Source organism: Vitiosangium sp. GDMCC 1.1324, assembly GCF_003044305.1.
Classification (GTDB): domain Bacteria; phylum Myxococcota; class Myxococcia; order Myxococcales; family Myxococcaceae; genus Archangium.
Window position 1 is genome coordinate 172457 of the sequence record NZ_PZOX01000022.1, and the last position, 56955, is coordinate 229411.

The window sequence follows — 56955 nt, forward strand, 5'->3', positions numbered from 1 at the left end:
AAAGGCGCGGCGGCTCACCTCTCCCAAGAAGGCGCGCACCCGGGCCTCGTGGGGCTGTCCTCGCCGCACGCTCATGCTCACGGTGAGGAGGTACGCGCCTCCGGGCATGCCGTGGGCCGCATGCAGGGGCCACGCGCATTCCGGCAGCCGGATCAGATCCTGCTGCTCGAGCCGCGCTTCGAGCTCCGGGTACGCATCGAACACGTCGAAATACATGTCCAGGAAGGCCCGCCGCCGCTCCACGGGCACCGCGAACGTCTGGTGACACACCGTCAACCGGGGATCGACTCCCAGGGCGCGCAGCATGCGTGGGAGCACCGCTGGCGAGGCAAGGTAGTCATATGCCCGATCATAGCTGCGCTGAAAGAACGTGAAGCCATAGAGGCCCGCGTGAAAACGCCGGCCCCGCTTCAGCACGAGCCCCTGGAATGGTCTCACGAGCCCGGGCATCCGATTGGCAATGCCTTGCGCCACGATGTTCCGCCGGGTGGAGTCGTCGGTCAGCGGCAACGGCGCGGCCTTGTCATGGGGCTCGGGCATCACGATGCGGTCGCCCAGCAACACACTCATCCCGCGGCGCCCGAGGAAGAACAGCCCCCGGCCCAGCGGGTATTCACCCGCGCGGTACACCGCCTCGAGCCGCTCCAGGGCCGTGAACCCCCGGGTCGGACAGTGTTCGAGCACCGTGATCTCCGCCCGCTGCCGCTCGCGCACACGGAACAAGCGCAGCTCGAGCTCCAGAATCACTCCCAGGGCCCCGAATGAGCCTGGCACCTGCCGGAACAGCTCTCCTGCAATCCCTGGCGCCGCAGCATGACACTCGTGGACCGCGCCATCCGGCGTCATCATCCGGAATGCACGGACCTCCTCGGCGAAGAAGCCCACGGCGTTATGGGCGCATGCCACCAGGGCGCCCGCCAACGAGATGCGATCGCCCGTCGGCGGGTGGTACGGCAGGTGGTGGGGATACTCGCGGTGCAGCGCCTCGAAGGTGAGGCTGCCCGGTGCACGCACCCAGATGCTGCCATCCGCCTCGGTGGAGAGCAGGCGTGTCGCGCCGGACAGCCGGGCCGTGGAGACACCCTCCGCGCCCTCGGGCGGGAGGAAGTGTTCGCCGAAGGAGCGCCGGGCCCCGATCAGCGTCAGGCGCTGGCGCCGCGCCGCCGCGTCCTGGAACAGGGCCGAAAGTTCCTCGGGAGAGGCCGGCTCGCGTACGCTGGCGGTGGCTTCGTAGAGGCCTCCCATGGCCCGGAGGTCGATGGTCATCGTCTGCATGATTCGCTCTCGTTCCACGCTCGAAAGGGGACTCCTCATACACTTGAGCCGGGTGAGCCGGACGCTCAGTGCCTTCGTTGTCGCGAGCCTGTCGTATGCAACGGCAGCCCAGGCCGAGAGCGCCATCGCCGGTACGGTCGTCAGTGCGGAAACGAACATGCCTCTCGCGGATGTGGTCGTGACCGCGACCTCACCCAGCATCCAGGGCGAGCAGGTGGTGGTGACGGACGCCGAGGGCCACTACCGCATCCCCGAGCTCCCACCGGGCCTCTACACCCTGCGCTTCGACAAGGAGTCGTTCAGGCCACTCTCGCGGTCGGAGCTCCAGGTGGCACCGGAGCGCTCCGTCCAGGCGGACGTGGCCCTGATCTCGGAGGAAATCCAACCCGAAATCTTCGGATGCGGGCCGCCGCTCATCGACACGGGGTCCACGACCACGGGTGTGAGGCTCTACCCGGAGTTCATCCAGACCCTCGCGGTGAACCCGCCTACCGGGAATGGCGGCGCGGCTCGCTCCTTCGACAGCCTCGCCGAGCTCGCTCCGGGCGCTCAGAGCGGCGCGTACGGCGTCTCCATCAATGGAGCCACGGCCTTCGAGAACGCGTACAGAGTGGACGGCTTCTCCACCCAGGACCCGGTCCTCGGGGTCAACGCCAGCCCGCTGAGCGTCGAATTCATCCAGGATGTCGAGGTCATCACCGGCGGCTACATGCCCGAGTACGGCCGCGCTTCGGGTGGCATCATCCGCGCGGAGACCCGGTATGGCAGCAGCAATGCGTTCCACGGCTCCGTGTTCGGCAACTGGGTGCCGGGTGCCCTGGTGGGAACACCCACGCCCGTCTCCCGTCCCGCGTCGGCCCTCTCCGGCCAGAACGCGCTCGAGAACCTGGGTAACTTCGGCGCGACCCTCGGCGGCCCCATCGTGAGGGACAAGTTGTGGTTCTTCGCCGGCGTGGCCCCGGTGCTCTCCCGAGTGGAGCACACGCGGACCCTCCAGGCCCTCGCGCACGACGCCCGCCCCACCCCCATTCCCGGCACCTCGCGGACCTTTTTCGCCGACGAGCGCGGCCTCCAGGCGCTCGGCAAGCTGACGTACCTGTTCAACCAAGACCACAACGTGAGCCTGTCCGTCATCACCACGCCCACCCGCTCGGGTGGAGACGGCAGGCTCACCGTGGACCCTCTGACCGGAGGAGTCCAGGAGCTCGTGGACTCACACCCGGATGCCTCGGGTCTGGTCCAGCTCGACAGCAACTTCACGACGGCCGGCCTCGAGTACAGAGGCGCGCTCATGGAGAAGCAGCTCCTGCTCGAAGCCAACCTCGGTTGGTCTCGCCAGACGCTCTCCAGACTGCCCGTCGACGGCAGCGGCGACGCGCTCGGCACGCCCGAGGGCGATGCGGAAGTCCTCTCCGGCAATGGGCTCGCCGGCCGCTCTCGCGTGACGTACAGGATGAAGCGGCCCGTGGGCCTCCTGGAGAACGTGCCGGATGCGGCGCTGTTCTGCGGCACCTCTTCCGCCGAACAGACCCTGTTCTGCCCCGTCCAGGACTACGACATCGGCGGCATCGGCCAGATGTTCATCAACACCGTGGACCGCTACCAGGCCAACGCCAGGGCCACCCTGCTCCTGAATATCCTCGGCAATCACGTGATGAAGGCCGGCGTGGACGCGGACCTCGTCTCCTACGAGCAGATCCGGGCCTCATCGGGTGGCGTGCGCTTCGTCGAGTCCACCGATGGCTCCCTCTGGAGGGACACCGACCGCCACGGCTACCTCTCCGGCCCGGACGCCCCTGTCACCCTGGGCAGCGACACGCTCCGCTCCCGCAGCATGACCCTCGGGGGCTTCGTGCAGGACAGCTGGAACTTCGCCCAACGGTTCACGGTGAACGCCGGTGTCCGCTATGACATGCAGTCGCTGTATGGGAATGATGGCGAACCGGCCCTCGTGCTCGGCAACCAGCTCTCCCCGCGCGTGGGCCTGATCGTGGATCCCCTGGCCAACGGCCGGATGAAGCTCTTCGCCCATTACGCGAAGTATCACGCCCAGATTCCACTCGCCGTGCTGGACCGCATCGCTCCGGCCGAGCATCGCTATAGTGCCTTTCGTGCCGCACAGCGGCCGGACGGTACGACCGGGTGCGATCCCTCGACACTCGAAGGCCAGCGCACCGGTTGCTCCGATCCCGCCAACGTGGTGCCGCTGGAACCCGGAGGTGAGGACGCCCTGTACTCCTACCGGGTGCCAGAGAAGCAGTTCATTGATCCCCTGCTCGCGCCGCAGTCCTCCAGCGAGCTCGTCACGGGCGCCGAGCTCGAGGTGCTGAATAACGTCCGGCTGAGCGCCACCTATACCCACCGCAACCTGGACTCGGCCCTCGAGGACATGAGTCGCGATGGCGGCAACAGCTTCTTCCTGGGCAATCCGGGCTCGGGGGCCGCCGCGGAGTTCCCAAAGGCGGAGCGCACCTACGACGCGGCCACGGTTGCGCTGAGCCACGAATTCGTCACCTACGGCTGGCTGGCCGAGGCGAGCTACACCTGGTCACGCCTGTACGGGAACTATCTTGGCCTCGTCCAGGCCAGGGCCGGTCAGCAAGCGCCGAGCATCCTGACCGACTTCGAGATCCCCTCCATGATGGAGAACCGGACAGGACTGTTACCCGAGGACCGCACGCACTCCATCAAGGTCTTCGGCGCCAAGGAGTTCCAGCTCACCCACGGACTGAGAGCCAGCATCGGACTGTCCTACCGAGGCTTCTCGGGCACGCCGATCAACTACCTGGGGGGCCACCCGCTCCTGGGCACGGGCGAGACCTTCCTGCTGCCACGCGGCTCGGCCGAGCGCACGCCCTGGCTCCACTCCATCGACTCCCACATCGGAGTGACCTGGCAACTCAAGCGTCAAGAGGTCTCCCTCACGCTCGACGTGTTCAACCTCTTCAACTTCCAGGAGGTGACGCGAGTGGACGAGAACTACACCTACGCCGCCGTGCTGCCGCTGACGAAGGCGGTGGAGGCCGGTCAGCTCACTCCGGACATGATCACCACCAGCGAGGGCTCGCGGCTCACCGAGTCCCAACTCAACCGTTCCTTCAAGCAGCCACTCCAGTATCAGACGCCGCGGCAGGTGCGCCTCGGCCTCCGCTATGCCTTCTGAGCGCGGCTTTCAGGCGGCGCTCGCGGCGGGGAGCATCGTGGCCCTCTCCGCCATGTTCTGCGGCTCGTCCGACCAGAAGCGCAGCCACTCCGAGCGCAGTGCCCGCGCATCCTGCCGTCCCAGCTCGATGAGGATGTCCGCGAAGCCCCCGTCGAAGAGCAGGTACGACGCCAGGTCCGCCTCGTGCGCGGCATCCCGGTCCACCAGCCGGAGGATCGCCTTGTGCGCCAGGCCCGAGCTGCGTTTGCGGAACTCGGGCGCGCGGACGTACTCGGCGGCCAGCGAGCCGATGTCCCTCGAGGGCCGCACCAGCAGCTCGCGCACGTAGCGCAGGGGCTGGCTGCGGTGGTGCCCCAGCACTCCGCCGAGCGTCCGCGCGAAGTCCTTTCCGTACGCCACCGTCCCCGCCTCGAGGATGGCGTTGAGCCTGCGCAGCCGGCCGAGGTCCTGGTCGGTGCGGTCCATCATCAGCGTGTTGAGCATCTTGCCCGCCAGGAACGGCGCGGTCGCGAAGGCCTGCTCCCGCTCCTGCTCGGTGCTCTCCTCCGCTTCTTCGGGCTGGCGGACGCGGAGCGCTTCGTGCCGCAGGGAGATGACGATGACCCGCTGGGCTCCCAAGCGCAGCGCGGGGCTGAGCGGGACGTTCAGCCGCAGCCCTCCATCCACGTGCAGCTCGCCTCCGAGGCGCACCGCCGGGAAGACGACCGGGATGGCGGCCGAGGCCAGCGCGTGGTGCGGAGCGATGCGCGTGGCCCGGGCTTGGTACGAGGGATCATTCCCCCAGGGAGGGATTCCACCGCCGCGCCGCTGGACGAACACCGTGGCCCGTCCGCTGCCCACGTGCGTGGTGCTCACCGCGAGCGCCTCGAGATGGCCCTTGCGCACGTTGCGGCCGATGCCCAGCCACGGAATGCCGCGGCTCACGATGGCCCGCAGCCCGCGCGGATCCACCAGCCCGCCGTATTGGATGTCTCGGGGATGGGACGCCGGCTTGCCGAGCGCCTCGCGCACGACGCGGAAGATGTCTCCCACGCCGCACCGGAGCACCTCCTCCACCTTCATCCCGGTCCAGTGCGCCCGCATCCCCTGGGCCTGGAGTGCTGGCTGATCGCTCGTCGCGGCCAGATAGCAGGCGTGGATGGCACCCACGGAGGTACCCGCCAGGATGTCCAGCTTCAGCTCCCGGCCGATCTCCGGCTCCAGTTCTTCCCGCAGGTAGGAGAGCACGCCGGCCTCGTAGGCTCCACGTGCGGCACCACCACCCAGCACCAGACCTGTCTTCAGCCCGGTCATCATGGCCATTACTCCTCTACTCCCTCTCTGGAGAGTCTACGGCGGATGGCGATGTGACAGCGAGGCCGACACTTCCCACAGAGGCCCACAACGACACGTCCCGGGGCGGTCCCCTCCAGGCCACTCGCGGGAGGAATGCGTGCCCCTCTATCGTGCGTGCCCTCGTAACTTTGGAACTCCGAGGGATGACACGGTGAGCCACGCACCTGACAGGAGCGCGCAGTCCCAGTCCGCAGCGCCCGAGCAGCGAGCCGAATTCAAGGTGACCTCGATCGCCCGGGCCGGCGCCAGCGCCGCGGCTACCGTCGCCTCACGGGCCCTGGGATTCGGGACGGCCGGCCTCGTCCTCGGAGGGATGGCCTTCTTCGTCGAGCGGAGCTCCGGGCTGCTCGCACACCCGTGGGAGCCCTGGCGCTACGCCGTCTACGCCCTGCTCCCGGCCTACATGGCCGCGGGAGCTTTCGGTCTCGGCGCCGCGGGAATGTGGCGGGGCATCGGCCGCGCGACGATGAACCTCGTGGAGGAGCACTCGCTCACCCGGCACATCGTGAACCGCGTGTTCGAGCACGCGGAGCACCTCGCCGCGAGCACGGCCACGCCGGAGCTCCTCCGCAAGCCCCTGCCCATCCAGGCGATGCGGGAATTGCTGGCCCGGGCGATCGCCCGCTACGCCGCGAGCGATGATGCCGAGACGGGCCTCCGGGGCTTCTCGCGCGCCATCCTCCGGCGCCTCAAGCTCGCGGTGGTCCGCCAGATCGAGTCCAGGCTCATCGAGCTCATCGGCGAGCAGGCGCGAGATCAGGGCGCCGTGGAGCTGACGCTCTCCCGCCTGCGGGAGCTCGCGGAGAAGGAGCTCGACAGCCGGGTGATGGACGCATTGGAGGGCGCACGCAACCAGCAGGCGCTGCTGTGGGGAGCGCTCTTCGCCGGCGCTGTGGCGCTGCCGCCGCTCGTGCTTATACTGCTGCGTTAGCCCTCGCGAGAGTCCGGGAGTAAGTTGCCGGTACGCGTGTTGGTCTCCGCGTAACGTCACCGGACTGGCCGCTCGCCGTCGGCTGCACAGGAGTAGGACCATGTGGAAACGAGTGGGACTGTTTCTGGCCGTGTCGCTGCTGGGACTCGGGTCGGGTAGCGCCGAAGCACGCTTCGGCAAGAGCTCGCGCCCGTCCTCCCCTTCGCCCTCACCGGGGCATGGCTCGCCGGGCAGCAGCGCGGGACGGCCGTACCGCTCCCCGTATTACGGCTCCCCCTGGGGATACTACGGGTACTACGGCAATCCGTGGGTCCGGTACTACTACGACCCCTCCTGGGCCTGGCCGTATATGGGGCCCGGCCGCCCGTACTACTACGGCAGGTACTACGACCTGATGTGGCGCAACCGGCTGATGCCGCGCCCGAACGCACAGGTGGAGAGCACTCCCGCCCAGCCCATCCAGGTGGACCTCACGGCGGACGCGGGTTTCGTCGCGCAGGGCTACGCGGTGGGGCTGGGGCTGCAGGCGGAGGGCGAGCAGCTGGGCTTCGGCGTGAAGCTGAACATGCTGAACCTGGCCACGGACGATGGCTCCGCGGGCAGGGATCGCATCTCCCTGCTGGGGCTCAAGCCGAGCGTGTTGCTGGTGTCGCGCGACAACGTGCGCCTGCGTCTATCCGGCGGCCTGGACATCGCCTTCGCCCCGGACGTCACCTTCGTGGGACCGGGAGTGGGCGCGAGCTCGGAGCTGCGTCTGGTGGGCCCGCTCCAATTGGAGGCGAGCGGCAACTGGACGATCCTCCCCTTCACCCAGCTCACCGGGGACGCCGGGCTGGCGGTGAAGCTCGGCCCGGTGCGGCTGAGGGGTGGCTACCGCGCCATCTACCTGGATGACCGGGGTTACGTGGACGGCAACCGCAACCGCGAGCTCTTCGCGGGCCCCTACGCCGGCCTGGCGCTCGTCCTCTAAAGGCGCTCGGGTCGTGCCCGGAAGGGCTCCCGGGTTGTGCCCGGGGCCACCCCTGGGGTAGGGACGACGGTTGGTACCCCAATCGCCGAGGAATCCCCTGTCCATGGCCGGCACGTCCACGCCCAGCACCACGTCCAGCGACCGCTTCCCGCCCCAGATTCCCTTCATCATCGGGAACGAGGCCTGTGAGCGCTTCAGCTTCTACGGGATGCGGAACATCCTCACGGTGTTCCTCATCGACTACCTGTTGCGCAACGCGGTGCCGGACGAGGGGGCCCGCTCGGCGCAGGCCAAGAGTCTGATGCACCTCTTCATGGCGGGTGTGTACTTCACCCCGCTGCTGGGCGGCTGGCTCGCGGATCGTTGGTTCGGGAAGTACAAGGTCATCCTGTCGCTGAGCCTGGTGTACTGCCTGGGCCACGCGTGTCTGGCTCTCTTCGAGAACAACGCCACGGGCTTCTACACGGGACTGGTCCTCATCTCCCTGGGCAGCGGCGGCATCAAGCCGTGCGTGGCCGCCATGGTGGGTGACCAGTTCAACGCGTCCAACAAGCACCTGGTGAAGAAGGTCTTCGCCATCTTCTATTGGACCATCAACCTGGGGTCCTTCTTCGCCTCGCTCACCATCCCCCTGACGCTCAAGCACCTGGGGCCCTCGGTGGCGTTCGGCATCCCCGGCATCCTGATGTTCATCGCCACCGCCATCTTCTGGGCCGGCCGCCGGCACTACGTGGTGGTCCCTCCCACGGGCCCCAACCCCCACTCCTTCCTCAAGGTGGTCTTCTCCGCGCTGCGCCACCGCGGGGCGAGCGCGCACTGGCTCGATGGAGCCACGAAGGAGCACCCCGCCGAGGCCGTGGAGGGTGCCAGGGCCGTCCTACGCATCGGCGCCCTGCTGCTGCCCACCATCCCGTTCTTCTGGATGCTCTTCGACCAGAAGGCCTCCACGTGGGTCATCCAGGCGCGCTCCATGGACCCGCAGGTCGGCCCCATCACCTTCGAGCCGAGCCAGATGCAGTTCATCAACCCGGCGCTGGTGATGATCCTCATCCCCGTGCTCGTGGGCGTGGTGTACCCCGCGTTCCAGCGAGCGGGCTGGGAGCTCACCCCGCTGCGCCGCATGCCGCTGGGGCTCGCGGTGGGCGCGTTCTCGTATGCCATCGCCGGCTACTACCAGGTGCTGCTCGAGCAGGGCTCCACGCTCAACATCGCCTGGCAGTTGCTGCCCTACATCGTCCTGACGCTGTCGGAGATCCTCGTCTCCACCACCGGCCTCGAGTTCGCCTACACCCAGGCCCCGCGCGAGATGAAGGGCATCATCCAGAGCGTCTGGCTGCTCACCACCACGCTGGCCAACGTGGCGGTGGCCATCGCCGCGGCGCTCAACGTCTTCAGCGGCTCCGGCCAGTTCTTCTTCTATGGGGCCCTGGCGCTCGTGGCGGCCGTGGGCATGGCCCTCATGGCGAGCCGCTACCAGGTGCGCGACTACTACCAGCCGGACGTGGTGGCCGGCCCCGTGCCCGACCGCGCCCAGCCTCCGCCCGCGACGGTGGGCGAGCAGAAGGCGCTGTAGCCGAGGGCACGCCCCCCTCGGGTGGACCCACGAAAAAGGGCCCCGGGCGTCTTCCGCGCGGGGCCCTTCTTCCGCTCCCAGGAGGAGAGGGAGTCTCTGGCTCAGGCCACCTGGGCCTGGGAGCCCGTCGTCGGCTCGTCAGCCACGGGCTTCGTCTCGTCCGCGCCGTGCATCATCCGCTTGAGCATGGGCGCCAGGGCCAGCAGCACCGCGCCCGCCGCGGCGGTGGCGACGGCAATGGCCAGGAAGAGATCGAACTCGCCCATCTTCTCGGCGTAGCCGCCGATGAGGCCCGCCAGGTAGTTGGCCACCGCGTTGGCGATGAACCACACGCCCATCAGCGCCGAGGCGAACCGCGTCGGCGCCAGCTTCGTCACCATGGAGAGGCCCACGGGAGACAGGCAGAGCTCACCCGCGGTGTGGAAGAAGTAGGCCGCCACCACCCACATCAGCGCCGCCTTGCCCGCCGCCTCGCTCTGCTTGGAGGCGCCCAGCATGAACACGAAGCCGAGCGAGACCAGCAGCAGGCCCATGGCCATCTTCGCCGGAATGGACGGGTCCTTGCTTCGCCGGCCCAGCCCCGTCCACAGCTCCGCGAAGATGGGGCCCAGCAGCATGATGAAGATGGGGTTGACGGCCTGGAACCAGGTGGTGGGCACCTCCCAGCCGAACACGCTCCGGTCCACCTTGGTGTCCGTGTAGAGGTTCATCAAGCCGCCGGCCTGCTCGAAGGCCGCCCAGAAGAAGACGACGAAGAGCGCCAGCACGAGGATGACGATGATGCGGTCCACCTCCGCGCGGGTGAGGGCCGCCGCCGGAGCCGCCTGCTCCGGGCCCTTGGTGCGCGCCACCTGCGTCGGCGACTTGCCCACGTTGCCCAGCAGCTTGTTGCCGAACGCCAGGAAGACGAGCACGCCGAGTCCCATGCCCACGCCCGCGGAGCCGAAGCCCCAGCCCCAGCCGAACTTCTCTCCCAGCGTGCCGCACACCGCCGAGGCCAGGAACGCGCCCAAGTTGATGCCGATGTAGAAGATGGTGAAGGCACCATCGCGGCGCGCGTCACCGGGCGCGTACAGCCCGCCCACCATGGTGGAGATGTTCGGCTTGAAGAAGCCGTTGCCCACCACCAGCAGACCCAGGCCCCCGTAGAAGAGCGCCTCCGAGTTTCCAGGCATCGCCAGGACGAACTGGCCGAACATCATCAGGATGCCGCCGAGCGTGACGGAGAGCCGCTGTCCCAGGTAGCGATCCGCGAGGAACCCGCCAATCACCGGCGTGGCGTACACGAGGCCCGTGTAGATGCCGTAGATCTGCAGCGCCTTGGCCTGGCTCCAACCGAAGCCGCCGTTGTTGGTGGCACCCACCATGTAGAGGACCAGCAGGGCGCGCATGCCGTAATAGCTCATGCGCTCCCACATCTCGGTGGTGAACAGCAGATAGAGGCCCTTGGGGTGACCCCGGGTCGGCGTCGGGACAGCCGTGCTCTGTGCCATGCGAAGGTTTCCTCGCGAGTGGGGAGAAAAGGCGAAAAAAAAAGGCCCCTGGTTGTACCAGAAGCCTCGTCCTACCCATAAGAATGGTTGTGGTAGCCGACCCTACGTGCGCCAGTGCGGCTGCTTGGGGCGCCCCTCGGAGAGCAGCGGCGGCAGGATGCGATCCTGAGCCGCATCCAGCGGGAGCCTCACCTCCACGCGCGTGCCCTTGCCGTAGTCGCTGAAGATGCGGATGCGGCCGCCCTGGCGCAGGATGATGCGCTGGCAGAGGGCCAGGCCCAGGCCCGTCCCCTCGCCCGCATCGCGGGTGGAGAAGAAGGGCTGGAAGAGCCGCTCCATGTTCTCCGGCTTGATGCCCACGCCGTTGTCGATGATGGACACCACCGCGTCGCCACCGTCGCGGGCCGTGGACACCTTGACGACTCCGTCCGGCCCGACGGCACGCACCGCGTTGTCCAGCAGGTTCACCCACACCTGGTTGAGCGAGCCCGGATCGCCCCACACCGGCTCCGGGCACTGGTAGTCGCGCTCCACCTTCATGCCTGCCGGCAACCGCCACGAGAGCGCTTGCACGCTGGCGTCCAACGAGGCGCCCAGGTCCACCGCCACCGCCTTGCTGCCGGTGCGCACGAAGGAGAGCAGGCCCTCGGCCAGGCCGCGGATGCGCTGCCCGCACTCCTCGATGAGGTCCAACATGGCCACCGCCATGCCCAGGTCGGGGTTGCCACTGGTGAGGCTCTCGCGCAGCGGCTGCAGCGAGTTCATCAGACCGTTGAGGGGGTTGCGCACCTCGTGGGCGAACCCCGAGGTGAGCAGGCCCGTGGCCGCCAGCCGCTCGTTCTCCGCCGCGCGCACCGCCGCGTCGCGCAGACGCAGCTGCGCCTCGATGCGCGCCAGCATCTCCCGGGGCGAGAAGGGCTTGCCCAGGTAGTCGTTGGCGCCCATGGACAGGCCCTCCACCTTCGCGTCCACCTCCTGGCGGGCGGTGAGCATGATGATGGGCGTGTCCACCGTCTCCGGAGAGCTACGCAGCGCCGCCAGCATCTGGATGCCCGACATCACCGGCATCATCACGTCCGACACGATGAGGTCCGGCCGCTCCTTCTGGGCCGTCTTCAGGCCCTCCTCGCCGTTGGTGGCCTCCAGCAGCCGGTAGTAGGGCTTGAGCACCTGGCGCAGGTAGGCGCGGATCTCCGGCTCGTCCTCCACCAGCAGGACACGCGGCGCATCCGGGCCCGCCTCGGTATCCGGCGGGGTTGGCAGGGCCTCCACCGCGGTGATGGGCATGGGGGCCTCGGGCTCCTGCACCGGCACCACCTCCACCGGCACCACCTCCACCGGGCGGCGCATGGGCCGCGAGGCCACCGGCTCCGCGGCGCTCTCCACGACCTCCTCGCGCACGTGTGCGGTGCCCTTGCGCAGCCGCACGTGGAAGTTGGAACCCTTGCCCAGCTCGCTCGACACCTCGATGCCGCCCGAGTGCAGCTCCAGCGTCTCCTTCACCAGCGCCAGGCCGATGCCCGTGCCACCAAAGCGCCGGGTACCGCTCGAGTCCGCCTGGGCGAAACGGTCGAAGATGACCGACAGATCCTGCGCGGCGATGCCCACGCCCGTGTCGATGACCTCCACGTGCACCCAGGTGTCATCCTCGCGCAGGCGCACCGTGACGCTGCCCTGGGTGGTGAACTTGAGGGCATTGGAGACGAGGTTCTGGAAGACGCTCTCGATGCGCACCGAGTCCACGTGCACGGGCGTCGTCACCGTGCCCTCCAGCTCGAGCGCCACGCCCTTCTTGTCCGCCATCACCTCGAAGGGCACCAGCAGCGAGGAGATGAACCCCTGGATGTCCAGCGGCTCGTAGCGCAGCTTCGTCTTGCCGGCCTCCAGCTTGGTCAGGTCCAGCAGGTTGTTGATGAGCCGCAGCAGGCGCGAGGCGCTCCGGTTCATCGTCTCCAGGTGGGCGCGCACCGGAGGCGGGAACACCTCCGGGCCGCGCTGCAGCAGCGAGTCCAGCGTGAGGAGGATGAGCGTGAGCGGGGTGCGCAGCTCGTGGCTCACGTTGTCGAAGAACTCGCTCTTGAGCCGATCCAGCTCCTTCTGCTTGGCGAGCGCCGCCTCCAGCCGCACGTTGGTCTCGGTCAGCTCGCGCGTGCGCGCGGCCACCCGGTCCTCCAGTGCGACGTTGATGCGGAACATCTCGTCGTAGCGCTGCTGGAGCTCCTCGAGCGAGCCCATCATGCCCTCGGCCTGCTCGTTGAGGGCCTCGTCCTTGCGGCGCATCTCGCGGCGCAGGTCCACCCAGCTGCCCAGCGACACGCCCGCCAGCGACATGGACGTCACGGTGAAGGCAGGATGGCCCAGCCCCAGCATGCTCGCCCCCACTCCGCCCAGCGCGCCCAGCAGCAGGCCGGCGTAGCGGCCCCACACGGGCAGCGGATCCATCCAGCGCAGGTGGTAGCGGCAGCAGTCGGCCCCCTGCACCTGGCACTGGCTCTCGCTCACGTCGGCCGGAGGCAGCCCCCAGATGGTGGGGAAGGAAGCGAACTGGCCCATGCGCAGCTCGCAGATGTGCCGGCCGCGCTCGGGCTTGGAGCTGCGGTAGGCCAGGACCAGCCGCTCGTGCTCGAGCTGCTCGATCTCGAAGTGGCCCACGCGGTTGTAGCTGGAGCTGAGCTCCACCGTCTTGCGGAAGCAGATCTCCAGCGAGCCGAAGGCCCGGATCATGTAATACGCGAAGCCGAGCGCCTCGGGGCCGGCCATGGACAGGCCCGCCTTGCGCATGAACTGGCTGTCGCCCGACTCGGTGACCAGCACGTCGGCCAGCCGCTCGAGGAACGGCAGGGAGATGAAGTTGGTGGGCGTGCGCAGGTAGTCCAGCGACAGACTGAAGGGGTGCTTGCGGAAGACCTCGGCGAGCCGGGCCGCGCCGTAGCGCCGCTCGAAGTAGAGCAGCAGCGTGGACGTGGTTCGCACGCTCACCTCCGGAGCATTGTCCGGATGGGGCCTCTCCTCGGTCTCCACAGCCCTTTGGTTCAAGGACGCGTTCCCTCTGTCACCAGCAAGATCGAGTACTTCAAAGCATCAGGATCCGCCAGTAACTCCAGGTACTTCTGACACATGGCCCGGTAGTCTTCCAGGCCACCAAGCAGGGGGGCCACAGCGGGTTCCAGCGCGGAAAACCGGGTTTCCCAATCCTGGTACATGGCCGCGTCGGCGGTGCCAGCGATGACGAACTGCGGCAACAGGTGCACGCGCACCTGGGCCAGGCCCAGTTGACGCATGGCATGGAAGACCTTGCGGCCCACGTGGACGTCCAGCCCCACGGTGCGCAGCAGCGCGTTGGTGAAGTGCTGACACCACTGCTGCAGGGGTTCGGGGAAGGGCCAGTTGCCCAGCCCGAAACCATCGAACTCGGAGATGACCACCTTGCCGCCCGGGCGCGTCACGCGGGCGAGCTCCGCGAGCGCGTCCCAGCGATCCGGTACGTACTGGAGGACGAACTGGCACCAGGTGAAGTCGAACGCGGCGTCCGGCAAACCGGTGCGGCGCACGTCGCCCGACTGGAAGCGCACATGGGCGTGGTGCTGGTTGAGCTGCCGCGCCTGGGCCAGCCGTTCCTCACTGACGTCCATCCCGGTGACATGGCCCGAGGATCCCACCATCTCCGCGATGAGCTCCGTGATGCCCCCCGGGCCGCACCCGGCGTCGAGCACCCGATCCCCCCGCTGCAGACCGGCGGCCAGCAACGCCTCGCGCGCGTTGCCAGAGCGCTCCTGGACGAGCAGACGGCGCGCCTCGTCGCGGGACTCCATGACGTATCTCAATCCAGGCCCTCCTCGGTGGACCAGTCCGGCGCGGGGGCGCCGCCCAACCGCTCGAACACGGAGCGCCACAGCTCACACACCCGGCGGACCATCGAGCGGTGGAAGATCCACTCGGAGAAGCGGCCCAGGTTCTGGAACCCCGCCTCCTCGAGCGCCGCGGCATCCTCCTCTTCGACCAGGGCGATGGCGGAGGGCCGGCCCCGCTCGCGGGCATGCTCCACGCAGCGCTGGATGAGCGCCTGGGTCGCCGCGTGGGCCTTGGGATGGGAGCGGTTGGGAATCAGGAGCCAGAAGGCGTTCGTCTTCTCCAGGAGGTTGAGCCCCGGGGTGCTCTCCTCGCAGAGGGCCACGGCCAGGGGCGAGTACTCCCCGTCGACGACGAAGACGCGGCGGCGGCGGTGCAGCCCGTACGACTGGTAGCGCTCGCTCAGCGCGCTCAGGTCCACCTCGTCCGTGAGCAGATCCTCGCTCAGCACCCGGACGAGCTCTCCGCGGTCGCGCAGGTGCAGCTCGATCCAGACGTAGTCCGTGCGCACCCCGTCCCGTACGCGCGGCAGTTCCACGCCGCGAGTGGGCGGCTCGGAGGTGAGCGGCAGACGCATGTAACAGAAGTGGCGCAGGAAGCTCAGCCCCGGCGTCTCCAGGGCCCGCGCGAGCCAGCCGATGCGGCGGCTGGGCCAGCGGTTGTCCTTGCGCCAGGAGTAGCGGATGAACTCGACGTCGTGCTGCACCTCTCCCAGCTCCACGGAGAGGTTGGTCAGCTCGTAGGAGACCTGCTCGTTGCGCCGCACCCCGGGCCGCACGGCGAGGTGTTGGATGAGCCAGGTGCGCGAGTGGATGCGCAGCGCGGCGATCTGCCCCAGCAGGCCCTTCTCACCGGTGTAGACGAGGCTGCGCCCCAGGTCGCCCGTGGAATACACCCTGCGGTGGGTGTCCTGGAGCGTGTCCATCACCGACTCGTCGCCGAAGGGGTAGTCGGGATGGAAGCGGTAGCGGGCCTCCTCCATCAGTTGCCAGACGTCCTGGAAGGGAACGACGCTGCCATCGGAGATCGCGCGACAGCGCGAGGTCATGAAGGCGTGCAGGATGATGTCCCTGGCACGCTGGGAGAGCCCCGAGAAGCGGGCGCCGGCGCGGAAGGGCCGCAGGCCCCCATCGGGCCCGCCATCCGAGGGCAGTGCGTGGATGGAGCGCACCTCCAACTGGCAGCTCGCGGAAGTCCCATCCGGCAGCAACAGCGAGGCATCCAGCCGCGAGCCCGCGGGCATGATCTCGCTCGAGGCGTCGAAGGGGAAGGAGAGCCCGCCGACGCTCAGGTCGAGCGCGGCGCGGGTGGTGTGGTGGCCGGAGATGGGAGCCTGGAAGGAGATGAGGAAGCGGCTGTCGGGTCCGGGCTTGAATCGCGGCAGGCTGCGCCAGTTGCGGATGACGAGCGAGCGCGGCACCTGGACCGCCATCTTCCCATCCGGATCGTTGACGAGCAGGTTGCAGACCCCCGAGTAGCTCTGCCCGCCCATCTCGAAGAAGACGTCCACCTCGTCACCCGCCAGGCCCTCCAGCATGCCGGAGGACAGGCCGCGCAGGACGGCCACCCCCTCCATCATCTCCACGTCGGCGTCTTCCAGGCGCAGCTGCACGGACGGGTCGTTCACCCGCTGGAGCCAGAGGACGGCCCCGCGCCGCAACGCCTTGCGCAGCGTGGCCACCACCTCCGTCTGCGCCTCCATCGTCACGCCGGGCGCCGGGGGCGGCGGGTGCATGGCCGTGGCCCAGGAGATGCCCAGGCGCAGATGATCTCCCTGCTCGTCGTGCACCCGCAGCGCCCGCTGCACGTGCGCCCACGGCATCTTGAAGATGAGCCTCCCCTCGTGCTCGATGCGCAGCGTCTCCAGCGTCGAGCCCGGCAGGAAGTCGGCGATGGGAATCTCACCCGGCAGCAGCAGCGTGGCGCCGAAGTTGCCAATCTCCGAGCACCGCGCGGCGTAGCCCTGCTCGTTCAGGGTGAACTGCACCGCGTACGACGCGGGCACCACCGTGGTGCTGGCGGAGCCCTTGTGCTGGAGCAGGTGGGAAAGGGTGCGACCCAGCTCCGGCCCCGAGAGCGCCTCGTCGAGGACGCTGAAGACATGCCCCTCGGCGGCGCTCTGGATGAGCTCCGCCAGGCCCGCGGGGTCGGACTTGGAGCAGATGAAGACGCGCAGCGCATCAGGGGCCGCGTGAGCCACCTGCTGCAGAAAGAGCCGGGCATCGTCCGGCGGAGCGATGATGAGCGCCGGGGCCGCGTCCGCCATCCTGAACGCCGCCTCCTTCTTCGACTCGACCGCCACCACCCGGTACGAGGGAAGAGCCGAGGCCAGCGCAGCCCGCCTGCCTGCATTCGGATGTACCACCAGGACGTCTCGAATCGGGACACTCATGGACCCCTCCTCAGCAGGCAGGCCATTCAACCGTACCCGGCGCAAATCGAATGCTCTTCCGGGTGCGGCCCATGTGCCCGTGCCGCCCCTCCCCCTTCCGCTCGTGCCACGAGAAAGCCTCTTCCAACGTCCAGCATCCAGGACACCAAGTGATCGGGCTTCATCCGCAGCCAATGCGGTCCCGGGAATATCTTAGCGGTTCCTGAGAGGGTTGGCGTCAAGTGTCCGAACAGGATCTGCTCCGGGTGAAGCCGCCAGGGGGACGGGAGGACGCTCCCCTGCCCGCCAACCGCCGGGGGACAGCTCTCCCGCCCTACCCGGGGCGTTCATTCCTGGCCCTCCTCCCACCGGCCGGTTAAATGAGGCGGGAAGGAGACGCGATGAGCGCTGAAGCCGACTACGAGCGGGAAATCCAGGAACTGAAGCGGAAACTCAACGCCGTCATCCTCGCTCACTACTACCAGGAGAGCGAAATCCAGGATGTGGCGGACTTCGTCGGAGACAGCCTGGCGCTCGCCCAGGCCGCGGCGAAGACGAAGGCGGACGTCATCGTGTTCTGTGGTGTCCACTTCATGGCGGAGACGGCGAAGATCCTCAACCCGACCCGCCAGGTCCTCCTGCCGGACCTGAAGGCGGGCTGCTCGCTGTCGGACCGCTGTCCCCCGGCCGCCTTCCGGGCGTTCAAGGAGAAGCACCCGGACCACTTCGTGGTGAGCTACGTCAACAGCTCCGCCGCGGTGAAGGCCATGAGCGACGTCATCTGCACGTCCTCCAACGCGGTGAAGATCGTCAACCAGGTGCCGAAGGACCGGCACATCCTCTTCGCCCCGGACCAGCACCTGGGCCGCTATGTGACGAAGCAGACCGGACGGGACATGGTGCTGTGGCCGGGCAGCTGCATCGTCCACGAAATCTTCAGCGAGAAGCGCCTGGTCCAGCTCAAGGTCCAGCATCCGGAAGCCGAAGTCGTGGCACACCCGGAGTGCGAGGAGGCCGTGCTGCGGCACGCGGACTACATCGGCTCGACCAAGGGGCTGCTGGACCACGTCCTCAAGAGCCCCAAGCGTGAGTTCATCGTCGTCACCGAGGCCGGCATCCTCCACCAGATGAAGCGCGGAGCGCCGGAGAAGACCTTCATCCCCGCGCCACCGGACAATGGTTGCTCTTGCAACGAGTGCCCGTACATGCGGCTCAACACCCTGGAGAAGCTCTACCGGTGCATGAAGGACCGGACGCCGGAGCTGACCCTGCCGGCGGACCTGCAGTCCGCGGCGCTGGCGCCGCTGCAGCGGATGCTCGAATGGTCACAGTGAGGCGGTGACGCACCGCGCCGTCTGTCGCAAGAGCGGCAATTCGTCTATCCCCTCGAATTCGTGCCTTGCGCCGGACCCGGCGCGGTGCGATTTGGAGCCTCGTGGGTTTCCGATTCCTCGCAATCCCTAGCCACCGCGTGGTGGCACATCCTCAGTCATTGCCCTCGGACGAGCGGCTCGAACCGGAGCTGCCACCGCTGCAGGAGGCGGTGGAGCGGGCGTTCGCGGGCGCCGAGTTCCGAGACATCAAAGCCAAGGACCGGTTGCGCGCCCTGCTCCAGGGCGACAAGGCCCCGCACCTGGGAAGCCCCGGGTCGGGCTTCGGTGCCTCGGCCGTCTTCGCCCAGCCTCCGCAGGATCTGCCCGCGCTGCTGCGGCTGGCGGATGAGCTGGAGTCGCTGGCGAGGCGTGAGGCCGGTGAGCGGGCACTCGTCTGGAAGTGCAGCGAGTGCAACGCGCGCTACGCCGTGCCCGTGGCGCTGGCCCGCTCCGTGTCCATCCGCTGCGAGCGCTGCGGCAGCCCCGTGGAGCTCAACCCCCAGCGCAGCCTGGGCGAGGAGTCGCTCATCGACCCGTTCCTGGGTGCGGTGAACAGCGCCCGCTACGAGCTGGCCACCTTCTTCCGCGAGGCCATGGCCCGCGGGTGGCCCGTGCTCGTGTCCACCGAGGACACCGGCTCCTGAGCCCGGCGCCATCGCCCTTCCGGGGCGAGGAAAGCCGTTCCTGAGTGGCGCTCGCGGCGCTACCGTGGGGCAGGTATGCAACGCGCCATCCTTCAGCTGCTGCGCTGCCCCCGGTGCCGGCGCGGCCGGCTGATGCCGGACCAGGACACCGCCGAGCTCGTCTTCGGGCCCCTGCACTGCACCGAGTGTCACGCGAGCTTCCCCGTCACCGAGGGAGTGGCGGACCTGGTGCTGGAGTCGGCCAACGCGCCCCTGGCACAGCGGGGCATGGAGCAGCGGCTCATCGCCCGCTCCTACGAGCGCTACGTGCGCCCCGCCCTCCAGCGCGCCCTGGCGGCCCCACCGCTGGACCGCGACAGCGAGTACCTGCTGTACCGCTCCCTGCTGGGCCACCCGGAGGCGCCCGTGCTGGACCTGGGCACCGGCACCGGACTCTTCGCCCGGCGCCTGGGGCGGGAGGCGGACCTGCCGCCCGTGGTGGGCCTGGATGTGTCCCGGGCCATGCTCGAGGAGTCCGTGGCCCTGGCCCGCGAGGACGGCGTGCGGGTGGACTTCCTCCGCGCCGAGGCGCCCTACCTGCCCTTCCTGGATGGCTCGCTGGGCGCGGTGCTGCTCGCCCACTCGCTGCACTTCATCGCGGACCTCGGCCGGCTGCTGCTGGAGGTGGGCCGCGTGCTGCGTCCGGGAGGACGCTTCGTGGCCAGCACCTGGATGCCACCGGGCCGGGCCACCGCCTTCGTCCAGCGCCGCGCCGGCCTCCACCCGCGCGAGGAGGAGGAGCTCCGGGACGCCCTGTCCGCCGTGGGACTGGTGGGCTTCGCCCGGCTGCGGCTGCCTCCCCTGCTCGTGGTGAAGGCCGAGAAGCCCCTCAGATGACGACGCCCGCCGAGGCGTCGACGCGGACCTCTCGCAGCTCCTGCGAGCCGTTCTCGGCCTCCAGCGACGGCACCACGTCCTGACGGGGCTTCTTGCACTTGGGGCACTCGCACGTGCCCTTCTTGCAGGTGCAGTCCGCCGCGCTGCCACACCGGCACTTCGCGGCGTGCTGCTCGCCCTGGCCGTCCTTCTTCGCCGCGGCCTCCTCCGTCCGGGCCGCCTGCTCCTGCCCGCCCGCCTCCACCGGCGCCGGCACGGCCTCCGCCGCCTTCCGGGCGTGGTGGCCCTCGCATGCTCCCGCATCGCCCGCCGTGAGCAGCACTCCGCCCACCACCGCCGCCGCCAGCGTCATCCCGATGCGCTTCATCTCGACGTACCTCCCGGGTGTCACACACCCGAATCCCTTCCGGCTATATCCCAGCGATTCCTCGCTGTCCAAACTGACGGACCGGCTCTGTCTACCCTCCCCAGGCAGGGCAGCCCTGCGAGCGTCTCGCGCGCCGTGCTCGCGACCGAAGGAGGCCCCACGTACAGTCCTCCCCACCCGTGTCCGCGCGAACCGATCGCCTCATCTACACCGCCGCCCTCGTGCTGGGCGTCCTGCCCCTGTGGGTGTCCTCGCACCTGCCCATGGTGGACCTGCCGCAGCACCTGCACCTCATCTCCGTCCTCCACCGGCTGGATGATCCGACCACCCTCTACCCCCAGATATTCACCGCGCGGCACGAGCTGACGCCCTACCTCGGCTACTACTACGCCGTCAGCGTCCTCAACTGGCTGCTGCCGCTGGACCTCGCCAACCGGCTCTTCCTCTCCGCCTACGTGGTGGGACTTCCCCTGTCGCTCGCCTTCCTGCTGCGCGCACTCGGGCGCCCCACGTGGCCCTCCCTGCTCGCCCTGCCGCTGGCCTACGGCGACAACTTCGGATGGGGCTTCGTCAACTACCTCGCCGCGCTGCCGCTGGCCGTCCTGTGCTGCGGCCTCTTCGTCCGCGCCCTCACCGACACCGGCCGGCGCCGCTCCTGGGCCATCGGGCTCGCCGTGGCCCTCGCCGCCGTCCTCCTCTTCCACGTGCAGGCATTCGCCTTCCTCGGCCTCGGCCTGCCCTGGTTGCTCCTCACCACGTCCGTCCCCGAGGACGCCGGCACCCGCGGACTCCTGGCCCGGTTGCGGCCCCGGCTGCCCGCGCTCCTGGGCGTGGTGCCCGGCGTGGCCCTCTTCCTCTCGTGGGTGGTGCTGCGCCTCGGCCAGCCCTCGGAGGTGGAGACCGGCGCCCCCTGGAAGGCCTGGGGCCCCATGCTGTCGCCCCAGAACCTGGCCTGGAAGAGCTTCGAGCAGAACCGCGCCGAGCTCCTCGCCGTGCTCGCCAACCTCCTCCGGGACGGCTCGGACCGCTGGCCCCTCTACGCCGTGGGCCTCGTGGCCGCATGCGCCCTCGTGCTGGGCGTGGTGCGCGGCGACTCCAGCGGCGAGAGCTTCGTGGCGCGCCTGCGCCTGCCGGGGCTCGTCCTCATCGCGCTCGGCCTCTACTTCCTGCTCCCCTTCGACATCCGCGGCTACATCTACTACCTGAACACCCGTTACGCGCAGCTCGCCGCCGCGCTCGCCGTCGCGAGCCTGCCCGCCGCCCGCCCCTCGCTCCGGCGCCCGCTGCTGTGGGCCAGCACCGCCTGCGCCCTGCTGCTCGCGCTCGTGCTGGGCCGCGGCTTCCGCGCCTTCTCCCGCGAGGCCTCCGAATGGGACGCCCTCGTGGAAGCCACCGCGCGCAAACCCCGGGTCATGGGACTCATCTTCGACGCCGGCTCGCGCGTGGTGCACCACCCCGTCTTCCTCCACAGCGCCGCGGAGCTCGCCCGCGCTCGCGGCGGCAGCACCAACTTCAGCTTCGCCCTCACCCCCCACTCGCCGCTGCGCTACCGCGGCACGCCCCCTCCCACCTTCCCCTCCGAGTGGCGGCCCCACGACTTCGACTACGCCACCCAGGGCAGCGCGTACGACCACTTCCTCGTCCGCGGCGTCCACCCCTCGCGCATCTTCGGCGCCAGGCTCCAGCAGGAGCTGGCCGTGGCCGCCCAGGCCGGAGACAGCTGGCTCGTGCGCCGTCGCTGAACGCTCGGGCCCGCCAAGTGTGGGCCAGTGGTCGCCTCCCGGCTCGCGAGGGCTCCCCCGGCCTCACCGCGCCGCGTGAGGTGCATTACATCCCGCTCCATGCCCTCCAAGAGCCCCCAGTCCGACCCGCGCACGCTGCTGGACGCTCTGCGCACCGGCACGCCGCTGTCCGACCTCCCCTCCGACGCCGTCCAGCGCGCCCGCTCGCTCGCGGCCGAGCCCTCCTCCGCCCCTCCCGCCGACGTCGAGTCCCTCCCTGAACCGCTCGCGCTCGCCCTGCTCGAGGGCTCCGTGCTCGCCGGCCGCCCCACCCTCGCCGAGGCGCTCGCGGGCTCCCGGAACAAGGCGCTCGCCAAGGCCGCCAAGAAGGCCCTCTACCGGCTGCGCTCACGCGGCGTGGAGGTCGCCGAGCCGGCCCGGCCCTCCGCTTCCGAGCCCTCGCGCCCCATCCCCACGGGCCCGGAGCCCCTTCCCGCCCTCCTCACCAGCATCGACGGCACTGGCGAGCGCGTCGTGGAGATCGCCCGCCCCCTGCGCGGTGGCGGGGTGGAGGCGGCCCAGTTCCTGTACTCGGACGAGCTCGGTGTGACGCGCATCCAGGTGACGGAGCTCAGCCGGGGCGAGTACCGCCGCGTGGTGAAGGAGGCCACCCGCCCCGGCCCCGATGCCGCCGTGGAGATTCCCCACGTCGAGGCCCTCGAGCGTCTGGCCGCCGCCGTCGGGTTGAACCTGCGCACGCGCACCGCCTTCCCGCAGGGGCTCGACACGGTGCTGCGCCACCTGGGCGTGCAGCCCCGGGACGTCCCGGTGGAGCTTCCCCCGCCCGAGCCCGAGGACGAGCGGCTCGCGCACGAGGCCCACAAGCTTCACGAAGAGCCGGAGCTGCGCGGCTGGCTGCCGCCCATGGCCGAGCTGGAGCGGCTGGCCTTCAAGATCGACGAGCTGGAGTCGAGCCCCCTCGCGCTCACCCCGGCGCAGCGCAACGAGGAGCTCATCCAGGCCACCCACGTCCAGGCGCACGCCTTCTTCGCGTCCCAGGAGACCCGCAGGCTCTACGCCCACCGCTTGTGGGAGATGGCGCTCCACCTCGAGCGGCTCGGGAAGGAGCAGCCCTCCCGGGTGGCCCGCGCCGAGGCCCGCCGGCTCGCGCATGGCCCCACCGAGCCCCCCTCGCGCTTCGCCGAGCGCCTCTACGAGAAGGCCCTGCTCGTCACCATGGCCGAGCGCACCGCCCCTTCTCCCCGGCAGCGGGGAGAGGCCCAGGCAACGTCACGCGCCGCCCAGCAGGAACAGACCCGGGAGCCGGAGACGGAGCGGCGCAGCCCCGGCGGCATCATCCTCCCCTGAAGTCAGGGGGGCACCCACTCACGCCGACACCCTCGCGCGCAGGAGCAGGTCCAGGTTCTCCAGCTCCCAGGCCTGGGCGCGAGAGAAGTCGTGGAACCGCCGCTCGTGCTCGATGAACTCGGGCGGGTGGATGCAGCGCCGCCCGTCCTCGCCCCGCCGCGTCCGGTACACGTGGTGCAGCATCTCGTGGAAGACAATCCACTCCACGAAGTAGCGCGGCACCATGGGCTGATCCAACGCCGGGTGGATGCGGATGACGCGCGAGTCCGCCGAGTACGAGCCCATCTTGATGCTCTTGCGCGGCCGGGTGACGCGCGGCGCCGGCCCGTAGGTGATGGCGGCGTCGATCCTCCCCCGGAAGTAGCGCTCGTTGAGCCGCTCGAAGATGCGGCCCAGGTCGTGATGCTGCCCCGCGGGCTCCAGGCGCATGCGCTTGCGCATCTGCGCCGGGGACATGCGGCGGATGAAGGCCTTGTTGCGCTCGATGAACCGGTCGAGCGTCGCGCTGGCTGACGGATCACCGGCACGCACGTAGTCGGCGAGCGCCTGGATGATCTCGTCCGACGACGTCAGGAACATGTGGTGCAGCCGCACCCGCCACAGTGCCCGGTGACGTTGAAACGTGAGCATCGTGTGCGTGTTGTCGTGGATCTCCACCGCCACCGGAGCCCTCAGCCGGGTGCGCAGCCGGCGTTCGAGCACGCGCCGCCAGACCTTCAGCAACCGATTGGGCTCGGGTGCGATGGGCTGCTCACGGGCAATCCGGCCCGCCGGCGAGCTCCGCTTCTTCGCCAGATTCTTCTTGTTCGCGCGTGCCATAGACGGGGGCCGATTCTAAGGACCCGACTGACACGTGTAAACGAGATGAGGGGGGCAAATCCCCTGGAATTCCAATGGCTTATATCCACTCCCGCGTACCCTCGCCCACTTGTCCGCTGGAGGGGGAGGCCAGCGCATATGGCCTCCGGGAAGCCCCTCACCGTCGGCTCTTCTGGGGGCAATCCAGCTTGCTCAGTTTGACGACAAACTGGTTCCGGGCGTTCTCGGGAAGCGTGAAGTCCTTGGAGTTCCAGGGTCCTTTGTTGGAGCAACGGACGCTGAACTGGATGATGCCGGGCGCCAGGCTCAGGGAGCCGTTGGGCTTCACCTTGGTGGCTCCCACCTTTATCGACATCCCACTCGGGGCCTTGAACACGACGCGAACCTCGGCGGGTGCCGCGGGGGGAGAAGGAGATTCGGCAGGTGGCTCTCCGGAGCCGGTGACCGCCGCATTGGCCGCCAGTCCGGCAGCCGTTCCAGCGGCCGGAGCCTCGGCATTCCCAGCGGCCAGGCTGCCGGGGCTCGTCCCGGTCGTCTCCTGTCCAGCCGGGGCCGTCCCCGTCGCACCGGGATTGGCCGGGGCGCTCCCCGTTCCCGGCTCGGCAGCGGGAGTCCCGGCTCCCGTGCCCGACTCGGGGGCGACGGCTCCGGGACCCGGCGCGGTTCCCGTTCCGGTCGACGCAGGAGGCGCGTCGGGGTGAGCGTCCCGGGAAGGATGAGGCGCTTCACTTCCTTCCGCGGCGGTCTCGGGGACGGGGCGAAGCGCGCGCTTGGGCGGAGGCGCGAACAGGAACAGCCACGCGGCCGCCGCGGCGCTCACCACGAGCAGCGTCACGAGGGCGACCAGCAGCAGACGCAGGCCACGGGATCTGCCACCCCTGACAACGGGAGCAGGCGCCCCGTCCGTCTCGGTGTACGTGTTCTCGTAGCCGGTGGTGGACTCGCCATCGTCCGGATCCTCCGAGGAGGGCACGGCGCGCGGCAGGTCATGCGTCGCCGAGATCTCGGAATCGGCCGCGGAGTCCTCGTCCCGGTACGCGAGCGGGGAACGCACGGGCGCCCGCTCGTTCAACGTGGCGGCCGTGACGGAGACGGACTGGGCTCCCTCCTCATCGTCCACCGGCGGAGCAGGCCGGCGCCGATCCGTCGCGGCCACGGGGCCGGAGGTCGTCGGCTTGCGCACGGGCGTGGGACGCCGGGGCGAGGCCACGGGCATGCGTGCCGGCCGGTCCTGCATCGTGGACTCGCTGGAGACGGTGCGGGGCAGGGGCCGGGACTCGGACGTGGGGGCACGTCCGGTGGGCAGGGTGCGGATGGCGGTGGGCTCTTCCTGATCCTCCTCGTCACCGAGCGCCGCGGCGGCGAGCAGCTCGCGCGGACGGGCCATCTCCGTGGCCGGCTCGGCGCCCTCGGGGTCCACTGCCATGGGCATGTTCTGCGCGCTGGGCCGGCGCGTGGGCCGGGCGGCGAGGCCCGCGGGCGGCGGCGTGGAGGCCGCGTCCTTGCGCCCGCTGGGGATGGGGACATGCAGGACGGTGCGCTCCTCCTCCTCGCCCAGCAACCGCGCGACATAGGCCTGCACGTCGTCGCTCTGCCGCATGGCGCCCGAGGCCAGCAGTGCCTCCAGGTCCGCCTGCACCTGCGCCGCCCGCTGGTAGCGCTGGTTGCGGTCCTTCACCAGGCACTTCATCACGATGCGCGACAGCTCCTGCGGGTAGCCGTCGCGGATGAGGTGGGGCGGCGAGGGGTTCTCGAAGCGGATGGCGTAGAGGATGGCCTCCGTCGTCGGCCGCGCGTAGGGCGAGCGCCCGGTGGTGATCTCATAGAGCATCACCCCCAGCGCGAAGACGTCCGAGCGGTGATCCAACCGCTCCTGCATCACCTGCTCCGGCGACAGGTAGAGGAACTTGCCCTTGATGACGCCCGGCTTGCTGCGCTCGGCGAGGGCCTCGGCCTTGGCGATGCCGAAGTCCACCAGCTTCACCGAGCCGTTGTAGGCCACCATCACGTTCTGCGGGCTGACGTCCCGGTGGATGAGCCCCAGGGGACGACCGTCCACGCCCTTGGAGTTGTGAGCATGCTCGAGGCCCGCGGCCACCTGGGCGCAGATGCGCGAGGCCACCCCGTAGGGCACCGCGGCGCTGAACTTCGCCTCCTCCGCGAGGATGCGCCGCAGGTCCACGCCCTCGACGTACTCCATCGCGATGAAGATGCTCTCGTTGATGCGCCCCAGCTCGAAGACCTGGACGACGTTGGGGTGGTGCAGCTGCGCCGCGATGCGCGCCTCGTCCAGGAACATCTGGACGAACTCCGGCTCCTCCGTCAGGTACGGGAGGATCCGTTTGATGACCAACAGCCCTGGCCGAGGAGGCTCCTGCGCGAGGAAGAGCTCCGCCATACCCCCCATGGCGAGCCGCTTGATGAGGAGGTACTTGCCAAAGGGGGTGGCAATCTGAGGAGAGTTCTCGGAAATGGGAGCCCCCTGAAGTCGTTCGTGCGAAGCCCGAGGTGCTTCCCGAGCTTACCTGGAATCACCACCTGGATGGTGGGGTGGAAACCAAAGGTGGGATACCAGACCCGGCGGCTGCTCGGCTACCCGCCTGAGCCCTGAATTCCGGCATCCCACACGCCGGCGAGATCCCTGTCACAGTTCTGGGGGTACAGGACATGGGTGAACCGGTTGCCCGGACCCCCGTCCGCTGGCTCCGTCCCGGGCACCCCGCCATCGCTCGCGCCCCCGGTGCACTCGCCGATGCCCCCATCCCGGCAGGGAACAAAGGTGTAGGTATCCCACACACCGCGGATGCCCTGGGGGAAGACCACGCTGCCCCCATCCCCACGCACCAGGGCCTGCCAGTCACAGCGCGCCGGGCCTCCGTCCGTGGGGCTGGCCCCGGAGGTGTTCTGGCTGCTGACCAGGATGCCCCCCGAGACCTCGAAGCCGTAATAGACGGGGTCCTTCGGATCGGCCGACTCGCGGTGGAAGGCGCGAGGCGTGGGGTCGGTCAATTGGAGCGGCCCGGGAACGTACACGCGCGTGCCGAGCAGCCCCGGATTGGGACGGCCGAAGCCCCCATCCGCGTTGCCGAAGCCCGCGGCGACGGTGTTGTCCGCGGGCACCGCCAGGGTGCCGATGGGGTGGATCTCCAGCGTCCCGGACTGCCCACCGAAGGCGCGCTGACTGCCGAGGTGCGTGCGGTAGCCCGTGAACGGCTCGAGCCCGGACGCGGCCTGCATCCACCCCGTGAGGTCCACGCGCTGGCCCACCTCGGGCAGGAAGTCCACGGGCAGGTCCGTCCAGTCCTTGTGCACCCAGAGGCCCTGCATGGGACGCGCGGGGTCCACCACCCAGAAATGCGCACGCACCTGCTCCTCGCCGTTCTGGACTCGGTGCGCCACGTCCGCGAGCGTGTGGATGACCACGCCCTCGAGCAGCACCCGCGTCTGCCCATCGAAGGGGGACTTGCGTGCCTCGGCGATGGCCATCACCACGGGAGCGGGGAGCGTGCCGCCATCGGCCTGCGTCCCGGCATCGGACCAGGTGCCGGCATCTCCCACCGCGCCCCCATCCGCGCTGCACACGCCGGTACAGCCCGGCTTCGGGCCCGCGTCGACGCCGCCCATTGGATCCCATCCACCGCACCCAGGGACCAGCGCCCCCGCGGCCGAGACCAGGGCCGCCGCGCCGAGAAGCTTGCGCAGAGCAATCACGGTGACGTTCTCCTGTGGATTTTCCGGCACGAGACTCCTAGAAGTCCCGCTTCGCCGGTCTCGTCTGCCGGGTCTTATACCGGCGGGCCGTGAACCCCGGCAAGGAAGGGTCCCCGGCCTTTCGCCGCTCGGCCCCCAGCCCGGAGAACGCTCCATGCCGCACCCCAGGCACCCCTACTTCCGCGGCCTCTCCCCCACCCTGCACATCTCCCACCGGGGAGGCTCACTGCTCGCGCCGGAGAACACCCTGGCCGCCTTCCGCATGGCGGTGGAGCGCTACCACACCCAGGTGCTGGAGACGGACGTCCACCTCACCCGCGACGGAGAGCTGGTGGTGGCCCACGACGACACCCTCGAGCGGTGCACCAACGGCGTGGGGAACGTCGCGGACTTCACCCTGGCCGAGCTCCAGCGCCTGGACGCCGGCCATACCTTCACCCCGGACGGAGGCCACACCTTCCCCTTCCGGGGCCAGGGCGTGCGCATGCCCTCCCTGCGCGAGCTGCTGCGCGCCTTCCCGGGCCTGCGCTTCAACATCGAGGTGAAGCCGGACGTGCCGGGCATCGAGGACGCCTTCTTCCAGGTGCTGCGCGAGGAGGGCGCGCTGGAGCACGCGTGCGTGGGCAGCGAGCTGGACAGCGTGGGCGAGCGGCTGGCGCGGGCGATGCCGGACGCCTGCCACTTCTACCCGCGTGACGCGCTGGCCTCCTACGTACTCACGGTGCGGGCGGGCGAGCAGCCCCCGGACGACCCGCGCTACACCGTCCTGGACATGCCCCTGTACTTCGGCGACGTGCGCCTGGTGGACGAGGCCCTCGTGCGCGCGGTGGAGGCCCAGGGCAAGTGGCTCAATGTGTGGACGGTGGATGACCCCCGGGAGATGCGCCAGCTCGTGTCGGAGGGAGTCGGTGGCATCATGACGGACAGGCCGGACCTGCTCCGCCAGGTCTTGGACGAGCGACGAAACCCGCGTTAAGCCCTTTCCCGTATGCCCCGCTCTCCCCAGCGCAAGCGCGCACCGAAGGCAGCGACAGCTCCCAACGCCGCACTGACTCCCGCCGCGCCCGAGCCGGCCGAGGTCTCTCCCCCGGCTCCGGTCCCCGAGCCCGAGGCCCCCGCGCGCAACACGGTGCGCCGCCCGCGAGCCCCTCGCGGCAAGCGCTTCGTCGCCCTGGCGGGCAACATCGGCGCGGGGAAGACGACGGCCGCGAAGATCATCAGCCAGAGCTTCGGTTTCGAGCTCTTCGACGAGCCCGTCATCGATAACCGCTTCCTCAAGGACTACTACGCCAACATGGGGCGGTGGTCCTTCACGCTCCAGCTCGAGTTCCTCATCCGGCGCGTCGAGCACCATGAGCTCATCCACTCGGTGAAGAAGAGCTGCGTGCAGGACCGCACGCTCTACGAGGACCCGGAGATCTTCGCCAAGTACCTGCACGGCCTGGGGCACATGACGAACAAGGAGCTGGACCTGTACTTCGAGTACTTCCAGCGCATGACGCGCACCATCGTGCGTCCGGATCGGGTCATCTGCTTCGACGTGCCCACGGTGGACGTGCTGCTGGGGCGCATCCGCGAGCGCGGCCGCGAGGAGGAGAAGGGAATCGAGAAGGGCTTCCTGCGCGGGCTCAACGGCTACTACGCCACCTTCCCCATGGTGCTGCAGAACAAGTACGGCGTGGACTGCCTGGTGCTGGACGTGACGAACCAGGACATCCGCACCGGCCGGGGACGCGAGGAGTTCCTCGACCGGGTCTCCACCTTCCTCGCCTGAGGTCCGACGTGCCCGAGCAGTCCGAGCTCCCCGCCAAGAGTCCCCGCGATTCCGAAGTGGTGATGACGCAGATGATCCTCCCCTCGGACGCCAACCCGGTGAACGCGGCGTTCGGCGGCAAGGTGATGGAGTGGATCGACGTCTGCGGAGCCATCGCCGCCCAGCGCCACTGCCGCCAGGTGGTGGTCACCGCCTCCATGGACGACCTGCACTTCCACGCCCCCATCAAGGTGGGCTGGAACGTGACGCTGCACTCGCGCGTCATCGCCACCTTCCGCACGTCGATGGAGGTGGGCGTGACGGTGACGGCGGAGAACCCGATGACCGGGGACAAGCACCTCACCACGAGCGCCCTGCTGACCTTCGTGGCGCTCACGGCGGACGGCAAGAAGGTGCCGGTGCCGCCGCTGAAGCTGGAGACGGAGCAGGAGCACGAGGCCTTCCGCGAGGCCGAGCAGCGGCGCCAGGACCGGCTCGCGCGCAAGCAGACGAGCCTCGCCTGGCAGCGCGTCATCAAGCCCGGCGCGGCGGGGTAACGAAAAAGGGGCGAGGGGCGCTCCGTGTGGAGCGGCTTCCCTCTCCCCTGGAACCACCGTCACGGCGCAGGGCACCGTGACGAGCGGGTTCATCTCAGGTCGTGAACGAGGTCCCGCAGCCGCAGGACGACTTGGCGTTCGGGTTGTTGAACTTGAAGCCCGCGCCCGTCACGCCCGATACGAAGTCGATCTCCGTGCCGGAGAGGTACTTGCTGCTCAGCGCGTCCGTCGCGATCTTCACGCCATCCTGCTCCCAGGTGACGTCGCCGGCCTTGGTCTCGCGCACCAGGTTCAGGTCGTAGCCCAGACCGCTGCAGCCCGCCGGCACCACGCGAATCGAGAAGAAGTAGCCCTGGAAGCCCTGGTCCTGGACGACCTTCTTCACCTGGGCCACGGCGGCCTCGGTGAGCTTCACCGGGTGCGAGGGCGTGCCCTGGGGAGCGGGAGTCGTCTGAACGGGGGTGGTCGTCGTATCCATGTGGGTCGGTCTCCTAGAAGGCGCCTTATAACGCCGGGCGCCGAAATTGCCATCCATGCCCGTGGGATCCCGGGCCGGCCGGACCCGTCTCCAGGGTACGACCTGCATCCACCCACGGAATCTGTCCCGTCATGAAGGTGGGGCCAGTGCCGGAACCACGCACTGGCGCCCCGATGTCCTCGGGTGAACCCATGGAGCGCCCAGAGCCAGCTCTCGAGTGCCAGGCCGCACGACAGGGCGCCGAGCGCCCCGGATCCTCCCGTACGTCCGGGAGCACCCACCGGGCCCCCTCATTGTCGAAGGAAAATCCCGCCGGGCACGCGTTATACGGTTGCCCCCATGACCGCCACCTTCCGCGAGTTGCTGTCCGCCACGAAGAAGGAGATCCGCGAGGTCTCCGTCGAGGACGTCAAGCGCCTGCTGGACTCGCGTGCCCCCGTGAAACTCATCGACGTGCGCGAGGGCGACGAGTACGCGGGAGGCCGGCTGCCGGGCGCGGTGCACATCCCCCGGGGCTACCTCGAGCTGCGCATCGAGGAGAAGGCCTCGCGCGACGAGGAGCTCGTCCTCTACTGCGCTGGAGGCACCCGCTCGGCGCTGGCGGCTCGCACCCTGCAACACATGGGCTACACGCGCGTGGCCTCGCTGGCCGGCGGCTACAACCGCTGGAGCGACGCGCACTACCCGGTGGAGAAGCCGGTGGTGCTCACCCCCGCCCAGAAGGAGCGCTACCGCCGCCACCTCATCCTCCCCGAGGTCGGTGAGGAAGGGCAGGCGAAGCTCCTCAAGTCCAGGGTGCTGCTGCTCGGCGCGGGCGGGCTGGGCTCGCCGGCCGCGCTCTACCTCGCCGCCGCGGGCGTGGGCACCCTGGGCATCGTCGACGCGGACGTGGTCGACCTGAGCAACCTCCAGCGCCAGGTGCTCCACACCCACGAGCGCGCCGGCCAGCCCAAGGTGGAGAGCGCCCGCGCCACCCTCGAGGCCCTCAACCCCGACGTGAAGGTGGTGCCCTTCCAGGAGCGCCTCACCTCGGAGAACGTGCTGCGCATCCTCGAGGGCTTCGACCTCGTGCTCGACGGCGGGGACAACTTCCCCACCCGCTACCTGCTCAACGACGCGTGCCTCATCCAGGGCAAGCCCAACCTCCACGGCTCCATCTTCCGCTTCGAGGGTCAGGTCACCACCTTCGTCCCCGGCCAGGGCCCCTGCTACCGCTGCCTCTACCCCGCCCCACCGCCTCCCGAGCTCGCGCCCTCGTGCGCCGAGGCCGGGGTGCTCGGCGTGCTCCCCGGCATCATCGGCCTCTTCCAGGCCAACGAGGCCCTCAAGCTCATCCTCGGCGTGGGCGAGCCGCTCGTGGGGCGCCTGCTCACCTTCGACGCGCTCGGCACCCGCTTCCAGGAGCTCAAGCTGCGCAGAGATCCCCACTGCCCTGTCTGCTCGCCCGGGGCGAAGGTGGAGCTCATCGACTACGAGCGCTTCTGCGCCTCTTCCGCCTGAATGGAGACCCTCGTGCCCATCCCGGAGATCGACCCCTCCACCCTCGCCTCCCAGCTCTCCGGCCCGCCCGAGGCGCGGCCCATGCTGCTCGACGTGCGCTTCCCCGAGGAGAATGCCTACGTGGCGCTCCCGGGCTCGGTGCTCATCCCCCTGCCGGAGCTGGACGAGCGCGCGGACGAGCTGGAGGCCTTCCGGGGCCGGCCCGTCGTCGTCTACTGCCACCACGGCGTGCGCAGCCTGGACGGCACCGCGTACCTGCGCTCGCGCGGCCTGGACGCGGTGTCCCTGCGCGGGGGGATCGACCTCTACTCCCGCGCCGTGGACCCGAGCCTGCCGCGCTACTGACCCGCGCTACCGGAGGTACGACGACAGGTCCACCGTCTTGTCGGTGATGTCGCGGGCCTTCACCTCGACATCCACCATCACCGGCTCCTTGAGCGACCCGCTCTGGAACACCAGGTGGTGCGTGCCCTCCACCAGCTCCACCTTCAACCCGGGCTGGTAGAGCGCCAGCTTCTGGCCGTCACGGTAGATCTCGATGCCCGAGACGTTGCGCGGCACCAGCTTGGGCCGGAAGTAGCCCATCTGGAAGTTGCGCTCGATCGTCTTCGTCTCCTGGGGCTCGCCGAAGGGCACCTCGATCTCGTCGTGGATGCCCTGCTCCTTGTTCTCCAGGATGAGCGTGTCCTGCACGTGCGCCCCGCCCATGCGCTGCAGCGGCGTGTAGCCGAGCACCGTGATGGGCTCGGAGCTGCGGCACCGCGCGCTGTGCCTCACGGACACCTGCACGCGCTGGTTGGAGGTGACGTTGAGGTAGATGCCCTGCCCGTCCATGGCCGAGCTGCCGAGGATGTCCAGCAGCTGGTGGCGGAAGATGACCGCCAGGCCCACCACGGCCAGCGCCACGAACGCCCCGAGCAGGTTCTTCAGCGGAGGCAGTGCACGGCCCTTCGCGGCGGCGGGCTTCGCCCTGGCGCCGGGAGCACTGACGTCCTCGTCCTCCAGCTCGTCCGCCGCCCCCACCATGGAGGTGCGCCGACGAGGGGCCACGGGCGGCTCGGGCATCTCCGCGCGGCTGGTGGTGCGCCGCCGGGGGGGTTGCTCGGTCTGCTGCTGCTGGGCGGAGGCGGCCACCCCTGTGCGCCTGCGAGGGGGCTCGGCGGGCTCCGGCGGGGGCGGCAACATCGTGCGCTCCGGATCCTCGTCCTCCTCGATGGGCCGGGGGCGCGGGTTGGCGGCCGCGGCACCGCGAGTGAGCCGGGGCTGCGGCACTTCCGCGTCCGCCGCCGGCTCACCTGCCCGGGTCCCCGAGCGCCGCATGGCGGGGGACTCGGTGCCCGTGCGCCGCGGAACGGGCGCCTCGGTGTTGGTGCCCCGAGACACCTCCACGCGGCTGGGTGTACGCGCCACGGACGTGGCGCCAACGTTGGTCCGGCGCGGCGCCTCGTTGCTCGTGCGGCGGCGGGGAACCTCCGTGGCCGGAGGCGCCTCCCACTCCTCCACCTCGGGCGTGTCGCTGGTCATCGGCAGCGTGGCCGACTCGGTGCGCTTGTTGACGACCCCCGCACGAGTCCCCGTACGCCGCTGATTCGGCATCTCGCCCGGCGGCGCCTCCCAGCTCATGTCGACGGCGGAGGTGCTCGTCTGGTTGGAGGCGGCACGCGGCTCGACGCGCGAGCTGCTGCGCTGTGGCGGAGGCGGCTCCTCGGGCGGCGGCTCCGGCGCCACCGGCATCGCCGACATCGACTCCTCGCTCCGGGGCTCCGGATTGCCGCTGCGCTTCTCCTCGTCTAGCCGGTCCGCGAAGAGCGTCTCCATCAGCTCGGAGATCTGCACCGAGCCGGCGACCCACCGCTGGCTGACGAGGAACTCCTCCAGCGCGAGCTGCAACTGGCGCGCGTCCCGGTAGCGATCGTCCGCGGCCTTGGCCAGCGCCCGCATCACCACCGAGTCCAGCTCCTCCGGCACCTCCGCCACCTGCGAGGGCGGCAGGATGTTGCACTCGAGCGCGGCCTGCAGCGTGCCCAGCTCCGACTCGCGCTTGAGCGGACGGGTGCCGGTGAGCAGCTCGTAGAGCACCAGGCCGATGGCGAAGATGTCCGCGCGGCTGTCCAGCGCCTTGCCCGCGGCCTGCTCCGGCGCCATGTACGCGAACTTGCCCTTGATGGCGCCCGACTTCGTCAGCGACGCCTGGTCCGCCGCCTTGGCGATGCCGAAGTCCACCAGCTTCACCGAGCCATCGAAGCTGATGAGGATGTTCTGCGGCGAGATGTCGCGGTGCACCACCTTCAGCGGGCGGCCCGAGTCATCCGTGCGCGTATGGGCGTAGTAGAGGCCCTCGCACGCCGAGGCCACCATGCGGATGGCGAGCGGCCGGGCGATCCACCCCCCGGCGTTGTACGCCTTGCGCATCACCCGCCCGAGGTCCTCGCCGTGGATGAACTCCATGGCGATGAAGTAGGTGCCGTTGGCCTCGCCGAACTCGTACACCTGCGCGATGTTCGGGTGGTTGAACTTGGCGGCGATCAGCGCCTCGTTGCGGAACATCTCCACGAACTCGCCGTCCTCGGCGAGGTGGGGGAGGATCCGCTTCACCACCACGTTCTTGGCGAAACCCTCGATGCCCTTCTGGCGCGCAAGCCAGACCTCGGCCATGCCACCAGTGGCGAGCTTCTTGATGAGCTGATATTTGCCGAAGAGTTGAGGGTTCATCCCGGGTTGCTCGCCGGGGGGAGCAAGCGCGAAGTGGAAGACGTCAGGGCGTTGCATCTTAGGCGACGTACCAGGGCGAGGCAAAGACGGCCCGTGAGAATCCGCTGGTTCCCTCTGGTGACCGGCCTGTTGCTGGCTACCGCCGCCGCGGCCGACCCTCCTTTGCCCAGGGCGCCCACCGATAAGATCGACATCGAGGTCCATGAAGACGCGCTGGAGTTGTCCTGGTCGGACACCGAGGAGCGCCTCCAGGGGAGCATCCTCCCCGCCGTACCTCGCGAGGGCCAGCCCCTTCGGGTCAACCTCCAGGTGGGCAGCTTCGAGGGCGCCCCCTTCGAGGGCCCCCTCATCCTCACTCTGCGTGAAGCAGGCGCCAACCACGGACAGAGCCTCACCGTGCCGCGCACCAAGGGACACTGGGAGGCCACCTTCACCCCCGAGCACGACGGCCCCTACCTGCTCGACATCAGCTTCCGGACGACCCGGCACAAGTCGCTCCATGCGGCCTTCGAGGTGGCCACCACTCAGGTGCCTCGGATGATCGGCTGGGGCGTGCTCGGGCTGGGGTGCCTGGCACTGCTCGGGTACACCGTGCGCAGTCTCATCAAGGGGGATCAGCCGGAGGAGAGAACCCGGCCCCTGCCCGCGGATGAGCCGGCACCTCCGGAAGAGACGCCCTCCGCTCCGGCGGCCGCGACGCCGGTGGTGGACACGCCCCCCGTCCCCGGAACCGAAGCCCCGCCCGCCACCGAACCTCCGGCGGCGCTCACCCTCCCCGCCCCCGGGTCCGAGGCGCCTCCGGTGCCTCCCGCCTCGCCCCCTCCGGCCGAGCCTCCAGCCGTGGGCGCTGCTCCTTCCTCCTCCACCCTGGTGGAGGCTGAAAACAAGCCCCCCGCGGACCAGTAACTTCGACAGGCCGCCCGCCACCCTCGTGTGGAAGTTTGCTTCCCTTTGACGCACGGGGGACGACCCGGGGGCGATGGCTTTCGGACGGCGGGGCCTGACGACTGTCCGCCCTCGAACGCCCTCCTTTCGGGCACCCCGGTTGCACTCCCCCGTGAGGATCGGGCGGGGAGGAGTGCATGGCCGAGGGGCGATGGGGTGACAAGGGACGACGGGGGCTCCTCGCCACGGAGGTCTTCGAGGGCACCCGCACCGACGTCAAGGCCCAGCTCCAGACCGAGCACGCGCTGCGCCCTGGCGACGAGGCCGCGGGCTTCGAGTACTCGCGGCAGCTCGCCATGCGCTTCTAGGAACGGAGACCGACCATGCTCCAGTTCGCGGAAGGAGAAGTCACCCGGCTGCGCCGGGAGTTCAAGCGGGTGATGGAGATGGACGAGGCCATGGCCCTCTGCGCGAGGCTCTCCGCGTCGCTGGGTGGCTACCTGTCCCCTCCCACGCGCATCACCTCCGTCTACTTCGACAAGCCGGGCTACCCGCTGGCCCGGCGCGCCGTGAGCACCCCGCGGGACTGTCTCAAGGTGCGCACCAAGGAGTACTCGCCGGACATAGGGGCCGGCGGCGTGCAGCGCGTGGTGCTGGAGGTGAAGCGCGAACGCCATGGCCTCACCCAGAAGCGCCGGGTGTGGGTGCCGCGCGCGCAGCTCGCCCACGTACTGCGGGGCGGCGTGCGCCTGCTGCCACTCATCGCCGGAGGCAGCCTGCTTCCGGTGCTGGCGGTGACGTACCGGCGGCACGTGTACCAGTGCTCGCAGACCTGGCGGGTGACGGTGGACCGGGACATCGGCTTCCACCGCGTGACGCCGGAACTGGCGCTCGGAGCGATGACGCTGAGCGCGGAGCGGTTGGGCGAGCCGCTGGCCCTGGACGGGCAGGTGGTGGTGGAGGTGAAGCACCTGGGGGAGGAGTTGCCCGAGTGGCTCGCGGCCCTCAACCCCGGGTGCAGGCCGGCGTACAGCAAGTTCGCCGAGGGGATGGCCAGGGTCCACGACTTCGTCGCGGACGGGATTGTGGGGGGTTGAGCAACCGTGTTCATCGACTTCGAAGGCATTGACGGCAGCGGCAAGACGACCCTGTCCAACCTCCTGGCGCAGCGGCTGAGGCGGCTCGGCTACCGGGTGACGCACGCGCGCGAGGGCGGGGAGCTGCGCTCGCCCATCGCCCGGCGCATCCGCGAGCTCACCCGCGACCCGGCACTGCTGGAGATGTCGCCGCGCACCGAGTTCTTCCTCAACCTCGCCCGCGACGCGCAGCAATTGGAGGAGGTCATCGCCCCCGCCCTGGCGCGCGGCGAGGTGTGCATCAGCGATCGCTACCTCTACTCGCAACTGGCCCTCAGTGGCGGCGGGCGCGGGCTGCCCGGAGCATCGCTCGAGCCGGCGTGCGAGCTGGCCTCGCAGGGGCTGTGGCCGGACCTCGTCATCCTGGTGGACGTGGAGCCGGACCTGGCCCGGCTGCGCAAGCGGCTGGGGAAGAGCCGGGGCGAGCGGACCTCGGACCCGGACAGCCGCAAGGGGCTGGCCGGAGCGGGCCTGGCGGCGCGGATGCGAGAGGCCTTCCTCGGCCTGGCGCGCAAGGACCCGGCGCACTGGCTCGTCATCGAGAACAACGACCAGCCCCTGCGCGTGCTGGAGCAGCGCATCGTGGAGGCGGTGGTGGCTCGGCTGGAGGGACGCGAGCTGCCAGCGCAGCGGATCACCCCGCCGCACGACACACCGGAGTGGGAACCGGCGACGGTGGACGACGTGGAGGAGCACTTCTTCCGCATGCTGGACAACCTGGAGGTGCGCGAGCCCCAGCTCTCGGTGTGGCTGCTGGGCGGCATCCCCGGCTTCGCCGCGCACCAGCGGCGGTTGGGCTTCGTGGAGCGCTTCCCGGGCCTCACCGTGCGCAGCCTCTCCGGCCTGGACGACGAGCCGGCCTGGGCCCTGCGCGAGCTGCTGGCGGAGGTGGTGCCCCAGGACGTGGCCTCGAGCCTCGGCTCCACCCAGGCGCCCCCGGCCATGGCCCTGCGCGAGCGCCTCTACACGTACGCGCCCGCGGAGGTGCTCTCCAGCCTCAAGCGCAACGGCTCGCCCGAGGCCTGGGCCCTGCGCGAGCACGCCCTGCGCGAAGGACGCCTGAGCGAGGTGCTCTGCGGGTTGGCCGAGGTGGACGATGAGCCGGCCTGGGCGGCGCGGGAGCTGGGCGTGCGGCGCGGGCTGTACACGAATGTGGCGCACAGCCTCACCGGCCTGGACTCGGCGCGGGCGGACGCCTTGCGCGAGAGCCTGCTCGCCCACGACAGGCTGGCGGTGCTGCGCAGCATCCACGGCCTGGACACCCCCTTCGCGCGGGAGCTGCGCCTGGCCCTGGAAGACAAGGCCCTGAAGCTGGTGCTGCGCTCACTGGCCGGGCTCACCACCGACGAGTCCTTCGCCCTGCGCGAGCGCGGCGCTCCGCTGACGAAGGAGGCGCTCGACTCGCTGGACGGGCTGGATGACCCGCGTGCATGGCGGCTGCGCGAGGCCTTCCTGACGCGCTGGCCCGCCACGGCGGTGTCCTCGCTGGAGGGCCTGCCCTTGACGGAGCGGGCCGAGACCCTCGTGCTGCACGCGCTGAAGCGGACCTCCAGCCGCCTGCCGGTGCTGCGCAATGCCTACCGCATCGTCGCCACCGCGCACGCGGCCGTGCTCCCCTCGGAGCGCACGGCTTGGCGCGGCTCGGTGGACGAGACCTCCCGGCCTGCGCTCTGAGCGAGGAGAAGACCATGGAGCGGGACTCACCCAGGATATGACGCCCGGGACGTCCCTCCAGGACTGAATGAAACCCTCACCACCGAGGCAGGGACATTTACCCATGCCATCCGCCAGAAGCGCGTGCGCAAAAACAAGACAGAACCGGCGCGCACGTACTGGCTGGTGCCTGGCATTGGCAAGGTGAAGGAGATTGGTGAGCGGACCGAGGAGTTCATCTCCTACGACGTGAAGAAGCCCTGAGTCAGACACCCTTCGTGGGCAAGGGGCGGAAGGTCACGCCATCCAATCCCAGGCGCTGGCAAGCGTCGACGAAAGGCTCGGTGCAGACAATCACGGTGGAGAAGTCCCGCAGCCGGAAGACATCCAGGTTGCTGGGAAGGGTGGTGGCGTCCAGAACGAGGTCATGAGGCAGGATGAGACCCAGGCGGCCGCACCGAGTACAGGGAGGCTTGCGACCCGGTGGTAGACAATCCGGGTGTGCACAGCCGACGGGGAGCAGCTCCAGCTCGAGCAGTTCGGGGGAGGCTCGCTGGCGGAAGCGCAGTTGCGTCCGACAGCCCTTGAGACCTCGTAGCCCCTCTGCCTGGAGCTTCTCGAGCGCCTCACGCCGCACCAGCAACCACCAGGGATAGGGGGAGACGAGAGACCCGAAGCGTCCCTGGGCGCTGCCCACGAGCGGACCCATGCCCGAGCCCGGGTCCAGCACGGCTCCAGGAGGCAGCAGCGGACGGACCAGCTCCCGCAGTCTCTCGTATTCCTCGGCGGGCTCGGGTCGGGCCTTCTCGAAGTCGCCCAGGGCGACCACCGGCGTCAGGTCCACCGAGGGATACGCCTTGGAACCTCCACTCCAGGTGGCTTTGCAGGCAGGACAGATGATGCCGGGCAGCCCCCACTTGTGCGAGGCATCAACGTCGCCCGTGTACCCCGCCGACCCGTCTCTCTCGACAGTGAAGTAGTGCATGAGAGTACGCCTCGACTCAGGTCTTCTCGCACTTCATAGCGAGCAGTACCAGCGCCGCGAGCCTGACCCGCCCGAACCCTGTCTCGTCAGGCGGAACGCTCCCCTGAACGGATAGAGAAGATTCAAACTTCTTCGTCGGGCAGGAGCGTGCGCAGCAGTTCGTCGTCGGGGCCTAGAGGGCGCCAGCCCGGTGGCGGCGGCGAGGCGAGGAGCGCACCGCCAGCCCTCCTTACACGCTCCTTATGCGTTTCTGGGGTGTCGGCGGTCCACGCGCCAAGCGCCAAGGCAACCTCTCCACGATTTGCATCGTCCAGCACAGCCGGCCAGCCGTCAGGGAGGCTCTCTGCAAATTCGCGCACGAGAACATCACGCACAAAGCGTGTAACCCGATGGCTTCGCTCCGCCTCTGCAAGCAACCCTCTGAACACCTGCACCCCGACGACGTCGTCCTTGCCAAGCTCCTCGGCCAGCAAATACAGCGGAACGGCGGGGCGCGCCTCAGCAAAGGCAGTCAACGAGTCGTAACCCCTCTCGCGCACCCGCTCATACAGGCGCGCCACCCAGTTGCCCTCCCAGGCACGTCCGTCGGTCATCGCTTTCTCCAGGAGTGAAAGTTCAGACTTCCTCGTCAGGAAGGAGCGTGCGCAGCAGTTCGTCGTCGGGGCCTAGAGGGCGCCAGCCCGGTGGCGGCGGCGAGGCGAGGAGCGCATCGCCGGCTTTGTCGGCGCGCTCCTTATGGGTTTCAGGGGTATAGGCAAACCAGCGGCCGATTGCCTTGGCAACCTTGAAGCGGTTGGTGTCGTCCAGCACGGCCGGCCAGCCATCAGGGAGGCTCTGGGACAACATACGCACGAGCACATCACGCACAAAGCGTGTGACTTGCTTGCGCTGCTCCGCCTCGGCGAGCAACCCGCTCAACACTTGCACCCCTGCGATATCATCCGGACCAAGATCCTCGGCCAGCGCCACCAGCGAGGCGGTGGGGCGCGCCTCGGCGAAGGCGGTGAGCGAATCGTAGCCACGCGCACGGACTCGCTCATACAGGCGCCCCTTCCAGTTGCCCTCCCAGGAACGGTCCTTGCTCATCTTCCTCTCCAAGAGGTGAAGTTCATCGGGATTTTGTACTCCTTCATATTCTCCGCAACGATGTCCAGGACCTCATTTCGCGTCAGCATCCGGCCCGCCTTGGACTCGGCTTTGCGCAGCGCCTCCATGATCATCCGGTTCCATTCGCCCGGCCATATGCGGCCCAGCTTCCAGTCGCCGCCGCCGTGAATGGCCTCGTGGTGCGCCCGCTCCATCTCGACGCAGAACCGGTCGATGTCCATCTCCCCGGTGAAGCCGCGCTTCTCGAACCACTCGCGGAACTCTTTGGGCATGACGTGGTGCTTCGGTGGCTCGGCCATGCCGGCTCCCGCTCGGCCCGTCACCCGCATGCCCCGCACCTCGGGCCCATCTCCCAGCGCCTCGCGCACGCCCTGCGGCAGTTCGCCGTGTGCCTGCGCAAGCATCACTTGTCCTGCCTGAATCCGGACTGCGGCGCTGACGACGGGGAGCGAGAGGACGCCGGCCCGCACCAGCTGGCGCACCATCTCCACCCACTCGGCGGACACGACAATCCGCGTGCCCATCATCACGCCGTTGCCACCCACCGAGAGGCCAATGCCAAGCAGGGCGGGAGCGGACGGTGGCACCGAGGGCAGCGAGAACTTCAGCGCCCAGAGCATGGTGAGCGCCTCGATGGAATCCTTGAGCAGCAGCACCTTCGCGACGTTTTCCTCCCCCTTGCGCACGGTCTCGATGGTCGTGGCCAATTCGCTCGTGAGGTGGCCTACCAGCGCGGGGAGGTCTTGCGCTGCGGCCTCCACCTGCCCGGGCTCCAGGGAGGAGAGTGCCGTCACGGAGGGCTCGAGCATCTCCCGCCAGCGGTCCATGTCCATGAACAGATACTCCACGCCATAAAAGGACTGTTTGAGCACGACGTCGGCGAGGTGGAGGAGGTCGAGCCAGACGGCGAGCAGGAGCGAGCCCATCATGGCGGCCTCGAGCCGTGGGCCCGCGAGGCGAAGCAGGGCGAGCTGCATGTCCGGGTCCTCCACCTCCGAGGCGGCGTTGGTCAGCCGGGTGGCGGCAGCGAGCTGGGCGTCAATCCACCGCAGTTGACCTTCGCCATAATCGATATAGCGGACGAAGACCCCCGTTCCTCCGGCAACACCTCGCCCACTGGCCTTGAGTCTGGAGAGCTCGCCGGAGATGCGGCGGGTGGAGCTGGACACGTCGAGAACGGCACTGCGAAATGCCAGCTGGGCCGCGAGGGCGCTCTGTCGCGTATCTCTCTCCGTGCTGTCCGGGCCCGCCGCCGTCACCTCCTCCCGGGAGGCCCGGCGCCGGTGCAGCCGCTGCGGTGTCTCGGGCTCAGGCGGGGCGAGAAGGTCCGGAGCCTCGACACCAGGCCCCGCCGCCGATATGGACGGGACGGGCTCGCGCGGCGTGTAACGCAGACTCATCCCCCGGTCAGGTGGTGGCGTTAGCGACACGCAGCCGGTGGACAGCAGGGCCAGGGCGAGCAGCAGGCTCGCCTGCCGGGTCCGGGGCGAGTCAGTGCGCATCATCCACCCCCAGGCCCACGGAGGCGACGGCGCCCGGCCGCAGCGCGCCTACACCTTCCGGAAACAGCAGAGAGCGGAGCAGTAGCATCAGCAGCGTGGACGTCATCAGCGCCTCCGATGGATGACGCCCATTCTATCGAGCGGCCCTGAGCAAACCCGGACAGACTGGACAGCGCGGGCGCACCACCTGACGGCCCCTCGCTCCCCCGCCGCCTGGCAGGTGGGAGACCGCACGAAACTGGATGGATGTCCAACGGTGGATGGTTGCTCTCCTGGTCCGAGTGGCTCGGACAGGAGACACCATGCACCGACTGTATTCCCTCGCCGCCAGCACCGCGCCCTGGAAGACCTGGATGTCGCGCTGGAGGAGGGCACCCTCACCACCCAGGTGCTGACGCCCTCGGGCAAGGTGATGGACCGATTCACCCTCACCTAAGGAACTCCCTCCGCTCTCGACGCCGCCCGGCACGTCCAAGCCCACGCCCTCGTCGGGCACCGGCCAGCCCGGGACGCCCCAGCCCCCTCCCCTCCGAGCCCCAGCTCCGAGGACACCGGACTGACTCCGGGTGCGAACCCACCGGACGACGTGGGCCCGAACACCCCCGGCTGCTCGGCTGGCCCGGCCATGGCGCTCCTTCCCGCGGGCGCGTGGCTGCTCGCCGCGACCCTGCGCCGCCGTCGCCGCCGCTAGCCGGAAGGCCGAGAACGAGGGGCGCGAGCGCCCTGGAAACGGGGCGGAGCGCCTCCACCCTTGTCATTGAGCGCCCGGGATGCGATTCGCCTGCTGCCGACAGGAGTACGGGCCCGCTTCCCGGGCCCCCGGAGCCTTTCATGAAGAAGAACCCCCGTCCGCCCGCTCGGGCCCCCCAGACCCGCCGTGAGCCGCCCGCCTCCGAGGCCGCCCGCGCGAGCCGCCCGCTGCGTGAGGACCTCGTCCTCCAGGCTAGCCTCGAGGCCTATGGCTTCGTCCGCCACGAGGGCCGCCTGGCCGACCGGGCCCTGGATTTCACTCTCCGTCACAAGCGCAACCTCTACTCCAACGAGCGCCGGGCCGTGGCCGAGCGCGTGTATGCCCTGCTGCGCCGTCAGCGCACGGTGGACTTCCTGCTCGAGCGCGCCCACCGCGGCTTCTCCCGCCTGGACAAGACGCGTCAGGACGTGCTGCGCCTGGCCGCCTCGCGCATCCTCCACGGCGAGCCCGCGGACGGGGTGGCGCGCACCTCGGCGCTGACGGGCCAGGACGCGGACGCGCTCGCCTCGCTCCCCACCGCCGCCCGAGCCCTGGAGGCCCTCCCTCCGGAGAAGCGCTTCCCCATCGCCGCCTCGCTGCCGGACTTCCTCGCCGCGCGCTTCCGCGAGGTGTTCGGCGCGGACGCCGAGCGCGCCGCCGAGGCCATGAATGAGCGGGCCCCCCTCACCGCCCGCATCAACGGCTTCAAAGGCAGCCGCGAGCAGCTGCGCGCCCTGCTGGAGCAGGAGGGCGTGAACGTGACCCCCACCCTGCTCTCGCCGCTCGGGCTCATCCTGGACACGCGCACCAACGCCTTCTCGCTGAACGCCTTCCGCGACGGCTGGTTCGAGCTGCAGGACGAGGGCAGCCAGCTGCTCGGCATGCTGGTGGACGCGCCGCCCACGCGGGTGGTGGACGCCTGCGCGGGCGCGGGCGGCAAGACGCTGCAGCTCGCCGTGCAGATGAAGAACCGGGGCGACCTGCACGCGCTGGACGTGGACGAGGGCCGCATCGACGAGCTGCGCAAGCGCGCACGCCGGGCCGGTGTGCACAACGTGCGCACCCAGGTCATCCCCGCCGAGGGCCCCGAGGCGGACGCGGCGCTCGAGCCCCTGAAGGGCAAGGCGGACCGGGTGCTGGTGGACGCGCCGTGCAGCGGCACGGGCACCTTCCGGCGCAAGCCGGACGCGCGCTACCGCCTCACGCCCGAGATGATTCAAGACCACGTGGCGCGGCAGAAGCGGCTGCTGGAGCGCTTCTCGCAGATGGTGAAGCCGGGAGGCCGGCTCATCTACGGCACGTGCAGTGTGCTCCGCGAGGAGAACGAGGCCGTGGTGGAGGACTTCCTCGCCCGGCACCCGGACTACTCGGTGAGGCCGGTGGCGGAGGAGCTCGGGCCGGAGCTGGGCGCGAAGCTGGGCGCGGGCCCCTACCTGCGGCTCGCCCCGCACCTGCATGGGACGGATGGTTTCTTCGGGGCCATCCTCGTGCGCGCGAAGTAGCCTCCCCGGGGGCGGCCCCCACCGCCCCGTAGGACGATGTCACCCTCGCCCCTATTGGAGGGCTCGGAATGCCGGAAGCAGTCCACTATCGAGTCTCGATGCTCCGTCCGCACTCGCACCTCTTCGAGGTGGAGGCGACCTTTCCCGCGGGTCCGGACGTGCTCGAGGCCGTGCTGCCGGTGTGGACGCCGGGCAGCTACCTCGTGCGCGAGTTCGCGCGGCAGGTGCAGGACGTGAGCGCCGCGGGCCCGGAAGGCGAGCCCCTCGCGGTGCAGCGGGTGGACAAGCGCACCTGGCGCGTCCGGGGCCAGGGGCGTGCGGTGACGCTGCGCTACCGCGCCTACGCCAACGAGCTCACCGTGCGCACCAGCCACCTGGATGGGAGCCACGGCTACTTCAACGGCGCCACCCTCTTCCTCTACACCGAGCCCACGCGCGGCCTGGAGCACCACGTCACCGTGCAGGCGCCTCCGGGCTGGAAGTCCTTCACCGCGCTGGAGCGCCGGGGCGAGGCCTTCGTCGCGAAGGACTACGACGAGCTGGTGGACAGCCCCTTCGAGGTGGGACCTCACACGCCGCTCACCTTCACCGCCGCGAACGTGCCGCACGAGGTGGTGGTGTGGGGGGACGCGGTGCCGGACGCGGGCAGGCTGTGCTCGGACCTGCAGCGCATCTGCGAGGCGCAGGCGAAGCTGTTCGGCGGCCTGCCCCTGGAGCGCTACGTCTTCTTCGTCTACCTCACGGACAAGGGCCGCGGAGGGCTGGAGCACAAGGCGTCCACGTCGCTCCTCTTCCCGCGCACGGGGTTGCAGAACTCGCGAGGCTGGGAGGACTTCCTCACCCTGGCGGCCCACGAGTACTTCCACCTGTGGAACGTCAAGCGGGTGAAGCCGAAGGCGCTCGTCCCCTTCGACTATGCCCAGGAGAACTACACCTCGCTCCTGTGGGCCTTCGAGGGGGCCACGTCCTACTACGACAACCTCTTCGTGCTGCGCGCGGGGCTGATGGGCGCGAGCCGCTACCTCACGCGCCTGGGCGAGACGCTCTCCACGCTGCACGCCACGCCGGGCCGCAAGGCGCAGACGCTGGCCGAGGCCTCCCTGGTGAGCTGGGTGAAGCACTACCGCCCGGACGAGCACTCGCCCAACAGCTCCATCTCCTATTACCTCAAGGGCGAGGTGGTGGCCGCGCTGCTCGACCTGGAAATCCGCCGAGCCACGGGCGACGCGCGGGGCCTGGACGATCTGATGCGCCTCTTGTGGAAGCGCTACGGCGACGAGTCCGGCGTGCCCGAGGAAGGTGTGGAGGCGGCGGCCTCGGAGGTGGCGGGAAAGGACCTGAGCGCCTTCTTCGACCGGGCGGTGCGCTCCACGGAGGAGCTGGACTACTCCGTCCTCTCGCACGTGGGCCTGGAGGCGCGCTTCCGTCCGCGCGAGTCCGCGAGTGACAAGGGAGGCTCGCCCCCGCCGCGAGGCAAGAACGACAGCAGGCCGAGGGGCTGGCTGGGCGTCACCACCAAGGGGAGCGCCACCATCGCCACGGTGCTGGAGGGCTCGCCCGCGCAGGAGGCGGGGCTGTACGTGGATGACGAGCTCGTGGCGCTCGACGGCTGGCGGGTGGACGCGGCGGGGCTGCTGTCACGCGGCGAGGACAAGTCCCCCGGGGACACGGTCCGCCTCACGGTGTTCCGCCGGGACAGGTTGGTGGAGGTACCGGTGACGCTCGGCCAGAAGCCCGCGGATGCGGTGTGGCTCGCCCGCGTGGACAAACCCACCGACGCGCAGAAGGCCGCATACCAGGCCTGGCTGGGCGCCCCGTGGGAAGAGTCTGGCTGATCAGCGGATCGAGTCTGGCGGCATCGGAGTCTTCGGAGGGTTCTGATGGCTCTTCGCCCGGAGTGTGCGCATGCATTCCGATGCGAATTCTAGACGAAGGAGCCCTCCCCTCCACCCGCTCCGCGCCCCTCCACCCGGTACACCCCCGCCAACCGACCAGCTAGGCTCCCGCGCCAGAGGAGCCGCATGCCACCGAGACCGCTCGCCCGATGCAAACGCCACCCCGCCGCCGCCGCGGGCTGGCGCTGTGATGGCTGTGGGGCCTCGCTCTGTCCGGAGTGCGTAGAGGCGCGGCGGATGCACACGGTGGATCTGCTCGTCTGCCGCCTGTGTGGTGGCCGGGCCGAGACCCTCATCGTCCACCGCTCCGAGCAGGCCTCCTACGCCGACCGGCTGGGCCAGGTGTGGCGCTACCCCTTCACCCGCCATGGCCTGATGGTGGCGGCGGGACTCGGGGCGATGCTGGCCTTCGTCGGCTTCATGACGCGGGTCACCTTCATCGCGGCGCGGCTGGTTCCCGCGGCGATCGGCGCCGGCATCTTCTGGGGCAGCTTCTTCGCCATCATGCGCTCCAGTGTGCGCGGCGAGACCGAGGTGCCCATGCCGGACTACGGCGACATCTTCGAGGACTGGCTCGCCCCGGCCCTGCGAGGCCTGCTGGCCACCAGCGTGGTGTGGATGACCCTGCTGCTCTACCTCGTGCTCGCCGGCGGCTGGGACGTGCTCCAGTACATGGATCGCCTGCTGAATGATCCCATGTTCTACATGACCGGCAGGTTCCACTCGATTCCGGGAGAGACGCTCCTGGGAGATCCCCTCGCGTGGCTGCTGGGGCTCGCCAGCCTCGCCTACCTGCCCATGGCCCTGATGATGGCGGTGACGAGCAACAGCCTGCTCGACATCTTCAACCCGTTGAAGGCCGTGCACGGCATGCGGCGCATGGGCAAGGACTACGCGCTGGCCCTGGGCGCCCTGCTCACCCTGGGCCTCGTCTACTCCGTCGTCCACCTCGTCAGCTCCAGCCTGCGCGAGGTGGCCTTCGACGTCGTCGTGTCGCGCTGGCTCGCCCAGGTGCTCGAGTGTCTGGTGTTCTTCGTGATGGCGCGCGTGCTCGGGCTGCTCCTCTACACGCGGGGAGATGCCCTCGGCTACGGAGCCCCGGGCGAGTACTTCACCCCCGTGCTGCCGGACGCGGCGCCGAGCACCTCGCTGCGCGTGGACCCCCAGGCCCGGGAGCCGGCCATGGAGGACGCGGCCGCCGCGAACGCCCCCACGCCCGAGGCCCGGGTGCAGGCGCTCTCCGCGGCGGTGCAGGCCCGCGACATCCCCCAGGCGCTCGCGCTCTACTCCGAGCTGGGCTTCCTACCGAAATCCGCCATCGGCCCGGCCGTGCACCTCTTCGTCGGACAGGCCGCGGCCGCCCAGGGTGACTATGCGCTGGCCGTGCGCGCGCTGGAGTCCGCCGCGGACGTGGCCCCGGATGATCCCCTCGCGCCGAAGGCCCTCGTGCTCCTGGCCCGGGTGCTCGGCGAGCGCATGCAGGAAGCGGCGCGGGCCCTGGACGTCTACCGTTACATCGTCGACCGGTACCCGGATACGGACGCCTCGCGCTTCGCCCAGGCCCGCCTTCCGCCCACCACCTGACATCCGGCGTTGCCGCGCGGCACGGCCGTGCGCAATCCCTCCCCATGCTCCGGGCACGCCATCTGCTGCTCCTCCTGGGTCTCGCGCCGCTCGCCGCCTGTGATGGGGGCCTGCGAGTGCACCAACAGGAGGACTCCTGCGCCTACCTCGTCACGCTGCGGGTGGAGGTGGTGGACGCTGCGGGCACCGCCGTTCGCGACGCCACCGTCACGGCCACCAACGTGGGGACGGGACACACCATCACCAGCATCACGGGGGAGCGCGGCGTCACCACGGCGGTGAACGAGGACATTGGAGAGGGCACGGTCCGGTTGACGGCCACCGCCGGCTCCAAGGTGAGCGCCCCCTCCGAGGTGACCTGGACGTGCGACGGGTGCCATTGCCACCCCGAGCCGGACGAAGTGAAGCTCCAGTTGCATCCGTAGCCCCCCTCCGAGCGGCTGATTCCTGAATCGACGTTTGTCGGGCGCGCCCCGACTCGCTAGGTTGAGGACGTCATGTCGAGTGTGGAAGACCTCCTCCTGTGTTCCCTGACGGAGCTGACCGAGCGCTTCGTCACCCAGACCCGCCCCGTCCCGGCGGGACTCCTGGAGGCGCTGGAGGCGGATCCACGCCGGGGAGCGAAGACGCTCGCGCGCCGGATCCGTGGCCGCCAGGGAAAGAACCGCGCCGAGGGCCAGCGCCTGCGCCACCTGCTGCGCTTCGAGACCGAGCTGTGGGAGCAGGGCCATACCCATATCGCCGGGGTGGACGAGGCAGGCAGGGGCCCGCTCGCCGGCCCGGTGGTGGCGGCGGCGGCCATCCTGCCCAAGGGGTGGAAGCTCGAGGGGCTGGACGACTCGAAGAAGATCGCCGACGAGGAGCGCCGCGACGAGCTGGCCGAGGCCATCAAACTCGGGGCGGTGGCGTGGGCGGTGGGCCAGGCAGACGCGGAAGAAATCGATCGGCTCAACATCCGCCGGGCGAGCCTGCTGGCCATGCACCGAGCGGTGCAGGCGCTGGGCATCCAACCGGACTACGTGCTGCTGGATGCCTTCACGATTCCCGAGTGCACGCTGCCCCAGCGCGGCATCATCAAGGGAGACGCGCTCTCGCTGAGCATCGCCGCGGCGTCGGTGCTGGCGAAGACGACGAGGGACAGGCTGATGCGGGAGTTGGACGCACAGTATCCGGGCTACGGCCTCGCCGAGCACAAGGGCTACCCCACGGCCTCGCACGTGCAGGCCATCCGGGAGAAGGGCGTGCTGCCCATCCATCGCCGCAGTTTCGCGCCGGTGCGGGAGGCCCTCGGGGCCACCGGGCCGGCACCATCCGGGCCCGTCCAAGGCGAGCTCTTCACGGGGAGCGGGCAACGGTGAGCGCGGACAAGGACATCGACGGTTGGTTCGCCGAGCGGGGCATCACCCTGCCCGACTCACGTGCCCGAGCCCGCGCCGCGCTGGAGGAGGTGGGGCTCACCAGCTCGCGCAAGGTGCGCATCAGCGAGGCGAAGCTGCCACGGGCCGAGCAGGTGCTGGCCGAGCGCTTCTACCGGGTATGCGCCGCGTCCGAGTGCCAGCAGGTGGCGAGGGCGAGCGGGAAGGAGGCGCTGCTGGTGGAGCCGAGAAGCCACTGCGAGCACTGCGGGGGCTCGAACAACCGGCGCGCGGAGGTGGCCTTCCTGGAGACGTGCCAGAGGCGGGGGGTGCGCCGGGTGGTGGTGGTGGGAGGCTCGCCCGCGGTGCGCGAGGAGTTGGAGAACAAGCTGGGCGGCCGCATCGAGCTGCGCATGGTGGACGGCACCGAGCGGCGCACGGCGGGCAAGGCGCAGAGCGACCTGGAGTGGGGAGACCTGGTGCTCGTCTGGGGCGCCACGGAGCTGCACCACAAGGTGAGCAGCCATTACACACAGCCTGGCACGCCACACCGTCACAAGGTGGTGCACGTGGCCCGGAGAGGCGTGGCCGCACTGCTCGAGGCGGGCATTTCACACCTGGAGCGCTGAGGGGCGATGCCCGTTACGCCGGGAGCACCCCTCACACCTGGGAGCCCATCACCCTGGCAGCCCAGCGCCGCGTCTCGTCGTCCACGTTCTTCATCAACGAATCAAAACGCCCCGCGCGCATCAACTCCACCAACCGCTCGTCCCGTGCGAGGATTTCGGTTACGTGCCAGGGAAACAGAAGGTCCGTTCTTCCCGACTCCTGGTAGCGCGGCTCCGCGACCAGGGCTTCCAGATAGCGCGCGTAGCTATCGAAGAACCGGTCCACGTTCGATGCTATCGGCATGACTTTGGGCTCGTACTCATAGGTATCCACATACACCACGGGCTGCCTTCCCCACCCATCCGCGAGACCGGGCACAGTTGCATAGGCACAGGCCATTGCCATCTCACCACCAAAAACAATCACGGACTCCCCCAGTTGCTCCCAGTAATTCTCCCGCCACCACTTGGCCTTTTCCTCCAGCCTATGAACCTGATCATCGGAGCGGGTGAGCACCCAACACATCACCTCCGTAGCGAAAGCTGCGTGCCCCAGGCGAGCATAGACGCTCGCCAGGACCGGGTCGAGAGGAACACCCTCCAACAGGCTCCCGGCCTTCAATGGTTCGCGTGCGGGCGGCGAGGTTTCCAGCCCCAGATTCAATCGCTGGCATACTTCCATCAACCGCTCCAAACCGGGTAGCGCCATGGACTCCTCCATCGTCTTCTCCCTTCTATTCGAAACCAGGAGTCGGCTCCGCAACTCGCGGAATGCGACATCCGCACGGTGGCCCCTGGGAGGTGACATGGCGGCGGTTGTACTCGGTGGCCTCGGTAGAGTGGGCCCTGCGGCTGTGTGGGCTGGTGGGGTTGGGGCTGGACGCCGTGCGCCGTCTGGTCAACCCGGGGCACGCTACATGGGCGGCGCCGAGGTGCGCTGGCGCCTCTTCGGCGGGCGCACATATGCGCTGGGCACGGGCGGCACGCTGCTGTTTCCGGAAGGGGTGGACACGCTGCGGCCGGGGGCCTTCGCCTCCGTGGGCCTGGGGGTGGACAATGCGCGCTGACTCGCCCCGGGCCTTGTGGACGGGCCCACTGCTCGCCCTGGCGCTGCTGTCCACCGGCTGTGCCTCGCTGACGCCACCTCCCGCCGAGAGGACGAGCCTGCGCTACGCACCGCGCGAGACCGCGGGCCCCACCTCAGTCCAGGGACAAGACGGCGCCTCGCCGCGTGCTCCCGGCTCCACACTGCCCTCACCTTCCGTGTCCACTGCACCTGAGCGGCTGCACCGGCGCCGGGCCTCCCGCGTAGAGGTGACGGCGGTGGGCCCGGACAGCGCGGAAAGGGAGGCGAGGCAGGGGACCCTCGCGGCGCAACTGGCGCTTCACGGGGCCCTGCGCGAGGTGTCCGGCGCCACCCACCGCATCTCCGCCGAGCTCGCTCGGCTCAAGGCCAGTGGGAGAGGACTCTCGGGCAAACATGCCGGCCTCTTCGTGCGCTTCATCGACTTCGGCACCGAGCAGGTACGGTGGATGGACGCCCAGCTCGCTGCCGCCACGCGCCTTGCCGACGCCGCCTCGGAGGTGGACGACCCGGACATGCAACTCGCCCTGCTGAGCATGGCGGGCCCCCGGCTGGAAACTGCCATGCTCGGCTCGCTCCTGCTCGCCGCCTGGCTCGACTGCCTGCACCTCGTGGACGCCCTGCTCGACCAATCCCTCTACAGCGTGGAGAGAATGCACCGCGACCTGTTGGACTGGCAGGGGATGCTCGATCCCCCAATGCGGGCACTCTCCTCGCTGGAGCCGGACCAGGTGGAGGCCGCGGCGCAAGACGCCCCCTCCCTGGTGGGCCACCTCTCGGACACGCTCGCCGCCACAGTTACCAACGTGCGCAAGGGGGTGGAGCTCACCGGGAAGGTGCTGGTGCTCAGAGACATCCTCCTGTCGCTTCCCCTGGCACTGGAAGCGCCCCTGCTGGCGTCCGAGGCACTGTCAGCCCCAGCTCTGCTCGGCACGGGCCTGACGGTGGGTGGCGGCGGAGTGATGATGGGCACGCGCCTTGTCGTCTCCACCGAGTGGGTGGAGATGATGCGGCAGTTGGTGCGCGCGGGCGTCCTCTCCCTGCCCGCCGTCTGCACCGCCGTGCGGATTCACGCGGGCGGGGTGATGCTGACGCAGGCGCATGGCGAGCTGCCACAAGGCGTGCGCGAGGCGCTCGGGGACGGGCCCGAGGTGCGGACCATGCGCGTGACGGGTAAGACGGGGGCGGGCATGGCCAGGCCGCCCCGGCACCACGTCATGCCCGAAGAGTTCCGCGAGTGGTTCGAGAGGCGCGGCTTCACGGGCGAGATGGACATTAACGAGTTTTGCGTCGAGTTGGAGGAGGCACATCACCAAGCCATCCACGGCGGTGGCAACTGGAAGCTGGGTCGCACATGGCCGGGCGAATGGAATCGGATGGTAATGAAGGCGCTGTATGATGCCGAAACCAGGGCTGGCCGTATGTTGACGCGCAATGCGATCCTGCGAATTGTCGCAAAAAACATGAAGCGCTACAGGATCCCGATGAATTTCGTCCCGTGGAGAGGGCCATGAGCGACGGACGTGCCTGGCAGGGCAACATCAAGACGCGCCTTTATGAGCGAGTGCGCGAGCACGGCTACGACTCGCTCACTGCCTTCGCCGAGGCGCGTCCCACCGCATCGCTCGTGGAACTGGCGGACGAGCTTGGCCCCGATGACCTCGCGGCGGTGCAGGTGTTCAGCGGGTTGGTTGCCGAGGCAGAGCGAAGCGGCGAGGTCACGCGCTTGGTGCGCGGGCAGCTCGTGCGCGAACTGACCGAAGCACTCCCAGACGGCTGGCCGGCCGTGATGGACGACGAAGCCCGTTTCGCTGTCGCCGAGGCGCTCGGCCTTTGGTCTGCCTACACCCCTGAAACTCATGAAGAGCGGGTCAGGAAGGCCGGCGATGCGCTCCTCGCCACCCCCCCGCCGTCCGGCTGGCGTCCGCTCGGTCCCGACGACGAGTTGCTGCTCACGCTTCTGCCTGACGAGGAAGTCTGAACCTCCCCCGCCTCTCCCCAAGAGCGTGACGACAGACGTGACAGGGGGCTCGGGCTCACGCCGTCCACGACGAGGCCACGCCCCTCAACCACCGAGGCCTACTCCTCCCAGGAGCCTCGCGAGCCCCCCTCAAAGCCCGGAGGCACAAGGGGCGTTGTCCTGGACGGCTTGGTACCGGACCCACAACTGGCAGGCGCACGAGGCCTGCTGGAATCGCGGCTCGTAACGCACGCTCAGCACGCCATCGAACTCCGTGGCGCATTGTGTGATGGCATCCAGATGCATCGACACCTGGTCCACGATGCACTCGGTGCCGTCCTTCGCGGTGAGCGAAGCGTTGGGCACGCTGCCATCCATCGAGAAGGCGTCGTCGTCTTCCGAGCTCCCATCGAGGAAGCGTCCCACGAGCAGTGCGTCCATCAGCCCGTAGCGCATGCGGACCACCTCTCCGGAGATGTAGAGCTCTCCGGGCCAGAGATTCGCGGGCGAGGGCAGCAGGCCGCAGTCGTCGCGCAGCACCTCCACGACCTTGAACTCGTAGGGGCCCTCGTTCTGGATGTAGGCGCGGGTGCAGCCCACGCCGAGCGAGAGGGCCAGGACGGACAGCAGGAGCGGGCGGAACAGTCGGAGAGCGTCCACGGGGCGCAGGCTAGCGCAGCCGGAGCGTCTCCGCAGGAGGCAACGGCGGGGCCAGCGGTTAGACTGGCCCTCCCATGGCTCCGTACAAGAACCCCATCCCCACCGTGGACTGCATCATCGAGCTGCCAGGGGAGCGCGTCGTGCTCATCCGCCGCAAGAACCCTCCCCTGGGCTGGGCTCTGCCCGGAGGCTTCGTGGACGAGGGCGAGCGGCTGGACCTGGCCGCCCGGCGCGAGGCGAAGGAGGAGACGGGCCTGGACGTGGAGTTGGAGGAGCAGTTCTTCACCTACTCGGACCCGAGCCGCGACCCGCGCAAGCACACCCTCTCCACCGTCTACATCGGCCGGGCGACGGGCGAGCCGGTGGGCTCGGACGACGCCGCCGAGGCGCGGGCCTTCCCGGTGGATGCCCTGCCCCGCGAGCTGTGTTTCGACCACGGCACCATCCTCGCCGACTACCTGACCTACAAGCGGACCGGGCAGCGGCGGAAGCTCTGAGGCGAACGCACCCGGATGTACTACCTCCCCCTCCTTCTCGCTCTCGGACTGCTCGTGGCGCTGCACGAGCTGGGGCACCTCGTGGCCGCCCGCCTGCTGGGCGTGCGAGTCACCCGCTACACGCTCGGCTTCGGGCCGGCCGTCTTCACCTGGCGGCTCGGGGGAACGGACTACGTGCTCGGGGCCGTGCCACTGGGGGGCTCGGCCCGCATCCACGGGATGAACCCCCATGAGCCGGGGTTGGACCCCGCGGACCCGACGAGCTTCTCGGCGCAGCGCCCGTGGAAGCGGATGCTCGTGCTGATGGCGGGGCCGCTGGCCAACGGGCTGTTCGCGCTGGGCATCCTCGTCGCGCTCTACACCTCGGGCACGCACGTGGTGGTGCCGCTCACCGTGGGCACCATCACTCCCGGCTCCGAGGCGGCACGAGCCCAGCTCCTGCCCGGGGATCGGATCGTCAGCGTGGACGGCACGCCGCTGGCGAGCTGGGCCGAGTTCGTGGAGCTCGTCGCCCAGCGTCCGGGCCGCGAGCTGAAGCTGGGCGTCGAGCGCGAAGGAGAGCCCCGCGAGGTGACGGTGCGCCCCCGTCCGGACGAGCGGGGCGCGGGCCGCATCGGCGTGAGCCAGCAGTACGTGTACCGCACCCACGGCCCGGGCCAGGCGCTGCTGCAGGCGCTGGCGCACTCGGGGAACCTGGTGATCGAGGGCACGAAGATGCTCGGCCGCATGCTCCAGGGGAAACAGGGCGTCGTCCTGAACAACCCGGTGGGAGTGGTGAAGCAGTCCTCGGGCGCGGCGGGCAGTGGCCTGGGAGCCTTCCTGCGCGTGCTGGTGAGCCTCTCGGTGGCGCTCGCCTTCTTCCACCTGCTGCCGCTGCCTTCGCTGGATGGGGGACGGATGCTCTTCGTCCTCTTCGAGTCGGTGAGCGGCCGCAAGGTGCCGACTCGAGTGGAGACGCTGGTGCACGCGGTGGGCTTCCTCGCGCTGCTGGCGGTGGTGCTGACCGTGGCGCTCGCGGACCTGCGCCAGCACCTGGGCCGCGCCGACACCTCGGCCCAGGACTCGCGTGAGCCCGGAGACAACCCCCTCTCGCTCTGGGAGCGGGGCGGAATGGGTGCCTCCCCTTCCCCTGCCCTGCCCGATGGCGGCCTGCCCGATGGCGGCCCCCTCGTCACGCCCGTGGCCGCCACGCCCGACGCGGGCATCACGAAACACCCGGCGGCCTCCACCGAAGCCACGAGCCCACCGGATGGCGGACAGCTCCTGACGACGGACAGGCCCGGCGAGTGAGCGCCCACGCCCGTCCAGACGCCGGGCACCCGAGCAGCCGGCGAGTGCATCCGGGACGACGCATCCGCGCCAGAAGAAGGCGCCAAGGGGGAGGGAACGCCCTATGCTCCCGCGCGCCATGAGGACCGAGGCGAAGAACGACGGCTTGTTCTGTGAGCTCTACTGGGGCACCACCCTCAACGAGGCCCGTGGCTTCGGGCCCGAGCAGACGCGCGTGCTCGCGGCACCGGACGAGACGGTGTCCTTCCCCCTCTACGGCTTCACCCTGCCGGAGGAGCCCTTCCTGCTCGCCGAGCGCACCGAGCACGGCTACCGCGTCTTCATCCCTCCAGCGGCGCGCGTCGAGCGCAGCCGGCGCGGGGATGCCTTCCGCCCGGTGCCCGACTCGGAGCTGCAGCGGACCGGGGAGCGCGCCTGGCTCGAGCTCACGCAGGACGACACGCTGCGCATTCGCGAGGGAGAGCTCGCCCTGCAACTGGCGCCCTCCGTCGCGGGCAAGCGCACGTCGGGCCTGGGGCTGCGCGACTTCGGCTGGCTGGTGGTGGTCTCCGCGCTCTTCCTCAGCCTGCCGGTGGGCTTCCTCATCGCGGGGCCCACGTCCGAGCGGATGGCCGAGTCCAACGCCCGCGCCATCGCCGCCGCGAAGGAGCGCGAGCAGGCCGAGCGCAAGCGGCTCGGGGTGGACAAGCCCGCGCACCCCATCACCGAGAACGCCGCGCCGTCCGACGGGGGCACGAAGGTATTGCCCGCCAACCTCGGCGTGCACTGAGGCCCGGGCTCAGGGCCCCAGACCCACCCACACCTGACCGTCCTCGAAGAACTCCTTCTTCCAGATGGGGACGTCCTGCTTGAGCCGCTCGATGGCGTGCTCGCACGCGAGGAACGCCTCCTTGCGGTGCGGCGCGGCGGCGGCGATGACCACGGCCAGCTCGCCCGGCTGCAGTGTCCCCACCCGGTGCACGATGGCCAGCCGCGTCCCGCCGAAGCGCTCGGCCACCTCGGCTCCTATCTCCGCCAGCTTCTTCTCCGCCATGGGCGGATAGGCCTCGTACTCCAACCGCACCACTCGCCGGCCCCGCGTCTGGTTGCGCACCGAGCCGGAGAAGGTGACGAGCCCTCCATAGGCCTCGCCCGCCACCGCCTCCACCACCTCCTCCAACCGCAGCGGCCGCTCCACCACGCGGAACAACCCACCGCTGCCTCCGGCCACCGGCGGAATGAGGGCCAGCTCCGCACCGGCGGGCACCTCTGCCTCCGCGCCGGAGAACTCCTGGTTCACCGCCACCCTCAGGTGCGGCAGGAGGGGCTCGAGCGCGGGGTGACGCGTGGCCAGCACGCGCAGCACATCCGCCACGCGAGCACCCGCGGGCAACTCCAGCGACTCGCGCGAGAGTCCCGCGCGCTCGCGCGCCGCGGCGAAATACAGGACGGTGATGGTGTCGGGCACGGAGTCTTCTTTAACGCGAGCGGAGCACGGTGCGCGCCCGGAAACGCCCGCCCCCCTGCTCGGGAGCGAAGTCGGCGAAGACGAGCTCGACGGGCGGGAGCTGATCCAACAGCGTGTCGACCAGGGAGCGGGCCACGGGGAGCTGCTGCGATGGCACGCCGGGCACCTCCTGGGGAGCGTCCAGCTCGGAGCGCAGGCGGCCCATGTCCACCATGGCGGAGAAGTGGCCCTGCTCG

General features: G+C 69.7%; 51 protein-coding genes and 1 pseudogene (2 of these 52 only partly in view). 32 read left to right on the forward strand and 20 right to left on the reverse strand.

The window, feature by feature from the left end; all coding sequences use genetic code 11:
- Window positions 1–1275 carry the 5' portion of an FAD-binding protein gene (locus tag DAT35_RS44565; protein ID WP_158502141.1) on the reverse strand. The gene continues 165 nt to the left of window position 1, outside the view, so the window shows 1275 of its 1440 coding nt (coding positions 1–1275); the start codon lies at window positions 1273–1275; its stop codon lies off the left edge, out of view.
- On the opposite strand from DAT35_RS44565, the gene DAT35_RS44570 reads away from it, so the two are divergent.
- Complete coding sequence (locus DAT35_RS44570; protein ID WP_108075478.1) at window positions 1274–4438, forward strand: TonB-dependent receptor; 3165 nt, start codon at window positions 1274–1276, stop codon at window positions 4436–4438. The two genes, DAT35_RS44565 and DAT35_RS44570, sit on opposite strands and share 2 nt — an antisense overlap.
- Before the next feature lie 9 nt (window positions 4439–4447).
- On the opposite strand, the gene DAT35_RS44575 is transcribed toward DAT35_RS44570, so the two are convergent.
- Window positions 4448–5734 (reverse strand): patatin-like phospholipase family protein, encoded by a 1287-nt coding sequence (locus DAT35_RS44575; RefSeq protein ID WP_108075415.1) that lies wholly within the window; start codon window positions 5732–5734, stop codon window positions 4448–4450.
- Window positions 5735–6086: 352 nt separating this feature from the next.
- On the opposite strand from DAT35_RS44575, the gene DAT35_RS44580 reads away from it, so the two are divergent.
- From DAT35_RS44580 to DAT35_RS44590, 3 genes are all read left to right on the forward strand, one after another.
- Window positions 6087–6704, forward strand: coding sequence for a hypothetical protein (locus tag DAT35_RS44580; RefSeq protein WP_108075416.1), 618 nt, complete (start codon window positions 6087–6089; stop codon window positions 6702–6704).
- A gap of 100 nt (window positions 6705–6804) precedes the next feature.
- A complete protein-coding gene (locus DAT35_RS44585; protein ID WP_108075417.1) occupies window positions 6805–7674 on the forward strand; it encodes a hypothetical protein in 870 nt (289 codons plus the stop codon).
- Window positions 7675–7777: 103 nt separating this feature from the next.
- The gene (locus DAT35_RS44590) at window positions 7778–9247 is read left to right on the forward strand and encodes a POT family MFS transporter (protein ID WP_108075418.1); all 1470 of its coding nucleotides are present in this window, start codon (window positions 7778–7780) and stop codon (window positions 9245–9247) included.
- A gap of 101 nt (window positions 9248–9348) precedes the next feature.
- On the opposite strand, the gene DAT35_RS44595 is transcribed toward DAT35_RS44590, so the two are convergent.
- From DAT35_RS44595 to DAT35_RS44610, 4 genes are all read right to left on the reverse strand, one after another.
- Window positions 9349–10740 carry a peptide MFS transporter gene (locus DAT35_RS44595; protein WP_108075419.1) on the reverse strand — a complete coding sequence of 464 codons (1392 nt, stop codon included), beginning with the start codon at window positions 10738–10740 and terminating at the stop codon, window positions 9349–9351.
- Between the two features lie 102 nt (window positions 10741–10842).
- Window positions 10843–13713, reverse strand: coding sequence for an ATP-binding protein (locus tag DAT35_RS44600; RefSeq protein ID WP_233262075.1), 2871 nt, complete (start codon window positions 13711–13713; stop codon window positions 10843–10845).
- A 59-nt stretch (window positions 13714–13772) separates the two neighbouring features.
- Complete coding sequence (locus DAT35_RS44605; RefSeq protein WP_199243188.1) at window positions 13773–14564, reverse strand: class I SAM-dependent methyltransferase; 792 nt, start codon at window positions 14562–14564, stop codon at window positions 13773–13775.
- Window positions 14561–16981: a PilZ domain-containing protein gene (locus tag DAT35_RS44610; protein WP_108075422.1), complete on the reverse strand. Its 2421-nt coding sequence runs from the start codon at window positions 16979–16981 to the stop codon at window positions 14561–14563. Before DAT35_RS44610 ends, DAT35_RS44605 begins: the two co-directional genes overlap by 4 nt.
- Window positions 16982–17361: 380 nt before the next feature.
- Between DAT35_RS44610 and nadA the strand changes: the two genes are divergently transcribed.
- The 3 genes from nadA (at window position 17362) to DAT35_RS44625 (ending at window position 19853) form a co-directional block, all read left to right on the forward strand.
- Window positions 17362–18294, forward strand: coding sequence for a quinolinate synthase NadA (gene nadA / locus DAT35_RS44615; protein ID WP_108075423.1), 933 nt, complete (start codon window positions 17362–17364; stop codon window positions 18292–18294).
- A gap of 101 nt (window positions 18295–18395) precedes the next feature.
- Entirely contained in the window at window positions 18396–18977 is a 582-nt protein-coding gene (locus DAT35_RS44620; protein WP_108075424.1) for a hypothetical protein, read from the forward strand.
- Window positions 18978–19052: 75 nt separating this feature from the next.
- Window positions 19053–19853 (forward strand): class I SAM-dependent methyltransferase, encoded by an 801-nt coding sequence (locus DAT35_RS44625; RefSeq protein ID WP_108075425.1) that lies wholly within the window; start codon window positions 19053–19055, stop codon window positions 19851–19853.
- Here DAT35_RS44625 and DAT35_RS44630 read toward each other — a convergent pair.
- A complete protein-coding gene (locus tag DAT35_RS44630) occupies window positions 19846–20220 on the reverse strand; it encodes a metallothionein (protein WP_108075426.1) in 375 nt (124 codons plus the stop codon). The genes DAT35_RS44625 and DAT35_RS44630 overlap by 8 nt on opposite strands.
- A gap of 179 nt (window positions 20221–20399) precedes the next feature.
- Here DAT35_RS44630 and DAT35_RS44635 point away from each other — a divergent pair, with 179 nt between their 5' ends.
- Window positions 20400–21962, forward strand: coding sequence for a hypothetical protein (locus tag DAT35_RS44635; RefSeq protein ID WP_108075427.1), 1563 nt, complete (start codon window positions 20400–20402; stop codon window positions 21960–21962).
- 99 nt (window positions 21963–22061) lie between these two features.
- Window positions 22062–23309, forward strand: a complete 1248-nt coding sequence (locus tag DAT35_RS44640) for a hypothetical protein (protein WP_108075428.1) — start codon at window positions 22062–22064, stop codon at window positions 23307–23309.
- Window positions 23310–23327: 18 nt separating this feature from the next.
- Here DAT35_RS44640 and DAT35_RS44645 read toward each other — a convergent pair whose 3' ends face one another.
- The 3 genes from DAT35_RS44645 to DAT35_RS44655 form a co-directional block, all read right to left on the reverse strand.
- Window positions 23328–24128 carry a hypothetical protein gene (locus tag DAT35_RS44645; protein ID WP_233262076.1) on the reverse strand — a complete coding sequence of 267 codons (801 nt, stop codon included), beginning with the start codon at window positions 24126–24128 and terminating at the stop codon, window positions 23328–23330.
- A 157-nt stretch (window positions 24129–24285) separates the two neighbouring features.
- A complete protein-coding gene (locus tag DAT35_RS44650) occupies window positions 24286–26535 on the reverse strand; it encodes a serine/threonine-protein kinase (protein ID WP_108075429.1) in 2250 nt (749 codons plus the stop codon).
- 185 nt (window positions 26536–26720) lie between these two features.
- On the reverse strand, window positions 26721–27839 hold the full coding sequence (locus tag DAT35_RS44655; RefSeq protein WP_146210131.1) for a hypothetical protein: 1119 nt from the start codon (window positions 27837–27839) through the stop codon (window positions 26721–26723).
- Window positions 27840–27993: 154 nt separating this feature from the next.
- Here DAT35_RS44655 and DAT35_RS44660 point away from each other — a divergent pair, with 154 nt between their 5' ends.
- From DAT35_RS44660 to DAT35_RS44670, 3 genes are all read left to right on the forward strand, one after another.
- Window positions 27994–28815: a glycerophosphodiester phosphodiesterase gene (locus DAT35_RS44660; RefSeq protein ID WP_108075431.1), complete on the forward strand. Its 822-nt coding sequence runs from the start codon at window positions 27994–27996 to the stop codon at window positions 28813–28815.
- A gap of 12 nt (window positions 28816–28827) precedes the next feature.
- Window positions 28828–29613 (forward strand): deoxynucleoside kinase, encoded by a 786-nt coding sequence (locus tag DAT35_RS44665; protein WP_108075432.1) that lies wholly within the window; start codon window positions 28828–28830, stop codon window positions 29611–29613.
- 62 nt (window positions 29614–29675) lie between these two features.
- Window positions 29676–30149 carry an acyl-CoA thioesterase gene (locus DAT35_RS44670; protein ID WP_108075480.1) on the forward strand — a complete coding sequence of 158 codons (474 nt, stop codon included), beginning with the start codon at window positions 29676–29678 and terminating at the stop codon, window positions 30147–30149.
- 94 nt (window positions 30150–30243) lie between these two features.
- Here the strand turns inward: DAT35_RS44670 and DAT35_RS44675 are convergent, their stop codons facing one another.
- On the reverse strand, window positions 30244–30627 hold the full coding sequence (locus DAT35_RS44675; RefSeq protein WP_108075433.1) for an iron-sulfur cluster assembly accessory protein: 384 nt from the start codon (window positions 30625–30627) through the stop codon (window positions 30244–30246).
- A gap of 339 nt (window positions 30628–30966) precedes the next feature.
- On the opposite strand from DAT35_RS44675, the gene moeB reads away from it, so the two are divergent.
- Entirely contained in the window at window positions 30967–32127 is a 1161-nt protein-coding gene (gene moeB / locus DAT35_RS44680) for a molybdopterin-synthase adenylyltransferase MoeB (RefSeq protein WP_108075434.1), read from the forward strand.
- A gap of 12 nt (window positions 32128–32139) precedes the next feature.
- On the forward strand, window positions 32140–32472 hold the full coding sequence (locus tag DAT35_RS44685) for a rhodanese-like domain-containing protein (protein ID WP_108075481.1): 333 nt from the start codon (window positions 32140–32142) through the stop codon (window positions 32470–32472).
- A gap of 6 nt (window positions 32473–32478) precedes the next feature.
- Here the strand turns inward: DAT35_RS44685 and DAT35_RS44690 are convergent, their stop codons facing one another.
- Window positions 32479–34839 carry a protein kinase gene (locus DAT35_RS44690; RefSeq protein ID WP_108075435.1) on the reverse strand — a complete coding sequence of 787 codons (2361 nt, stop codon included), beginning with the start codon at window positions 34837–34839 and terminating at the stop codon, window positions 32479–32481.
- Between the two features lie 93 nt (window positions 34840–34932).
- Here DAT35_RS44690 and DAT35_RS44695 point away from each other — a divergent pair, with 93 nt between their 5' ends.
- The 4 genes from DAT35_RS44695 (at window position 34933) to tmk (ending at window position 38534) form a co-directional block, all read left to right on the forward strand.
- Window positions 34933–35745: a hypothetical protein gene (locus tag DAT35_RS44695; protein ID WP_108075436.1), complete on the forward strand. Its 813-nt coding sequence runs from the start codon at window positions 34933–34935 to the stop codon at window positions 35743–35745.
- A 176-nt stretch (window positions 35746–35921) separates the two neighbouring features.
- Entirely contained in the window at window positions 35922–36092 is a 171-nt protein-coding gene (locus DAT35_RS59490; protein WP_158502142.1) for a hypothetical protein, read from the forward strand.
- A 15-nt stretch (window positions 36093–36107) separates the two neighbouring features.
- Window positions 36108–36821: a VTC domain-containing protein gene (locus DAT35_RS44700; protein ID WP_108075437.1), complete on the forward strand. Its 714-nt coding sequence runs from the start codon at window positions 36108–36110 to the stop codon at window positions 36819–36821.
- Between the two features lie 6 nt (window positions 36822–36827).
- Entirely contained in the window at window positions 36828–38534 is a 1707-nt protein-coding gene (tmk, locus tag DAT35_RS44705) for a dTMP kinase (RefSeq protein ID WP_108075438.1), read from the forward strand.
- 244 nt (window positions 38535–38778) lie between these two features.
- Here the strand turns inward: tmk and DAT35_RS44710 are convergent, their stop codons facing one another.
- The 4 genes from DAT35_RS44710 to DAT35_RS44725 form a co-directional block, all read right to left on the reverse strand.
- Complete coding sequence (locus tag DAT35_RS44710; protein WP_108075439.1) at window positions 38779–39498, reverse strand: double-CXXCG motif protein; 720 nt, start codon at window positions 39496–39498, stop codon at window positions 38779–38781.
- A gap of 122 nt (window positions 39499–39620) precedes the next feature.
- Window positions 39621–40091 (reverse strand): NUDIX hydrolase, encoded by a 471-nt coding sequence (locus tag DAT35_RS44715; RefSeq protein ID WP_108075440.1) that lies wholly within the window; start codon window positions 40089–40091, stop codon window positions 39621–39623.
- 22 nt (window positions 40092–40113) lie between these two features.
- Window positions 40114–40584, reverse strand: coding sequence for an NUDIX hydrolase (locus DAT35_RS44720; RefSeq protein WP_108075441.1), 471 nt, complete (start codon window positions 40582–40584; stop codon window positions 40114–40116).
- A complete protein-coding gene (locus DAT35_RS44725) occupies window positions 40581–42110 on the reverse strand; it encodes a DUF2380 domain-containing protein (RefSeq protein ID WP_369946334.1) in 1530 nt (509 codons plus the stop codon). The genes DAT35_RS44720 and DAT35_RS44725 overlap by 4 nt, the downstream gene beginning before the upstream one ends.
- Before the next feature lie 253 nt (window positions 42111–42363).
- On the opposite strand from DAT35_RS44725, the gene DAT35_RS44730 reads away from it, so the two are divergent.
- The 8 genes from DAT35_RS44730 (at window position 42364) to DAT35_RS44765 (ending at window position 49802) form a co-directional block, all read left to right on the forward strand.
- Window positions 42364–42543, forward strand: a complete 180-nt coding sequence (locus DAT35_RS44730) for a hypothetical protein (protein WP_108075443.1) — start codon at window positions 42364–42366, stop codon at window positions 42541–42543.
- 150 nt (window positions 42544–42693) lie between these two features.
- Window positions 42694–42798 carry an MYXO-CTERM sorting domain-containing protein gene (locus DAT35_RS62530; protein WP_108075444.1) on the forward strand — a complete coding sequence of 35 codons (105 nt, stop codon included), beginning with the start codon at window positions 42694–42696 and terminating at the stop codon, window positions 42796–42798.
- A gap of 140 nt (window positions 42799–42938) precedes the next feature.
- Window positions 42939–44339 (forward strand): RsmB/NOP family class I SAM-dependent RNA methyltransferase, encoded by a 1401-nt coding sequence (locus tag DAT35_RS44740; protein WP_108075445.1) that lies wholly within the window; start codon window positions 42939–42941, stop codon window positions 44337–44339.
- Window positions 44340–44407: 68 nt separating this feature from the next.
- Window positions 44408–46174, forward strand: a complete 1767-nt coding sequence (locus DAT35_RS44745; protein ID WP_108075446.1) for a M61 family metallopeptidase — start codon at window positions 44408–44410, stop codon at window positions 46172–46174.
- Between the two features lie 186 nt (window positions 46175–46360).
- Entirely contained in the window at window positions 46361–47818 is a 1458-nt protein-coding gene (locus tag DAT35_RS44750; RefSeq protein ID WP_108075447.1) for a DUF4013 domain-containing protein, read from the forward strand.
- Between the two features lie 44 nt (window positions 47819–47862).
- Window positions 47863–48243 (forward strand): carboxypeptidase-like regulatory domain-containing protein, encoded by a 381-nt coding sequence (locus DAT35_RS44755; RefSeq protein ID WP_233262078.1) that lies wholly within the window; start codon window positions 47863–47865, stop codon window positions 48241–48243.
- Between the two features lie 72 nt (window positions 48244–48315).
- The gene (locus tag DAT35_RS44760) at window positions 48316–49176 is read left to right on the forward strand and encodes a ribonuclease HII (RefSeq protein ID WP_108075448.1); all 861 of its coding nucleotides are present in this window, start codon (window positions 48316–48318) and stop codon (window positions 49174–49176) included.
- Window positions 49173–49802, forward strand: coding sequence for a hypothetical protein (locus tag DAT35_RS44765; protein WP_108075449.1), 630 nt, complete (start codon window positions 49173–49175; stop codon window positions 49800–49802). Before DAT35_RS44760 ends, DAT35_RS44765 begins: the two co-directional genes overlap by 4 nt.
- Window positions 49803–49833: 31 nt before the next feature.
- On the opposite strand, the gene DAT35_RS44770 is transcribed toward DAT35_RS44765, so the two are convergent.
- Window positions 49834–50502, reverse strand: coding sequence for a hypothetical protein (locus tag DAT35_RS44770; protein ID WP_108075450.1), 669 nt, complete (start codon window positions 50500–50502; stop codon window positions 49834–49836).
- Window positions 50503–50647: 145 nt separating this feature from the next.
- Here DAT35_RS44770 and DAT35_RS60210 point away from each other — a divergent pair.
- From DAT35_RS60210 to DAT35_RS44785, 3 genes and pseudogenes are all read left to right on the forward strand, one after another.
- A pseudogene (locus tag DAT35_RS60210) lies at window positions 50648–50848 on the forward strand (hypothetical protein); the annotation flags it as partial.
- Window positions 50838–52379: a DUF2380 domain-containing protein gene (locus tag DAT35_RS44780; RefSeq protein WP_108075452.1), complete on the forward strand. Its 1542-nt coding sequence runs from the start codon at window positions 50838–50840 to the stop codon at window positions 52377–52379. The pseudogene DAT35_RS60210 and the gene DAT35_RS44780, both read left to right, overlap by 11 nt.
- Complete coding sequence (locus DAT35_RS44785) at window positions 52376–52846, forward strand: NUDIX hydrolase (protein WP_108075453.1); 471 nt, start codon at window positions 52376–52378, stop codon at window positions 52844–52846. The genes DAT35_RS44780 and DAT35_RS44785 overlap by 4 nt, the downstream gene beginning before the upstream one ends.
- Before the next feature lie 129 nt (window positions 52847–52975).
- Here DAT35_RS44785 and DAT35_RS44790 read toward each other — a convergent pair whose 3' ends face one another.
- A complete protein-coding gene (locus DAT35_RS44790; protein WP_233262079.1) occupies window positions 52976–53485 on the reverse strand; it encodes a hypothetical protein in 510 nt (169 codons plus the stop codon).
- Window positions 53486–53559: 74 nt separating this feature from the next.
- On the opposite strand from DAT35_RS44790, the gene DAT35_RS44795 reads away from it, so the two are divergent.
- From DAT35_RS44795 to DAT35_RS44805, 3 genes are all read left to right on the forward strand, one after another.
- The gene (locus DAT35_RS44795; RefSeq protein ID WP_108075455.1) at window positions 53560–53982 is read left to right on the forward strand and encodes an NUDIX hydrolase; all 423 of its coding nucleotides are present in this window, start codon (window positions 53560–53562) and stop codon (window positions 53980–53982) included.
- A gap of 15 nt (window positions 53983–53997) precedes the next feature.
- Window positions 53998–55272, forward strand: coding sequence for an RIP metalloprotease (locus DAT35_RS44800; RefSeq protein ID WP_108075456.1), 1275 nt, complete (start codon window positions 53998–54000; stop codon window positions 55270–55272).
- A gap of 103 nt (window positions 55273–55375) precedes the next feature.
- A complete protein-coding gene (locus DAT35_RS44805; protein WP_199243189.1) occupies window positions 55376–56041 on the forward strand; it encodes a hypothetical protein in 666 nt (221 codons plus the stop codon).
- Between the two features lie 9 nt (window positions 56042–56050).
- Here the strand turns inward: DAT35_RS44805 and DAT35_RS62225 are convergent, their stop codons facing one another.
- Window positions 56051–56719 (reverse strand): molybdenum cofactor biosynthesis protein MoaE, encoded by a 669-nt coding sequence (locus tag DAT35_RS62225; RefSeq protein ID WP_108075457.1) that lies wholly within the window; start codon window positions 56717–56719, stop codon window positions 56051–56053.
- Between the two features lie 10 nt (window positions 56720–56729).
- Window positions 56730–56955, reverse strand: partial view of a PKD domain-containing protein gene (locus tag DAT35_RS44815; protein ID WP_108075458.1) — the final stretch only. It continues 1619 nt past the right edge of the window; the window shows 226 of its 1845 coding nt (coding positions 1620–1845); its start codon lies off the right edge, out of view; it ends in the stop codon at window positions 56730–56732.

What these genes read in the sequence shown, in the direction of transcription:
- DAT35_RS44725 (WP_369946334.1), bottom strand. Translation starts at nt 42,110, where the DNA reads ATGATGCGCACTGACTCGCCCCGGACCCGGCAGGCGAGCCTGCTGCTC.
- DAT35_RS44800 (WP_108075456.1), top strand. Translation starts at nt 53,998, where the DNA reads ATGTACTACCTCCCCCTCCTTCTCGCTCTCGGACTGCTCGTGGCGCTG.
- DAT35_RS44770 (WP_108075450.1), bottom strand. Translation starts at nt 50,502, where the DNA reads ATGGAGGAGTCCATGGCGCTACCCGGTTTGGAGCGGTTGATGGAAGTA.
- DAT35_RS44785 (WP_108075453.1), top strand. Translation starts at nt 52,376, where the DNA reads ATGAGCGACGGACGTGCCTGGCAGGGCAACATCAAGACGCGCCTTTAT.
- DAT35_RS44750 (WP_108075447.1), top strand. Translation starts at nt 46,361, where the DNA reads ATGCCACCGAGACCGCTCGCCCGATGCAAACGCCACCCCGCCGCCGCC.
- DAT35_RS44570 (WP_108075478.1), top strand. Translation starts at nt 1,274, where the DNA reads ATGATTCGCTCTCGTTCCACGCTCGAAAGGGGACTCCTCATACACTTG.
- DAT35_RS44670 (WP_108075480.1), top strand. Translation starts at nt 29,676, where the DNA reads ATGACGCAGATGATCCTCCCCTCGGACGCCAACCCGGTGAACGCGGCG.
- DAT35_RS44710 (WP_108075439.1), bottom strand. Translation starts at nt 39,498, where the DNA reads ATGCACTACTTCACTGTCGAGAGAGACGGGTCGGCGGGGTACACGGGC.
- DAT35_RS44665 (WP_108075432.1), top strand. Translation starts at nt 28,828, where the DNA reads ATGCCCCGCTCTCCCCAGCGCAAGCGCGCACCGAAGGCAGCGACAGCT.
- DAT35_RS44580 (WP_108075416.1), top strand. Translation starts at nt 6,087, where the DNA reads ATGGCCTTCTTCGTCGAGCGGAGCTCCGGGCTGCTCGCACACCCGTGG.
- DAT35_RS44755 (WP_233262078.1), top strand. Translation starts at nt 47,863, where the DNA reads ATGCTCCGGGCACGCCATCTGCTGCTCCTCCTGGGTCTCGCGCCGCTC.
- DAT35_RS44715 (WP_108075440.1), bottom strand. Translation starts at nt 40,091, where the DNA reads ATGACCGACGGACGTGCCTGGGAGGGCAACTGGGTGGCGCGCCTGTAT.
- DAT35_RS44585 (WP_108075417.1), top strand. Translation starts at nt 6,805, where the DNA reads ATGTGGAAACGAGTGGGACTGTTTCTGGCCGTGTCGCTGCTGGGACTC.
- DAT35_RS59490 (WP_158502142.1), top strand. Translation starts at nt 35,922, where the DNA reads ATGGCCGAGGGGCGATGGGGTGACAAGGGACGACGGGGGCTCCTCGCC.
- moeB (WP_108075434.1), top strand. Translation starts at nt 30,967, where the DNA reads ATGACCGCCACCTTCCGCGAGTTGCTGTCCGCCACGAAGAAGGAGATC.
- DAT35_RS44760 (WP_108075448.1), top strand. Translation starts at nt 48,316, where the DNA reads ATGTCGAGTGTGGAAGACCTCCTCCTGTGTTCCCTGACGGAGCTGACC.
- DAT35_RS44630 (WP_108075426.1), bottom strand. Translation starts at nt 20,220, where the DNA reads ATGAAGCGCATCGGGATGACGCTGGCGGCGGCGGTGGTGGGCGGAGTG.
- DAT35_RS44650 (WP_108075429.1), bottom strand. Translation starts at nt 26,535, where the DNA reads ATGGGGGGTATGGCGGAGCTCTTCCTCGCGCAGGAGCCTCCTCGGCCA.
- DAT35_RS44795 (WP_108075455.1), top strand. Translation starts at nt 53,560, where the DNA reads ATGGCTCCGTACAAGAACCCCATCCCCACCGTGGACTGCATCATCGAG.
- DAT35_RS44590 (WP_108075418.1), top strand. Translation starts at nt 7,778, where the DNA reads ATGGCCGGCACGTCCACGCCCAGCACCACGTCCAGCGACCGCTTCCCG.
- DAT35_RS44575 (WP_108075415.1), bottom strand. Translation starts at nt 5,734, where the DNA reads ATGATGACCGGGCTGAAGACAGGTCTGGTGCTGGGTGGTGGTGCCGCA.
- DAT35_RS44640 (WP_108075428.1), top strand. Translation starts at nt 22,062, where the DNA reads ATGCCCTCCAAGAGCCCCCAGTCCGACCCGCGCACGCTGCTGGACGCT.
- nadA (WP_108075423.1), top strand. Translation starts at nt 17,362, where the DNA reads ATGAGCGCTGAAGCCGACTACGAGCGGGAAATCCAGGAACTGAAGCGG.
- DAT35_RS44675 (WP_108075433.1), bottom strand. Translation starts at nt 30,627, where the DNA reads ATGGATACGACGACCACCCCCGTTCAGACGACTCCCGCTCCCCAGGGC.
- DAT35_RS44805 (WP_199243189.1), top strand. Translation starts at nt 55,376, where the DNA reads ATGCTCCCGCGCGCCATGAGGACCGAGGCGAAGAACGACGGCTTGTTC.
- DAT35_RS44625 (WP_108075425.1), top strand. Translation starts at nt 19,053, where the DNA reads ATGCAACGCGCCATCCTTCAGCTGCTGCGCTGCCCCCGGTGCCGGCGC.
- DAT35_RS44660 (WP_108075431.1), top strand. Translation starts at nt 27,994, where the DNA reads ATGCCGCACCCCAGGCACCCCTACTTCCGCGGCCTCTCCCCCACCCTG.
- DAT35_RS44780 (WP_108075452.1), top strand. Translation starts at nt 50,838, where the DNA reads ATGCGCGCTGACTCGCCCCGGGCCTTGTGGACGGGCCCACTGCTCGCC.
- DAT35_RS44745 (WP_108075446.1), top strand. Translation starts at nt 44,408, where the DNA reads ATGCCGGAAGCAGTCCACTATCGAGTCTCGATGCTCCGTCCGCACTCG.
- DAT35_RS44610 (WP_108075422.1), bottom strand. Translation starts at nt 16,981, where the DNA reads ATGAGTGTCCCGATTCGAGACGTCCTGGTGGTACATCCGAATGCAGGC.
- DAT35_RS44645 (WP_233262076.1), bottom strand. Translation starts at nt 24,128, where the DNA reads ATGGCACGCGCGAACAAGAAGAATCTGGCGAAGAAGCGGAGCTCGCCG.
- DAT35_RS44720 (WP_108075441.1), bottom strand. Translation starts at nt 40,584, where the DNA reads ATGAGCAAGGACCGTTCCTGGGAGGGCAACTGGAAGGGGCGCCTGTAT.
- DAT35_RS44700 (WP_108075437.1), top strand. Translation starts at nt 36,108, where the DNA reads ATGCTCCAGTTCGCGGAAGGAGAAGTCACCCGGCTGCGCCGGGAGTTC.
- DAT35_RS44595 (WP_108075419.1), bottom strand. Translation starts at nt 10,740, where the DNA reads ATGGCACAGAGCACGGCTGTCCCGACGCCGACCCGGGGTCACCCCAAG.
- DAT35_RS44690 (WP_108075435.1), bottom strand. Translation starts at nt 34,839, where the DNA reads ATGAACCCTCAACTCTTCGGCAAATATCAGCTCATCAAGAAGCTCGCC.
- DAT35_RS44740 (WP_108075445.1), top strand. Translation starts at nt 42,939, where the DNA reads ATGAAGAAGAACCCCCGTCCGCCCGCTCGGGCCCCCCAGACCCGCCGT.